At 39.4% G+C, this 57671-nt stretch carries 60 protein-coding genes and 1 pseudogene (2 of these 61 running past the window's edge); 52 read left to right on the forward strand and 9 right to left on the reverse strand.

All coding sequences use genetic code 11. The annotated features are described in order from the left end of the window. From AC3CH7_RS14635 to AC3CH7_RS14680, 10 genes are all read left to right on the forward strand, one after another. A protein-coding gene (locus AC3CH7_RS14635; protein WP_031419657.1) for a FecCD family ABC transporter permease crosses the window boundary here: on the forward strand, positions 1–349 show its final stretch. Its footprint begins 659 nt before the window's first position; 349 of the gene's 1008 nt are visible here — the last part of the coding sequence; the start codon falls outside the window, past its left edge; its stop codon occupies positions 347–349. 157 nt (positions 350–506) lie between these two features. Further along, positions 507–1448 carry a nuclease-related domain-containing protein gene (locus AC3CH7_RS14640; protein WP_012293976.1) on the forward strand — a complete coding sequence of 314 codons (942 nt, stop codon included), beginning with the start codon at positions 507–509 and terminating at the stop codon, positions 1446–1448. A gap of 62 nt (positions 1449–1510) precedes the next feature. Continuing rightward, on the forward strand, positions 1511–1639 hold the full coding sequence (locus tag AC3CH7_RS14645) for a hypothetical protein (protein WP_258858685.1): 129 nt from the start codon (positions 1511–1513) through the stop codon (positions 1637–1639). A gap of 129 nt (positions 1640–1768) precedes the next feature. Continuing rightward, entirely contained in the window at positions 1769–2008 is a 240-nt protein-coding gene (locus tag AC3CH7_RS14650; protein WP_488381528.1) for a hypothetical protein, read from the forward strand. Positions 2009–2341: 333 nt separating this feature from the next. After that, entirely contained in the window at positions 2342–2479 is a 138-nt protein-coding gene (locus AC3CH7_RS14655) for a hypothetical protein (protein ID WP_206701629.1), read from the forward strand. 203 nt (positions 2480–2682) lie between these two features. Further along, on the forward strand, positions 2683–3102 hold the full coding sequence (locus tag AC3CH7_RS14660; protein ID WP_036166436.1) for a MarR family winged helix-turn-helix transcriptional regulator: 420 nt from the start codon (positions 2683–2685) through the stop codon (positions 3100–3102). A gap of 13 nt (positions 3103–3115) precedes the next feature. Further along, positions 3116–4318: an MFS transporter gene (locus AC3CH7_RS14665; protein ID WP_012293978.1), complete on the forward strand. Its 1203-nt coding sequence runs from the start codon at positions 3116–3118 to the stop codon at positions 4316–4318. 162 nt (positions 4319–4480) lie between these two features. After that, positions 4481–5350 carry an iron uptake system protein EfeO gene (gene efeO / locus AC3CH7_RS14670; RefSeq protein WP_012293979.1) on the forward strand — a complete coding sequence of 290 codons (870 nt, stop codon included), beginning with the start codon at positions 4481–4483 and terminating at the stop codon, positions 5348–5350. A gap of 6 nt (positions 5351–5356) precedes the next feature. Beyond that, positions 5357–6616 carry an iron uptake transporter deferrochelatase/peroxidase subunit gene (gene efeB / locus AC3CH7_RS14675; RefSeq protein ID WP_031419662.1) on the forward strand — a complete coding sequence of 420 codons (1260 nt, stop codon included), beginning with the start codon at positions 5357–5359 and terminating at the stop codon, positions 6614–6616. Then, entirely contained in the window at positions 6591–8306 is a 1716-nt protein-coding gene (locus tag AC3CH7_RS14680) for an FTR1 family iron permease (RefSeq protein ID WP_012293981.1), read from the forward strand. The genes efeB and AC3CH7_RS14680 overlap by 26 nt, the downstream gene beginning before the upstream one ends. 56 nt (positions 8307–8362) lie before the next feature. Here AC3CH7_RS14680 and AC3CH7_RS14685 read toward each other — a convergent pair whose 3' ends face one another. Then, entirely contained in the window at positions 8363–9217 is an 855-nt protein-coding gene (locus AC3CH7_RS14685) for a pentapeptide repeat-containing protein (protein ID WP_031419663.1), read from the reverse strand. 176 nt (positions 9218–9393) lie between these two features. Between AC3CH7_RS14685 and AC3CH7_RS14690 the strand changes: the two genes are divergently transcribed. The 4 genes from AC3CH7_RS14690 (at position 9394) to AC3CH7_RS14705 (ending at position 15017) form a co-directional block, all read left to right on the forward strand. Next, a complete protein-coding gene (locus tag AC3CH7_RS14690) occupies positions 9394–10974 on the forward strand; it encodes a PucR family transcriptional regulator (protein ID WP_230584374.1) in 1581 nt (526 codons plus the stop codon). Positions 10975–11105: 131 nt separating this feature from the next. Continuing rightward, positions 11106–12374: a cytosine permease gene (locus AC3CH7_RS14695; protein ID WP_036215616.1), complete on the forward strand. Its 1269-nt coding sequence runs from the start codon at positions 11106–11108 to the stop codon at positions 12372–12374. After that, the gene (locus AC3CH7_RS14700; protein WP_012293985.1) at positions 12371–13474 is read left to right on the forward strand and encodes an S-methyl thiohydantoin desulfurase family protein; all 1104 of its coding nucleotides are present in this window, start codon (positions 12371–12373) and stop codon (positions 13472–13474) included. Before AC3CH7_RS14695 ends, AC3CH7_RS14700 begins: the two co-directional genes overlap by 4 nt. After that, complete coding sequence (locus AC3CH7_RS14705) at positions 13467–15017, forward strand: hydantoinase/oxoprolinase N-terminal domain-containing protein (protein WP_488381527.1); 1551 nt, start codon at positions 13467–13469, stop codon at positions 15015–15017. Before AC3CH7_RS14700 ends, AC3CH7_RS14705 begins: the two co-directional genes overlap by 8 nt. 198 nt (positions 15018–15215) lie before the next feature. Here the strand turns inward: AC3CH7_RS14705 and AC3CH7_RS14710 are convergent. Further along, positions 15216–15474 (reverse strand): annotated as a pseudogene (locus AC3CH7_RS14710) (transposase); the annotation flags it as partial. Between the two features lie 767 nt (positions 15475–16241). On the opposite strand from AC3CH7_RS14710, the gene AC3CH7_RS14715 reads away from it, so the two are divergent. The 11 genes from AC3CH7_RS14715 to ptsP all read left to right on the forward strand — a co-directional run bounded on the left by AC3CH7_RS14715 (position 16242) and on the right by ptsP (position 26803). Next, complete coding sequence (locus AC3CH7_RS14715; RefSeq protein WP_012293989.1) at positions 16242–17021, forward strand: hypothetical protein; 780 nt, start codon at positions 16242–16244, stop codon at positions 17019–17021. Beyond that, the gene (locus AC3CH7_RS14720; RefSeq protein ID WP_012293990.1) at positions 17018–17374 is read left to right on the forward strand and encodes a GntR family transcriptional regulator; all 357 of its coding nucleotides are present in this window, start codon (positions 17018–17020) and stop codon (positions 17372–17374) included. The genes AC3CH7_RS14715 and AC3CH7_RS14720 overlap by 4 nt, the downstream gene beginning before the upstream one ends. Before the next feature lie 9 nt (positions 17375–17383). Further along, positions 17384–18106: an ABC transporter ATP-binding protein gene (locus tag AC3CH7_RS14725; protein WP_012293991.1), complete on the forward strand. Its 723-nt coding sequence runs from the start codon at positions 17384–17386 to the stop codon at positions 18104–18106. Positions 18107–18149: 43 nt separating this feature from the next. Further along, the gene (locus AC3CH7_RS14730) at positions 18150–19070 is read left to right on the forward strand and encodes an ABC transporter ATP-binding protein (protein ID WP_099805257.1); all 921 of its coding nucleotides are present in this window, start codon (positions 18150–18152) and stop codon (positions 19068–19070) included. Beyond that, a complete protein-coding gene (locus AC3CH7_RS14735; RefSeq protein WP_207889837.1) occupies positions 19048–19986 on the forward strand; it encodes an ABC transporter permease in 939 nt (312 codons plus the stop codon). Before AC3CH7_RS14730 ends, AC3CH7_RS14735 begins: the two co-directional genes overlap by 23 nt. 173 nt (positions 19987–20159) lie before the next feature. Further along, positions 20160–22109, forward strand: coding sequence for an N-acetylglucosamine-specific PTS transporter subunit IIBC (nagE, locus tag AC3CH7_RS14740; RefSeq protein WP_012293994.1), 1950 nt, complete (start codon positions 20160–20162; stop codon positions 22107–22109). Positions 22110–22205: 96 nt separating this feature from the next. After that, positions 22206–23357, forward strand: coding sequence for an N-acetylglucosamine-6-phosphate deacetylase (nagA, locus tag AC3CH7_RS14745; RefSeq protein ID WP_036161330.1), 1152 nt, complete (start codon positions 22206–22208; stop codon positions 23355–23357). Positions 23358–23390: 33 nt separating this feature from the next. Beyond that, positions 23391–24101: a sugar isomerase domain-containing protein gene (locus AC3CH7_RS14750; protein WP_031419726.1), complete on the forward strand. Its 711-nt coding sequence runs from the start codon at positions 23391–23393 to the stop codon at positions 24099–24101. Further along, entirely contained in the window at positions 24079–24831 is a 753-nt protein-coding gene (locus AC3CH7_RS14755) for a glucosamine-6-phosphate deaminase (RefSeq protein ID WP_180276562.1), read from the forward strand. The genes AC3CH7_RS14750 and AC3CH7_RS14755 overlap by 23 nt, the downstream gene beginning before the upstream one ends. Further along, entirely contained in the window at positions 24828–25094 is a 267-nt protein-coding gene (locus tag AC3CH7_RS14760; RefSeq protein WP_012293998.1) for an HPr family phosphocarrier protein, read from the forward strand. The genes AC3CH7_RS14755 and AC3CH7_RS14760 overlap by 4 nt, the downstream gene beginning before the upstream one ends. Continuing rightward, positions 25091–26803, forward strand: coding sequence for a phosphoenolpyruvate--protein phosphotransferase (gene ptsP, locus AC3CH7_RS14765; RefSeq protein ID WP_281486579.1), 1713 nt, complete (start codon positions 25091–25093; stop codon positions 26801–26803). The genes AC3CH7_RS14760 and ptsP overlap by 4 nt, the downstream gene beginning before the upstream one ends. Before the next feature lie 194 nt (positions 26804–26997). On the opposite strand, the gene AC3CH7_RS14770 is transcribed toward ptsP, so the two are convergent. Beyond that, complete coding sequence (locus tag AC3CH7_RS14770; protein WP_012294001.1) at positions 26998–27765, reverse strand: sporulation protein; 768 nt, start codon at positions 27763–27765, stop codon at positions 26998–27000. A gap of 324 nt (positions 27766–28089) precedes the next feature. On the opposite strand from AC3CH7_RS14770, the gene AC3CH7_RS14775 reads away from it, so the two are divergent. From AC3CH7_RS14775 to AC3CH7_RS14785, 3 genes are all read left to right on the forward strand, one after another. Beyond that, a complete protein-coding gene (locus AC3CH7_RS14775) occupies positions 28090–28821 on the forward strand; it encodes a cytochrome c biogenesis CcdA family protein (RefSeq protein WP_488381526.1) in 732 nt (243 codons plus the stop codon). Positions 28822–28852: 31 nt separating this feature from the next. Continuing rightward, complete coding sequence (locus tag AC3CH7_RS14780) at positions 28853–29563, forward strand: cytochrome c biogenesis CcdA family protein (protein WP_488381525.1); 711 nt, start codon at positions 28853–28855, stop codon at positions 29561–29563. Between the two features lie 67 nt (positions 29564–29630). Next, positions 29631–31112 carry a multicopper oxidase family protein gene (locus AC3CH7_RS14785; RefSeq protein ID WP_488381524.1) on the forward strand — a complete coding sequence of 494 codons (1482 nt, stop codon included), beginning with the start codon at positions 29631–29633 and terminating at the stop codon, positions 31110–31112. A 50-nt stretch (positions 31113–31162) separates the two neighbouring features. On the opposite strand, the gene nhaC is transcribed toward AC3CH7_RS14785, so the two are convergent. After that, positions 31163–32545, reverse strand: a complete 1383-nt coding sequence (gene nhaC, locus AC3CH7_RS14790; protein WP_031419733.1) for a Na+/H+ antiporter NhaC — start codon at positions 32543–32545, stop codon at positions 31163–31165. 539 nt (positions 32546–33084) lie between these two features. Here nhaC and AC3CH7_RS14795 point away from each other — a divergent pair. From AC3CH7_RS14795 to AC3CH7_RS14820, 6 genes are all read left to right on the forward strand, one after another. Further along, entirely contained in the window at positions 33085–33705 is a 621-nt protein-coding gene (locus tag AC3CH7_RS14795; protein ID WP_031419734.1) for a DUF47 domain-containing protein, read from the forward strand. A gap of 15 nt (positions 33706–33720) precedes the next feature. Then, positions 33721–34737: an inorganic phosphate transporter gene (locus AC3CH7_RS14800; RefSeq protein ID WP_012294007.1), complete on the forward strand. Its 1017-nt coding sequence runs from the start codon at positions 33721–33723 to the stop codon at positions 34735–34737. Positions 34738–34931: 194 nt separating this feature from the next. After that, on the forward strand, positions 34932–35630 hold the full coding sequence (locus AC3CH7_RS14805; protein ID WP_031419736.1) for a response regulator transcription factor: 699 nt from the start codon (positions 34932–34934) through the stop codon (positions 35628–35630). After that, positions 35627–37078 carry a HAMP domain-containing sensor histidine kinase gene (locus AC3CH7_RS14810; protein WP_207889842.1) on the forward strand — a complete coding sequence of 484 codons (1452 nt, stop codon included), beginning with the start codon at positions 35627–35629 and terminating at the stop codon, positions 37076–37078. Before AC3CH7_RS14805 ends, AC3CH7_RS14810 begins: the two co-directional genes overlap by 4 nt. Continuing rightward, the gene (locus AC3CH7_RS14815) at positions 37075–38145 is read left to right on the forward strand and encodes a LolA family protein (RefSeq protein ID WP_036166357.1); all 1071 of its coding nucleotides are present in this window, start codon (positions 37075–37077) and stop codon (positions 38143–38145) included. The genes AC3CH7_RS14810 and AC3CH7_RS14815 overlap by 4 nt, the downstream gene beginning before the upstream one ends. A 9-nt stretch (positions 38146–38154) precedes the next feature. Further along, positions 38155–38376, forward strand: coding sequence for a hypothetical protein (locus tag AC3CH7_RS14820; protein WP_012294012.1), 222 nt, complete (start codon positions 38155–38157; stop codon positions 38374–38376). A 134-nt stretch (positions 38377–38510) separates the two neighbouring features. Here the strand turns inward: AC3CH7_RS14820 and AC3CH7_RS14825 are convergent, their stop codons facing one another. Both AC3CH7_RS14825 and AC3CH7_RS14830 read right to left on the reverse strand, forming a co-directional pair. Then, a complete protein-coding gene (locus AC3CH7_RS14825; protein ID WP_488381523.1) occupies positions 38511–38864 on the reverse strand; it encodes a DUF4260 domain-containing protein in 354 nt (117 codons plus the stop codon). Continuing rightward, positions 38851–39291 carry a MerR family transcriptional regulator gene (locus tag AC3CH7_RS14830; RefSeq protein WP_488381522.1) on the reverse strand — a complete coding sequence of 147 codons (441 nt, stop codon included), beginning with the start codon at positions 39289–39291 and terminating at the stop codon, positions 38851–38853. The genes AC3CH7_RS14825 and AC3CH7_RS14830 overlap by 14 nt, the downstream gene beginning before the upstream one ends. 452 nt (positions 39292–39743) lie before the next feature. Here AC3CH7_RS14830 and AC3CH7_RS14835 point away from each other — a divergent pair, with 452 nt between their 5' ends. Further along, entirely contained in the window at positions 39744–41192 is a 1449-nt protein-coding gene (locus tag AC3CH7_RS14835) for a tetratricopeptide repeat-containing diguanylate cyclase (RefSeq protein ID WP_488381521.1), read from the forward strand. A 46-nt stretch (positions 41193–41238) separates the two neighbouring features. Here the strand turns inward: AC3CH7_RS14835 and AC3CH7_RS14840 are convergent, their stop codons facing one another. Then, on the reverse strand, positions 41239–41793 hold the full coding sequence (locus AC3CH7_RS14840) for a GNAT family N-acetyltransferase (RefSeq protein WP_012294016.1): 555 nt from the start codon (positions 41791–41793) through the stop codon (positions 41239–41241). A 168-nt stretch (positions 41794–41961) separates the two neighbouring features. On the opposite strand from AC3CH7_RS14840, the gene AC3CH7_RS14845 reads away from it, so the two are divergent. The 9 genes from AC3CH7_RS14845 to AC3CH7_RS14885 all read left to right on the forward strand — a co-directional run bounded on the left by AC3CH7_RS14845 (position 41962) and on the right by AC3CH7_RS14885 (position 50194). Then, positions 41962–42432 (forward strand): DUF2975 domain-containing protein, encoded by a 471-nt coding sequence (locus AC3CH7_RS14845; RefSeq protein WP_031419745.1) that lies wholly within the window; start codon positions 41962–41964, stop codon positions 42430–42432. A 10-nt stretch (positions 42433–42442) separates the two neighbouring features. Further along, positions 42443–42655: a helix-turn-helix domain-containing protein gene (locus AC3CH7_RS14850; RefSeq protein WP_031419746.1), complete on the forward strand. Its 213-nt coding sequence runs from the start codon at positions 42443–42445 to the stop codon at positions 42653–42655. 182 nt (positions 42656–42837) lie between these two features. Next, positions 42838–43491: a TetR/AcrR family transcriptional regulator gene (locus AC3CH7_RS14855; protein ID WP_036166348.1), complete on the forward strand. Its 654-nt coding sequence runs from the start codon at positions 42838–42840 to the stop codon at positions 43489–43491. Positions 43492–43528: 37 nt separating this feature from the next. Next, a complete protein-coding gene (locus AC3CH7_RS14860; RefSeq protein WP_036166345.1) occupies positions 43529–45847 on the forward strand; it encodes an ABC transporter permease in 2319 nt (772 codons plus the stop codon). A gap of 3 nt (positions 45848–45850) precedes the next feature. Then, a complete protein-coding gene (locus AC3CH7_RS14865; RefSeq protein ID WP_031419750.1) occupies positions 45851–46609 on the forward strand; it encodes an ABC transporter ATP-binding protein in 759 nt (252 codons plus the stop codon). Positions 46610–46733: 124 nt separating this feature from the next. Beyond that, positions 46734–47252, forward strand: a complete 519-nt coding sequence (locus tag AC3CH7_RS14870) for a sigma-70 family RNA polymerase sigma factor (RefSeq protein ID WP_012294021.1) — start codon at positions 46734–46736, stop codon at positions 47250–47252. Beyond that, entirely contained in the window at positions 47239–47901 is a 663-nt protein-coding gene (locus tag AC3CH7_RS14875; RefSeq protein ID WP_036166342.1) for a TIGR04104 family putative zinc finger protein, read from the forward strand. Before AC3CH7_RS14870 ends, AC3CH7_RS14875 begins: the two co-directional genes overlap by 14 nt. A 148-nt stretch (positions 47902–48049) precedes the next feature. Beyond that, positions 48050–48601, forward strand: coding sequence for a biotin transporter BioY (locus tag AC3CH7_RS14880; protein WP_031419755.1), 552 nt, complete (start codon positions 48050–48052; stop codon positions 48599–48601). Between the two features lie 18 nt (positions 48602–48619). After that, the gene (locus AC3CH7_RS14885; RefSeq protein WP_036166336.1) at positions 48620–50194 is read left to right on the forward strand and encodes an amidohydrolase; all 1575 of its coding nucleotides are present in this window, start codon (positions 48620–48622) and stop codon (positions 50192–50194) included. Positions 50195–50216: 22 nt separating this feature from the next. On the opposite strand, the gene AC3CH7_RS14890 is transcribed toward AC3CH7_RS14885, so the two are convergent. After that, the gene (locus AC3CH7_RS14890; protein WP_012294026.1) at positions 50217–50426 is read right to left on the reverse strand and encodes a hypothetical protein; all 210 of its coding nucleotides are present in this window, start codon (positions 50424–50426) and stop codon (positions 50217–50219) included. Positions 50427–50647: 221 nt separating this feature from the next. Between AC3CH7_RS14890 and AC3CH7_RS14895 the strand changes: the two genes are divergently transcribed. The 8 genes from AC3CH7_RS14895 to AC3CH7_RS14930 all read left to right on the forward strand — a co-directional run bounded on the left by AC3CH7_RS14895 (position 50648) and on the right by AC3CH7_RS14930 (position 57055). Beyond that, positions 50648–52420 (forward strand): glycerophosphoryl diester phosphodiesterase membrane domain-containing protein, encoded by a 1773-nt coding sequence (locus AC3CH7_RS14895; protein ID WP_031419757.1) that lies wholly within the window; start codon positions 50648–50650, stop codon positions 52418–52420. 116 nt (positions 52421–52536) lie between these two features. Continuing rightward, complete coding sequence (locus AC3CH7_RS14900; protein ID WP_031419759.1) at positions 52537–53487, forward strand: stalk domain-containing protein; 951 nt, start codon at positions 52537–52539, stop codon at positions 53485–53487. A 109-nt stretch (positions 53488–53596) separates the two neighbouring features. Continuing rightward, positions 53597–54130, forward strand: coding sequence for a cysteine hydrolase family protein (locus AC3CH7_RS14905; protein WP_012294029.1), 534 nt, complete (start codon positions 53597–53599; stop codon positions 54128–54130). After that, entirely contained in the window at positions 54120–54665 is a 546-nt protein-coding gene (locus AC3CH7_RS14910; protein WP_207889848.1) for a GNAT family N-acetyltransferase, read from the forward strand. Before AC3CH7_RS14905 ends, AC3CH7_RS14910 begins: the two co-directional genes overlap by 11 nt. Positions 54666–54687: 22 nt before the next feature. Continuing rightward, the gene (locus AC3CH7_RS14915; RefSeq protein ID WP_332290567.1) at positions 54688–55569 is read left to right on the forward strand and encodes a DMT family transporter; all 882 of its coding nucleotides are present in this window, start codon (positions 54688–54690) and stop codon (positions 55567–55569) included. Between the two features lie 308 nt (positions 55570–55877). Next, positions 55878–56132, forward strand: a complete 255-nt coding sequence (locus AC3CH7_RS14920; RefSeq protein WP_488381520.1) for a hypothetical protein — start codon at positions 55878–55880, stop codon at positions 56130–56132. A 74-nt stretch (positions 56133–56206) separates the two neighbouring features. Next, positions 56207–56416 (forward strand): hypothetical protein, encoded by a 210-nt coding sequence (locus AC3CH7_RS14925; protein ID WP_031419762.1) that lies wholly within the window; start codon positions 56207–56209, stop codon positions 56414–56416. A gap of 90 nt (positions 56417–56506) precedes the next feature. Then, a complete protein-coding gene (locus AC3CH7_RS14930) occupies positions 56507–57055 on the forward strand; it encodes a GNAT family N-acetyltransferase (RefSeq protein ID WP_332290564.1) in 549 nt (182 codons plus the stop codon). 57 nt (positions 57056–57112) lie between these two features. Here AC3CH7_RS14930 and fumC read toward each other — a convergent pair whose 3' ends face one another. Further along, a protein-coding gene (fumC, locus tag AC3CH7_RS14935) for a class II fumarate hydratase (protein WP_488381519.1) crosses the window boundary here: on the reverse strand, positions 57113–57671 show its final stretch. Its footprint extends 833 nt past the window's final position; only the last 559 of its 1392 coding nucleotides appear in the window; the start codon falls outside the window, past its right edge — the gene reads right to left on this strand; it ends in the stop codon at positions 57113–57115.

Genomic DNA, 57671 nt, shown 5'->3' on the forward strand with positions numbered 1-57671 from the left:
CTTAAATGTCTTGGCGATGACGGAGCAAACAGCCGTAGGTCTTGGGATGAATATCGGGCGCGAGCGGTTACGCTTATTAATCGTCGCTGTGGCACTAGCAGCAGCAGCAGTTTCTGTAACAGGTGGTATTGCCTTTATAGGGTTGATGGCACCTCATATTGCCAAACAGCTTGTCGGACCACGCTACCAATTCTTTTTACCATTGACTTTATGCATTGGCGCAAGTTTATTAATGCTGTCCGATACGATTGGCCGCGTTGCCATTGCTACTGCAACAGTGCCAGCGGGAATTATTGTGGCCTTTATTGGCGCACCTTACTTTTTATATTTATTACGGAAAAGTGTATAGAAAAGTGATAGCACGAGTAAATGGATGCTCGAAAGCAAAGGCTTTTGAACTACTGAAATGAAAGAAAGATTTATTTTACTAAATGTATATGGCAAGTTTTTAGGAACCTCATTTGTTGAGGTTCTTTTTTTATATAATCAAGACAGGAGGTGAATAAATGATTCTATTAGCACGTCGAATATCGGAAACACAGAAGACACTAGAAGCCATTGTTCGAAGACTCTCAAACTCTCACCAGGAGTACTCGAATTATGATGAAAACTTAAGACGTTTAAAGGCTGGACACGCAGGCGAACAGCGTGTAGATGCAGAGTGGCTTGAGATAGACCTTCCTACCCCCTATTATTTTCTCCATGATTTTCAAACGATGAATAACTTCGGTTCTACTCACCAAATGGACACCATTTTTCTATGTCCACACTTTTTACTGATTGTAGAAATCAAAAATATAACAGGCGTTCTCTCATATGATACCTCCTTTGCACAATTGACACGGATGACCTCAGAAGGCAAGGTAGAGGGAATGACTGATCCATTTCTTCAACTTGAACGACATGTAGGATGGATGAAAAAACTGTTACATCAAGAAAAATTTCAATTGCCTGTTTTGCATGCAGTCGTGCTTGCAACAAAAAATGGAATTTTATCAGAAGGTTTTCATGGACAGCCAATATTTCATGTAACCGGATTACGTACACATTTACAAAAATGGTTCGACCTGCATCAACCAGTAGAGAATGAAAACCTCTTTCGATTTGCTATGCACCTCATGTCCCTGCATAGCACAATAAAAAGAGAGGTGAAGGTACCTCTTGAGGAGATGGTAAAGGGGGTTCTATGTCCCCATTGTGCGAATGGTCAGCCAATGAACTACCATTATAAAAAATGGCATTGCCCTCGCTGTAAATGGGTCGACCAGGATGCATTGAAAAAAGCCCTCGAAGATTATCGATTATTAGTAGGTCCAAAGCTCACCAATAAAAGCTTCCGCGAATTCTTTGCCATCGATTCCCCAAACGTCGCCTACAAGCTACTACAGCAGCTCCCATTAAAAGCAGACGGAATAAAGAAACATAGACAGTATTGGATCATGGAATAGAAACGAACTACAATTCAGCCAGACTGAGTTGTAGTTTTTTTGTGGGGAGATAGTGAGGCAAAGTGAGCGGAACATCAAGAGTGACGGATAGAGTGAGGGAATCGCAAAGAGTGACGGATAGAGGGAAAGAAGTGACGGATAGAGGGAGGAAAGTGACGGATAGAAAAGGAAAAGTGACGGATAGAGAGTGAAAAGTGATGGATACGCATGAAGAAGGCGCGGGTAGAGAGGCGAAAATGAGGGAATCGCAAAGAGTGACGGATAGAGGGAGGAAAGTGACGGATAAAACGGAAAAAGTGACGGATAGAGAGTGAAAAGTGATGGATACGCATGAAGAAGGCGCGGGTGGGGAGGCGAAAATGAGGGAGTCGCAAAGAGTGACGGATAGAGTGAGGAAAGTGACGGATAGAAAAGGAAAAGTGACGGATAGAGAGCGAAAAGTGATGGATGCGCATGAAGAAGGCGCGGGTGGAGAGGCGAAAATGAGGGAATCGCAAAGAGTGACGGATAGAGAGAGGAAAGTGACGGATAGAACGGAAAAAGTGACGGATAGAGAGTGAAAAGTGATGGATACGCATGAAGAAGGCGCGGGTGGGGAGGCGAAAATGAGGGAGTCGCAAAGAGTGACGGATAGAGAGTGAAAAGTGATGGATACGCATGAAGAAGGCGCGGGTGGGGAGGCGAAAATGAGGGAGTCGCAAAGAGTGACGGATAGAGAGAGGAAAGTGACGGATAGAAAAGGAAAAGTGACGGATAGAGAGTGAAAAGTGATGGATACGCATGAAGAAGGCGCGGGTGGAGAGGCGAAAATAAGGGAATCGCAAAGAGTGACGGATAGAGGGAGGAAAGTGACGGATAGAACGGAAAAAGTGACGGATAGAGAGTGAAAAGTGATGGATACGCATGAGGAAGGCGCGGGTGGAGAGGCGAAAATAAGGGAATCGCAAGAAGTGACGGATACTCCTGCTCGCTTTCTACTCCTTGTCCACCTTTCTCTTCTCCATTACAGCCGACTAATAAAATTGACATAAATACCATGCCTGAAATTATACCCTTTTTCATTATTTCTCCTTCTCCTTCCAAAGAAATTCACCACTTAATCAAGTGCTATATAAAAATAACAAATGCACCCAAATTACCCTTATTTTATAGATGTGATATCCCGACTAGACAAATAGAGATTTTAGGTTTATAGTTAGCTAGGCTAACTAATATAAAAGGAAGAAGTGATCTCGTGACAATTGAGCAGGAGTTTTTTAATCAGTATCGTTTAATGTATAGGCCTTTTATTAATAAGCTAAATGTGCAACTTGAACCGTATCAGTTATATAGCTCACAGTGGGCAGTTCTTCGTTTATTAAAGGATAAGGGTCCGCATTCCTTTGTTGATATCGCGAATTTTATGTCTATTGAGAAGCCGAGTGTGACGAAGCTTGTACATAAGCTTGTGGAGCTAGGCTATGTGGAAACGATGGTGGGTAAGGATAAGCGAGAAAAGCTTGTGTATTTATCGTCGTATGGGGAGGAGCTTGTGCAGGAGATTAAAGCTCACTTGAAGCCATTTTTTGAGCATGCACTGGCAGGTGTACCTCAGCGAGATATTGAAATTGCGACACAGGTTTTTGAAAGAATTTGTATGAATATTAATCAATAGGAGAGCGAGTAACGTGGAAGTAACAGCAAGAAAGAAACTATGGACAAAGGACTTTTTAATTGTCTCTCTCATAAATTTTACCATTACGTTAATCTTTTATTTATTAATGGTTACGATTGCTGCTTATGCAGTGGAACATTTTAATGCGTCTACAAGTACAGCCGGTCTTGTATCGAGTATTTTTATTATTGGAACATTATTAGGGCGTCTTGGAACGGGCCGTATTATTGGGGATTGGGGAAGCAAGAAAACATTATTCTGCGGATTACTTTTATTTATGTTGTCAACGATGTCCTATTTTATAGCAGGAAATTTACCGTTACTTATGCTGAATCGTTTAATACAAGGGATTGCCCTTGGAGTAGCGAGTACAGCGACGGGGACGATTATTGCACAGATTTTACCACCTGAGCGACGCGGGGAAGGGATTGGTTATTATAGCTTAAGTGCGATTTTGGCTACAGCTATTGGACCTTTTGTCGGTATTTTATTAACACAGCTATTTGAGGATTATCGCATGATTTTTGCTGTTGATTCCGTTTTAGCTATTATCTGCTTTTTCATGTATTTTATCGTAACAGTCCCAGATGCGCCGAAGAAGACAGTGGATGCAGCTGTGAAGGCTGGCTTTAAGATGACGAATTTCATTGAATTGCGTGCTGTACCGATTGCCTTTGTTGCACTGGTAATTGGTTTTGCGTATTCGGGTGTTATGTCCTTTATGACGTTTTATGCGAAGGAGCTTGATTTAGTATCAGCAGGCAGTTACTTTTTCATCATCTATGCTATTGTCATTTTAGCTACACGCCCATTTACTGGGAAATTACTAGATACACGAGGTGCTAATATTATTATTTATCCATGTTTGGTGATTTTTGCTATTGGTATGTATGCATTTAGTTCAGCGTCAACAACCATTGCTTTTTTAATTGCTGCAGCATGTATAGGTATTGGCTATGGTAACTTCAACTCTGTTGCACAGGCTGTTGCTATTAAGGTAACGCCGAATGAACGTTTAGGACTTGCGACATCTACTTACTTTATTTTTTATGATTTAGGATTGGGTGTCGGGCCTTATTTCTTAGGATTATTTGTGCCTTCAGCGGGCTACAGTGCCATATTCTTTGCGATGGTCTTTGTCATTTTATTATCCATTGTGCTTTATTATTTCTTACATGGTAAATATGAAAAAATGAAACAAGTAAAAATTTTGTAGATTAGAATCATTATATTGTGGAAAAAACGTCTTTTTTCTAGTTGTTTATAAAAAACAACTTAAAAATGACGTTTTTTTCTTTTTAAAAAAAATTATCTTGCATTAGAGGATGATAATCATTATCATCACAATATAAAACAAAATCGGGAGTAGGTACGAAGTATGAAAAACAAATCATTATTGTCTGTATTAGTAGCAGGAGGCATTCTAATGGCAGGCTGTGGTAATACAGAAGATACAAAAAAAGAAGATAAGCCAGAAACAGAGCAATCAGATAAAGCTGCACAAGAGGTTGATTTATCTTCTGAACTAGCAGCCTATCAACAATTTGCATTAGAGCAAATGGATCAATTTTTACTAGAAACAGAGAAATTTGTCAATCTTGTTAAGGCTGGAGATATTGAAGGAGCAAAAGCTGCGTATGCACCAGCACGTATGTATTTTGAGCGTTCTGAACCCATTGCAGAAAGCTTTGGCGACCTAGATCCACGTATTGATGGTCGTTTAGCTGATATACAGGAAGAAGGAAAAGGTGAAGAAGAATGGTCAGGCTATCATAAGCTTGAGTATGCGCTTTGGGAAGAAAATACAACAAAGGGCTATGAGGTAGTGGCTGATCAGCTTCTGGCAGATGCGAAGGAATTACATGCCCTCGTACAAACAGTTGAAGTGACTCCTGATTTAATGATAACGGGTGCAGTTGATTTATTAAATGAAGTGTCAACATCTAAAATTACAGGTGAGGAAGAAATTTACTCCCATACAGACCTGTATGATTTTAAAGCGAACATTGAAGGTGCTGAAAAAATCTTTGAAATTTTACGTTCAAAATTAGAAGCGAAAGATTCAAAATTAGTCACAGCGCTTGATGAAAAATTCAAAGCGGTGGACGATTTATTAGCACAGCATGCCACTGCCGATGGTGGTTATATTTCCTACGAGGAATTAACAGAGGACAACACAAAAGCGCTTGCGGCAGCGGTGAATCAGCTTGGAGAACCATTAAGTCAAATGGGAATCATTTTGGAGTGAACATAAATGACAGCATCAAATGAAGAAAAATGGATGAATAAAAAAATCTCTAGACGTGATATGTTGAAACTGACAGGCATTGGGGTGGCAGGTGTTGCCATTGGTGCCTCTGGTTTAGGTGGTGTAATGAAAGCAATGGGCTATGATGTTTTTGAGCCTGTGGCTGACAGTACTACGGCAAGCAATAAGGTCAATTTCTACGGCACCCATCAGTCAGGTATTGTAACACCTGTACAAACGAATATTTATTTTGCTTCTTTAAATGTGTTAGTGACATCGAAGAAGGAACTGCAAGAGTTATTCCAGCAATGGACACCTCTTGTTGTGCGTTTAATGAATGGTGAATTAATGGCTGATATTTCATCGAATACGAGAGTACCGACTGGTGATACCGGTGAGGCAGAGGGCTTAGATGCTGCCAATTTATCAATTACTATTGGTGTGGGTGCTTCCTTATTCGATAAGCTTGGTATGCAGCATTTAAAGCCAGCGGAGTTAAAGGATTTACCACATTTCCCAAAAGATCAGCTACAGAAAGAATATACAGGTGGTGATTTGTGTATTCAGGCCTGTGCAGATGATCCACAGGTGGCATTCCATGCGGTCCGTAATTTAGTGCGTGCAGCATCTGGGAAAGTGGAGATTAAATGGTCACAGTCAGGCTTTAACTCGTTCCCAGCAGGTGGTGGGACCCCCCGAAATCTTTTTGCATTCAAGGACGGCACAGTGAATCCATCCATTACAGATGAAAAGGATTTAAAAAAAGTTGTTTGGGTGGATAAAGGTTGGCTAAAAGGCGGCTCTTATTTAGTTGCACGTAAAGTTCAAATGCATCTTGAAACATGGGATCGTACATCTTTAAAAGATCAAGAAGCTACATTTGGTCGTTACCGTGATAGTGGGGCACCGATGGGTAAAACTAAGGAATTTGATGATTTTGATGTAGAGGCGAAGGATGATAAAGGGAATTATATTATGCCTGATACATCACATGTTCATTTGGCCCGTAAAGCAGGAGCTCGTATTTTGCGGAGATCGTATTCCTATGCATCTGGTGTGATGTCGAATACAGGCACTCATGATGCAGGGCTTATCTTTATTTCATTTCAAAAGGACCCTGCCCAATTTACAACGATTCAAAATAGCTTGGGACGTATGGATAAAATGAATGAGTATATTACCCATCGAGGCAGTGCAGTGTTTGCTTGCTTCCCTGGTGTACAAAAGGGGAGTTATTTAGGTGAAGCACTTTTTAACGCGCTGTAGTATCGTTATTGCTTTATTTCTGACTTTAGCTTTACCTGTGCAAGCTGCGCAATCCTATAGTCATTTATATATTGCAATTAGTGATGCATTAATGAATACAAAGCAGGATAAAGAGACAGAGGCTAAACAGGCTCTTGAACAGTTTGCCACAGATTGGGCTAAGGTTTCTTCAGAACAAAAAGAGGCGAAAGCTAAGGTTGATGACATCCTTGCCCAAGCAACAGAGGCCACATCAAAGGATGACCGATTAGAGGCGCTGTCTGCCCTGTCGAATGCTTTACGAGCCCTAGAAAAACTGGAAAATCCAGTAGATGAGGCTGCACAGCGAGCGGAGTTTGGGCAAAAGATGAAGCCGATTTTGGCAGACTTTGAAAAAGCTTTAGCTAGTGAGGATGCTCAGGCAATTGACGAAGCTTATAAGGATTTTAATCTCAAGTGGAACAAAAGTGAGCGCCCCGTACGTGAGCAAAGTATTGCCATGTATGGACAAATCGAAACACAGATGGCATTTCTACGAATCTCTATTTCTGCTGAAGAGCCTGATATCGCGTTAATGAAAACTCAATTTGCAGATTTACAACAAACGATTACAGATTTTGTAGCGGGTAAAGAAACAGCAGAAGCGGTAGAAGGTGACTATTCATTAGCTACATTAATTGCTTATATTGATGAGGCGATGGACTTTGTAGATGACGGTGATTATAAGGCAGCCTCTAATAAGGTTCGAGAATTTATCATGATTTGGCCACGTGTTGAAATAGAAATCTCAACTCGTAATGGTAGTCTTTATACTAAAATTGAAAGTGATATGCCTATTATCGCAAGTGATTTATTAAAATCCTCTGTCGATCAAGAAGCAATTACAAAAAAATTAAATACATTCCGTACAGAAATCGAATTGATTCAAGGAGATTCGGATTATACGCTTTGGGATGCAGCGTTAATTTTATTACGAGAAGGGCTAGAGGCTTTACTCATTATATTAGCTCTTGTATCGTTTCTTAATAAGTCAGGGCAAAAGAAAATGCGGAAATGGATTTATATTGGAGCATTTGTGGGTGTTTTGTTATCAGCCGTTGCCGCAGTTCTTATGTCAACAATTTTAAACTCGGCTACAATTGATACGAATCGTGAATTAATGGAAGGCTATGTAGGCTTACTGGCCGCTGCGATGATGATTGGTGTAGGTATATGGCTGCATAGTAAATCAAGTGTGGTCAGTTGGAATCGCTATATTTCGAAGCAAATGGGCAATGCTATTTCCAGTGGCTCTATTTTTGCCATGGCAGCGATTAGCTTCTTATCTGTTTTCCGAGAAGGGGCAGAAACGCTTGTTTTTTACGCGGGTATTGCACCGAAAATGGCGACTTCTCAGTTTATCCTTGGGATTGTAGTTGCACTCATTATCCTTGCCTTGCTTGCCATTGTGTTGTTTAAGGCAAGTGGGAAAATTCCTATTCATAAATTCTTTGCCGTAGCAACATGGCTCATTTATGTATTAGCCTTTAAGATTATCGGTGTCAGTCTGCATACATTACAGCTGACTAATAAGATTTCTACAACAATTGTCGATGGCTTACCTGTCATAAGCATGATAGGTTTCTATCCAACCGTGGAAACAATGATTGGCCAAGCCATATTATTAATTTTAATCGTGGCAACCATCATTTATAAAAAGAAGCAAGCCTGAACGTCTTTCACAAACGCTTATGGCCTTAAGGGATGTCTCGATGGAGGCATCCTTTTTTACTGCCAGTGTGCTGGACGTTTAATATAAGAAGGTAGTTTGGTAGTGTTATCACCCTGTGCGGCGTTGATTTGCATTTGTGTTAAAAATAAACTTGTCGATAGATCAGCACCACGTAAATTGGTATCACGCAGATCGGCCCCAATGAAATCTACCCCTTGTAAATTGGCTCCTTGTAAATTGGCAGCAATTAAATAGCCACCTCTTAAATCAGTAGCTCGCAAATCTTTACCCTGAAAATTTTTACCTATCCAATCAACGCCGCGCTGATTCAATTTGAGAGAAGCTTTCCCCTTTACAAGATGTTGTCGCATTTGTTCGCTAGTTTTTAAAAGAAGAGCATTTACTGGCATACGAATAGCCATCATGTCCAGTGCCAATAAACCATTAGCGTCAAGTTCCGCTGCCTGCTGTAGCTGTTCTAATTGAACGAGGAGCTGTTCATGGAGCATACTGTCAATTTGATAGGATAGAGCTTCCGCTACATAAGCAATCATTTCATATAGCTGCTCCATAATTGGAAACACTTGAAACATTTTGTCAGCAAGTTCTCGTGATTGGCGCCAATCTTGCCCTTTAAATGTCACTTGGGAAACGTGCTGACCGGCACCTAAGCAATCAAATACAGTACAGCCTTTATAGCCGCTCATCCTTAGCTTGCTATGAATTTGACAGCTATAGTCCTCTGTTAAATTGGAGCATGGCTTGCCTGCTGGTTTATGCATGGCAAAATCACTGGAAGCGACTATATTTAATGCTGTACAACATAATCCAAAGCAGCTTGGGCAATCTGCCTGTAAGCTTTCTCGAATTGTCATGCCAAACGATGTGTCTCTAATTGTTCGATTAGACATCCTTTTTTTCCCTCTCTTCCCTCATGAACTTTGCTATTATTTTAGCACGGGCATATTAGGTTATGAAATATGCAGATAACCATATTTTGAAAGACAGGTGTGATTATGTTATTCTTCTTCACAAGACGTTGTATAGAAAATTTAGAAAAGTAGTGGTGGTTGAACATGGGGTAACGGTGAAAGATTTATTGCAATTGCCTTCCTTTCGCGGGGCAGAGGTTTTAACAGGTCGAGATAATCTGCATCGCACGGTCTCTTCTTTATCTGTTTTAGAAGTATCGAATGTTGATTTTTATTCGAAAATTATTAATCGTGTGCAAGAGGAATGGTATGCAGAAGAGCTGGTGATTAGCTCCTTTTATTCCATTCGAGATAGTGTGGAACAGCAATGTGAGACAATTCAGCATTTACACGATTTAGGAGAGCTGGGCCTTATCTTATATTATGTGGGTATTGTGTTGCCACATATACCAGAGGAAGTGCTTGCCTTAGCCGAATCTCAAGGGTTTATAATTATCTGTATGCCCAAAAATGATTATTCTCTCCGTTATAATGAAGTTATTTATGAAGTTATGGAAGCGATTGTTAGTAATCAGGGTGTTAATGACCATTTCGTTAAAGAAACCTTAGAGAAGGTATCCTTATTGCCTGAGCATTTAAGAAGTGTGGAAATTACATTGAAAATGCTATCAGATCGCTTGAAAGCCAATATTCTGCTAACCAATAGTCATTTGGATATTATCAATCAAGTCATGTGGCCAAGAAATTCATCATTAGATGTGGTCTACGCTATCCATGAATGCTCACAATCACAAGTTTTTCGTGAAACAGGTAAATTTGAGTTAAAACAAAGTGACATCTCATGTGTGATTGACTATAAAAGAGTGCATCAAAAAAATGGGGAGCCTCTCTTTTTATTCCTTATAAAGGAAAATACCGATTTACCTGCCAAGACAATTGAAAAGGTGAGTGAGGTTGTCCAAGTCGCCATTAATTTATGGGGAGACAAGCATGATGAGGTCAGCGAATATGCCCTGGTCAAAGCAATCATCAATGATGAAAGTGAAAAAATGAGAAGATTAGCCAATCTCCTGCATATTGATGTTTCTGCTATTCAAATGATGTGGTTAGTATATATGCATGATTTAGCGGATGAAAAAAAGGTTCGAGATGAGCTAGAAGAGCAGTTGTCTAAATATTATCAAACAAGAGTCATTCAATGTATTGACCACTGTATGATTGTGCTACTCGGAAATTGCTTGTACAAGCACCATGAGTTTGAAATTACTGTCGAATTTAATGAAACTACCAATTATGCTGGACAAATCGTAGAAATCGTCTATGCACCCAAAATGAAAAACACGAAGGCCGTTCGTCAGATGTATCAGTTAGTCAATCAGGTAGGGGATAAAGCCCACACGATATACCCCATGCGAAAATTATTTACGGCAGCTGAGGTTCGTTCCATGAAACGAGCTATTGCTGTAAGTAAGCAAGGGGAAGAAATGATTGAGGAATATTTATCGGTCATTGAACCCATCTTACATGATCATGATACATTACAGACATTGATTACCTTTTTATTAGATGCAAATGCAAGTATGGAGCGCTGTGCGGAACTACTTTATATTCATAAAAATACGGTGAAATATCGTATCAAAAAAATTAGCGAGCTGATTGGCACAGATGTAACTATTTACGCCGAATTTTATGATGTGTATATGGCTTGCATGCTCTATCGATTAATTAATGATTAAAATAATCTGAAATTTTGTTATTTTGAACAAAATTTCAGATTATTTTTTTTATTTAGGCAAAAGACTCCCTTCTATGCTTTCTTTATAATTAAAAACATTCATCCATCAACTAAGTATAAGGAGGGAGTCGCTTGAGAAATGACAACAATGTTCAATCATGGTATAGCTTAGGGATTATTTGGGGTGGTGCCATGATATGTATTCCTAGTTTATTGGTAGGAAATACACTCATTACAAGTATGAGCTTATCGAAGGCACTGGCTGTAGCATTTGTAGGCTACGCAATCGTCGTCTTCATTATGGTATTACAAGGAATGCAAAGTAGTGATTTAGGTAGGCCGACTGTCCATGTCGCTGGGCAAGTGTTTGGGAAAAAAGGCTCTCGTACGATTTTATCTATTATCCTAGCAATTGCTTGCTTAGGGTGGTTTGGTATTCAGGCTAATGTTTGTGGGGTTGCCTTAGCGAATTTGCTAGCCATCTATCACTTGAATATATCGGTTCCTCTAGCATCGTTCATAAGTGGTATGGTCATGGTGGTCTCTGCTATATATGGCATGAAGGTATTACGTATATTAAGCTATATTGCTGTCCCATTATTAGTCATTATTTGTGTATATGGTTTAGTCCAAACATTAACAGGGGAGCAGCTTGAGTTCATTCGTGCTTATGAGCCACAAGGAAATATGAGTTTTATGGATGGTTTAGCAGTGACCATTGGTTCATTCGCATTAGGGGCAGTCATAGCGGGTGATTATTCGCAATATTCCAAAAAACGTTCGGATGTTTTCAAGGCCGCTACGTTAGGAATTATTCCTGCTGGAGTGTTAATGATTGGCGTAGGAGCTATTTTAACAATTGCTTATCAAACAAGTGACATTACCGCAGTCTTTTTGCATATTGCTACACCATTTATCGGCGGGGTTGGCTTAATTTTAGCCACTTGGAAAACCAATTTGGTCAATGCAATTTCAGGCGGTATTGCCTTAATTAATGTATTTGACGTAGCAAAAAACAAAGAGAGAATGGCGATTTTTGTTGCTGGGACAATCGGTACGATTTTAGCAGTCGTAGGGATTTTAAATTACTTCACACCGATTATGTCCATTCTATCCGCGATGATTCCACCTGTTGCAGGTGTCATGATTGCTTCTTATTGGGTTATCCATAAAGGACATAAAGATAGCTGGGCTGAGGTAGAAGGCGTTAATCGCTTAGGGGTGTTTTCTTGGCTAGTAGGGGCAGTGATTGCCTGTATGCCCGTTGTATTCTCTTTCGTTCCTGGATTGCCGACATTACCTAATCAACCGATGATCGGCATTATTATTTCATTTCTTATTTATTATATTGGGTATCGTGTATCCGTACAAAAAACTGCCATATTGGAGGAACATAGATGAGATATTTAGATCAAGCGGCTATTGAACATATAGCTATAGGTGCAGCATTTTTAGGAACAGGTGGTGGCGGAGATCCGTATATTGGGAAATTAATGGCGCTTTCTGCCATTGAAAAAAATGGTCCTGTTAGGCTGTATTCCGTGGAGGAAATTGAAGATGAGGATTTTTTCATTCCCGCAGCTATGATGGGAGCACCATCAGTTTTAGTCGAGAAATTTCCTCGTGGTGATGAGTTTGTAAAAGTTTTCCAAAAGCTTGCGCAGTATTTAGGGAAAGATAAAATTGCCGGTACATACCCGATGGAAGCGGGTGGGGTCAATTCAATGATTCCAATTGTGGTGGCTGCACAGCTAGGTTTACCTTTGATTGATTGCGATGGTATGGGGCGGGCATTCCCAGAGCTGCAAATGGTGACGTTTAACTTAGATGGTATTTCCGCAACGCCTATGGCCATCACAGATGAAAAAGGCAATATCGGCATTTTTGAAACGATTGATAATAAATGGACAGAGCGTATCGCCCGCGCCGCTACTGTTGAAATGGGCGCTAGCTCTTTGGTGAGCCTGTATCCAACAACTGGTGCTCAACTAAAGAAAAGTGGTGTGCATCATATTGTGACACTTTCTGAAAAAATCGGTGAAATTATTGCCTCTAAAGATCAAGAGGTGAACGATAAGCTTGCAAGCCTTTTAAAGCTCATTGCAGGGTACGAGCTATTTCAAGGGAAAATTGTCGATGTAATTCGCGAAACGAAGGGTGGCTTTAACTTAGGGAAAATGCTTCTAGAAGGAATTGATGGCTATAAAGAGGGTCAGATGAAGGTTCATTTCCAAAATGAAAATTTACTGGCAGAAAAGAACGATCAAGTTGTTGCGATGACACCAGATCTGATTTGTTTAGTCGATTTTGAAACCTTGTTGCCTGTGACGACAGAAAGTTTAAAATATGGCAAACGTGTGCGCGTAATTGGTTTACCATCACATGAAAAATGGCGCACAGCAAAAGGGATAGAAACTGCAGGACCAAAATACTTTGGCTATAATTATGATTTCGTGCCAATTGAAGAATTGGTGAAAAAGGGGGTAGCTGAACATGTATAAAATTGGAATTGACGTAGGTGGAACCAATACAGATGCTATTCTTTTAGATTATAATAGTCAGCTAATTTATAGTGTGAAGTCACCGACAAGTTTAGATATTAAATCAGGTATTGAACAATCATTGCAGCAATTATTACAAGGTGCAAACATTGATAAAACGAAAATTACACATGCCATGCTAGGGACAACACAATGTACCAATGCCATTGTTGAGCGTAAAAAGCTAGCAAGGGTTGGTGTTATTCGACTAGGTTATCCAGCTACAGCCTCGGTGCTACCTTATACAGCTTGGCCTTCCGATATGATTGATAAATTATCAGGGAATTATGCAATCGCACATGGAGGCTATGAATACGATGGCCAGCTATTGAGTGCGCTTAATCACGCAGAGATTACAAAGCTCTTAGAAGAGTGGCGTGACCAGGTAGAATCAATTGCCATTGTAGGTGTCTTTTCATCTATTAAAAATGATCAAGAATTGCAGGTTCGTGACTGGATTCGAGCGATCTATGGGGAAGATTTCCCGGTTTCTTGCTCATCACTAATTGGCTCTGTAGGCTTAATTGAACGTGAAAATGCAACGATTTTAAATGCCGCTTTATGCAAGGTCATTGAGACGACAACACAGGGCTTTATTCAGGCACTTCAAGCGGAGGGTATTTTCAATGTAGACGTGTACCTATGTCAGAATGACGGAACATTAATGTCCATCGACTATGCAAAGCAATTCCCAATCTTGACGATTGCTTGTGGGCCTACTAATAGTATAAGAGGGGCTTCGTATTTATCACAAATTCAAAATACAATGGTATTAGATGTAGGTGGTACGACTTCGGATATTGGCGTGTTACAAGATGGATTCCCCCGAGAATCTTCAGTCGCAGTGGAGGTAGGGGACATCCGCACCAACTTTAGAATGCCTGACATTATTTCAGTCGGGCTAGGTGGTGGTAGTATCGTTCGAGTGAAGGAAAATAAAATTACCGTTGGCCCCGATAGTGTCGGTTATAAAATTAGTGAAGAGGCATTAGTATTTGGTGGGTCAACTATGACAACCACAGATATTGCCGTCCGTTTAGGTCTTGCAGAAGTAGGAGATCGAAATTTAGTGGCACATATTGATGAAGCATTCGCTAAAGCCGTTCAAGAAGAAATTTCTTCATTACTAGAACAAGCCATTGATAAAATGAAAACATCATCAGAGGATGTATCGCTTGTTTTAGTGGGCGGTGGTAGTATTATTGTGCCAAAAAAAATTCAAGGTGTTTCTACTATTGTTAAATCAGAGTTTGGCGGTGTGGCAAATGCGATTGGAGCATCCATTGCACAAATTAGTGGGCAATACGAGCAAATTTATATTTATTCTAAAGAACCTCGGGAGGAATCTTTAGAGGATGCACAAAATAAAGCAGTAAAACAAGCTGTATTAGCAGGTGCCCTTGCGGAAACAATCGAATTGGTTGAAGTGGAAGAAACACCATTAGCGTATCATCCAGAAAACGCAACAAGATTAAAAGTAAAAGTAGTAGGCAAAATGGTGTAGCGATGAAAAGAAGAGTCGTAAAAAGGGCTCTTCTCAGACTGTAGACAAAAGTCATCGAGAAATGTATTCTCGATGGCTTTTGTCATTTTTCTTTCTCTTTCATTTTCAATATTTGGTAAATCATTGCTGTATCCAACATACTCTTCGAGCATAGATGCTCTCTTAAGCTGTCTGCCACGTCCAAGTAGCTAGTTTCTTTAAATTCATGGCAGCAAAAGTAAGCATCGCCTGCATAGACCGAATACCAAAAACGTACTGAATAAACGTCATTTTAAAGAGAACAACAGGATCAATCTAGGACGCCCATTAGGTGAATAGAGCTGTTCGACTAAAGGATAGATAAATGAAAAATCAATAGCAGCCCCTAGTTTTCGCACTAAATAATCGTTGGGAACTAATGGATCAATCGTTAACATTTCTAATTGTTCTCGTTCATTGGATTGTTCTTCGTCATCATCGTTTACTTTTTAACACCCTATGTAGATAAAGTAAGTACTTTATGTAGAAGTTGATGGGAACGAAGGGCGGCGACTCCTGCGGGAAAAGCGGGAAAGTCGAGATCCTGGACTGAGCGAGGCGAGGGAAGCAGCTCGACCCCGCCCGCGGAAAGCGTCCGCCGGTAGTGGAAATCAACGACTTTACTTTATTTCATTGTAAAAGAAAAAAGACTGTAGGCAAACTCTCAAATTTTTTGAGTTTGTCTACAGTCTGAGAAGAGTCCTAAAAAGGGCTCTTCTTTTTTTTACTTCATGATAGTGGAATCAATAGCACTCTTCGGACTAATCTGTACGTCCTAATTTCTCCTTTTTGGTTTGTCTTTTAAGTTTTTCATTCATCATTTTCTTGTTAAGAATGCTTACTCTACCAACCATTAGCAATCTCATATCCTCTACAATATATTGGGCTAACTTCGGATATGTCATCTCCTTCAATACCGAGTCGGAATTTTTGCCCTTGAATGCCCCCTCTATTTGTAAACTCAATATAGTAGTAAAATAGCACCATTTTTTCCATTTTGGTTCCGCCTTTTGTTGTCTTTGTGTCCTCGCAATGTATTCTGTTTTAGACTTTATTGATAGCTGAAGAGAGCTCATGCTATACAAGTTAAATGTTTCATTTTAATCAAACGAGGCTCTCATTTCCTTTTTCTTGTATTTGGTACTTGAAAATAAAGAAGTCATAGTGTAATATCTGACTAGTACACTATGACACGAGGTGTTGAGCATGAAAAGTTTTGTAGGACTTTTAAAAAAAGAATGGGTACTTTACCGCTCATGGTTTTTAATGGGGATATTTGCGGGAATTATGTTTTCTTGGATCGTTCCCTATGGATTACATCAATTTGTTGATCTCTTCCCTAAAGAAAATCAGCTAGCATTTGCCTTTACGCTTCTTGTCCTTTTTGTAGGTGGATTTTATTCTGTTTTACAATTTTTAGCGAGTATGCGTTTGGATATTAAAGCTAAGGAAAGCTGGCTCCATTCCACTAGTTCCATCACAAAGCTAGTAGGAGCCAAGATGGTCTGTTCGCTCATAGGCTATGCGCTTTTTAATACGCTCTTTGTGGGTATTGCCATCTTTAATATAAAAGAAGAGTTTATCGCAAATATTGGACAAATCGTATTCGTTTTAATAGGAATTGTGATTGCGTTAACTATTTTCCAATTTATGTTATTTGTTTTACTGTTGTTCTTTTTAGCTTTTTACTTGCAATTGAAGCATGTGATTGGGCGTTTTTCCATTGTATTGACGATGGTTGCTTTTGGACTTACCACATCGGCTTGGGTACGAATAACGGAGAGTCAGTTTTATGACACGGTTTTCCACCGTGGCGCCATTTCGTTAAGCAAATTAGAACCGTTTTTACCCAAAGTAAAAGCAACGACAACGATGGAATGGAGGCTGGGCTCTATTTATGTTGTTGAAGAAGTAGCTTCTATTTTACTCATCGTACTGCTTTTTTTAACGGCATCCAAGTGGCTTGAAAAGGTGGTATTACGATGACGATGGATTTTTCACGTGATAAACCAATTTATAGTCAGCTTGTCGATCGGATATGCGGGGACATTTTAAAGGGGCAGATATTGCTTGGAGATCGACTGCCCTCTGTAAGGGAATATGCAGTCGAAACGGGTGTCAATGTTAATACGGTGCAACGAGTCTATAAGGAGTTAGAGGCAATGAATATAACGGAAACCAAACGAGGACAGGGTACTTTTATTACGACTAATGAGGAACGCATCGAAGGATTACGAGATGATATGAAAAATAAGTTAGCCGAAAGTTTTTTAACATCTATCGAGGCGTTGGGATTTTCCAAAGAAGAAATGCTCGTTGTATTAAAAAATAAAGCATGAGGTGAAGGAATGTTACAGCTATTAAATGTGTCTTTTCAGTATAAGAATAAGCCCATTTTACAGGATTTATCCTTTTCCTTTCCTATTGGACAGATCATTGGGCTCGTTGGGGAAAATGGTAGTGGTAAATCTACACTTCTCAAAGTTTTAGCTGGCTTATTACGCTCCTCAACTGGTGAAGTGGTATTGAATGGTCAACCAATTACTCGACGAAGTGCGGATCAAATTGCTTATTTACCAGATACTGATTTGTTTTTTGATTATTATACGGGGGAACAGCTCTTTCAGCACTACGCTTCTCAATTTGAAGACTTTTCCTATGATAAGGCATGTATAGTAGCTGAATTTTTACAGGTGGATAAAAATAAGAAGCTACGTCAATTATCAAAAGGGAATCGTGGACGTATGAAAATGGCTGCTACACTGGGCCGAGAAGTTCCTTATTATTTAATGGATGAACCATTTGCTGGGCTAGACCCCATTGTGCGAGAGCAGCTCATTAAAGGTTTAATTCAATTTACGGACATTGAAAATCAAACGATTTTGCTGTCTACGCATGAATTATATGAGGTTGAACCTATTTTAGATCAAATTATTTTATTAAAAGCTGGCTCTATCACAGCTTATGAAGACGTAGAGACATTGCGTGATGTGACCAATAAAGATGCGGTTCAATGGATGAAAGGTTTTTATGGTCATTCTTCCAATGATAACGATCGCCAACACTTTTAACGATAAAGGCTCAGGCGTAACTAAAAAGAAAGGGTGAATAAATATGACAGAACCAATTGTTCAATTGCAAAATCTATCGAAAACCATTCGTGGAAAGCAATTAATACAACAATTAAACATTGATTTATATCCAGGACAAATTACAGGTTTTTTAGGACCCAATGGGGCAGGGAAAACAACAACGATTCGTATGATGACGGGCCTTATGCATCCAACAGAGGGCAAGGTCATCATTGATGGACTATCGCTACAGGAGCATTATGAGGAAGCGATTAGCAAGGTTGGTGTGATTGTCGAAAATCCAGAAATGTATAAATTTATGTCGGGCTATAAAAATTTATTGCATTTTGCACGTATGCATAAAAATGTTTCAAAGGAACGAATCATGGAGGTCGTTAAACAGGTTGGTCTAGAAAATCGTATCCATGAAAAGGTTGCAACGTATTCTCTTGGTATGCGTCAACGACTAGGGCTTGCTCAGGCGCTATTACATCGACCAAAATTTCTAATATTAGATGAACCAACGAATGGTTTAGACCCAGCTGGTATTCGCGAATTCCGTATGTACCTTCGCAAAATTGCGGCAGAAGATAACGTGTCGGTTTTTGTATCCAGTCACTTATTATCTGAAATTGAGCTAATGTGTGATCGAGTGGCCGTCATTCAAAATGGGAAGCTAATCGACATTCGTGAAATTCATAATGAAAGCACGTCGTTTTACTATGTGGAAGCACAGCCACAAGAGCAGGTTTCTGCCCATCTGGCACAACATGATTACAAGTTTGAGGCAATGAAACAAGGCTATGTAATTGAATTGAAGAAAGAGGATGTTCCTGCATTGACATTAGGGCTTGTGCAAGCAGGTATGCAACTATTTGCCGTACAGCCACATCAGAAAACATTAGAGGATCAATTCTTAGAAATGACTGGAGGCGGACAAATTGCTGAAGCTAATTCAAAATGAATGGATGAAATTATGGCATAAAAAAGGGACGTGGGCAATGGTCGCTATGCTTGTCCTTGTCATTCTAGTTCCTGGCGGCATCATGAAATATTATGAGGGTAAATCATCAGATGAGGGAACATGGCAGGAGATAGAGCAGCAGTCTATCCAAAATAATAAGGCAATGCTGGCAGAGGAGGACATATCCGAGGAAGACAAAGCATTTTTTGAAGAGCGAATTGCTATTTCGGAGTACCGATTAGCCCATGATGCGCCGAGTCAAGAAGATAGCAGCCTTGCAAGCTTTATGTCCTTTACAAGCAATATGCTAACACTTGTCACTTTATTTACGGTGATTACTGCCGCAAGTATTGTCTCCAGCGAATTTTCAACAGGTACTATTAAAATGCTGTTGACTCGTCCTATGTCCCGTGCGAGGGTGTTAACGTCTAAATTATTGACAACCTTCTTATTCGGTTTGTTTTTAGTTGCTGTAAATGTAGTTGTGAGTGCAATTGTAGGTTTAGTATTATTTGGTGTAGGCTCAGGTGTGGAATTAGAGATTGTTAATGGTCAGGTGGCTGAAAAGGCAGTATGGAATGATTTAGCCTACCATTATCTATTATCTGGCGGTGATTTTGTTATGTCTACATTATTTGCCTTTTTAGTTGGTTCAGTATTCCGTTCGAGCTCATTAGCAATCGGCTTAACGATGTTCCTGTCATTTACAGGTGGCATGATCATTATGTTCTTAAGTAGATACGACATTGTCAAATACATTTGGCTAACACATGCAGATTTAACTCAGTATGAAAAAGATATGTTAATGGTTCCAGATATGACAATGCCTTTCTCGCTAACTGTATTAGCTATTTATGCTGTAATTTTCCTAGTGATTAGTTATACATCCTTTATGAAACGAGACGTTACTGCATAATTTAAAGAAGAACTGTGCCCTAATGCTTTATTAGGGTACGGTTTTTTTACATCAAGAATTATTAAAAAAGTATTTATTTTTTTTCAAATTGCGCCTATAATAATAGCAACTTAATGAAAACGCTTTTTTTTCATAAAAGTGGTCTAGACAACTATACCAAAGGGGGATAAAGAATGTTTGCTTTCTTACAAAAAATCGGTAAGTCACTTATGTTTCCAATCGCGACATTACCGGCAGCAGCCTTGCTTTTGCGTTTAGGTTCTGGGGATATGCTTGGAGCAGTGCCGAATGAAGCCATTCAGTACATTGCTAGTATTATGGCCGCTTCTGGGAATGCTATACTAGGCAATTTACCTATTATTTTTGCGATTGGTATTGCGATGGGGTTAGCACATGATAGCAGTGGGGGAGCAGCTCTTGCAGGTGCGATTGCTCACCTCGTATTAGTAGCCGTTTTAGGGACGGTTAATGAAGAATTAAATATGGGTGTGTTTGGTGGTATTATTGCCGGTATTACGGCAGGCTTACTGTATAACAAATATTATAATGTGAAATTTCCAGAATGGTTATCATTCTTTGGTGGACGGCGGTTTGTACCAATTATCACGTCCATCACTATGGCGATTTTAGGGAGCATTTTAGCCATTGCTTGGGGACCAATTCAGGGCGGTATTGATGCTGTCGGCAATTGGATGATCGGTGCAGGATCACTTGGCGTTGGGATGTATGGTTTCTTCAACCGTCTATTAATACCAGTTGGTCTTCACCATGTAATCAATACGGTTATTTGGTTTGATTTCGGTGAATTTACGAATGCCGCGGGTGAAATTGTGAAAGGGGATATCCATCGTTTCTTAGCAGGCGATCCAACAGCTGGACATTTCCAAGCTGGTTTCTTCCCAATAATGATGTTCGGTTTACCAGCAGCTTGTCTTGCGATGTATTTCACAGCGAAAAAAGAAAAACGACCGATTGTGGGTGGAATGTTCGTATCTATCGCTTTAACAGCCTTTTTAACAGGTGTGACGGAGCCGATTGAATTTTCATTCATGTTCTTATCACCTGTTCTTTATGGTATCCATGCAGTATTAACAGGTATTTCCCTTGCAGTTGCCTATATGGTTGGGTTCCGTGATGGCTTTGGATTCTCAGCAGGGTTAATTGACTACTTGCTAAACTTAGGTTTGGCCGATAAACCATTAATGCTTCTACCATTAGGTTTAGGCTTTGGGGCCATATATTTTGTCGTCTTTTATTTCTTGATTAAAAAACTGGACTTAAAGACACCAGGACGTGAAGATGATGAGGAAGAGGATGGGGAATCAAATTCAGCTATTTCCGATGATATTGATGTACGTGCCTACTACACAATTGAAGCATTAGGTGGTAAAGAGAATATTCAGCAAGTGGATTACTGCACGACTCGTTTACGTATGTCCGTACAGGATGCCAGTGTCGTGGATGAGAAAACATTGAAGCAAACAGGTGCGCGAGGTGTTATGCGTATTAGTAAAACCAATGTACAAGTAATTATTGGAACATCTGTTGAGTTTTTAGCGGAGGCTATGAAAGAACGTCTGCAAAAAGGCAACCCAGCACCTGCTAATGTCCAGTTGCTGACGGAACAGCCTGTAGCGACAGCAGAAGTAAAAAGTGACGCAACAACAACTTTCCATGATTTTGAAATGCCAATGACAGGGGATTTATTACCGTTATCAGAAGTACCGGATGAAGCATTCTCTGCTGGCCTGATGGGTCCTGGTTTTGGGATTCGTCCAACAGATGGAACTGTTTATGCACCGTTTGACGGTCAAGTGGTGATGATTTTCCCAACGAAGCATGCGATCGGTTTAAAATCTGAAACTGGTGTAGAATTATTAATTCATGTCGGTTTAGATACTGTAACACTGAATGGTGAGGGCTTTGACATGCTTGTATCAGATGGTCAAACAATTAAACGTGGAGAGGCATTATTAAAAGCAGACATCACAAAAATAAAGGAACAAGTGCCTTCCATTATTACCCCTGTCGTTTTCACTAGCCTAATGGGGCAAGAGATTACGTTAGAAAAATCAAGTTTCCAAAGAGCAGGCGCTACCAATATTATTTCATTGAAAAAGTAACAAGTCATGGGGCTGTGTGCAGAGGGAACATAGGCAATCATATTGCAAATGGATACCTTTTCAACAGCCCTTGTTCAAGAAGAGGAGATGTTTTTCTTGAGTTTAATAATTCGGAACATCACAGTGGTCAATGCGAGTGGTCGAGATGAACAGATGGATGTGTGGATGAAGGACGGCAAAATTGCTCAGATTGCCCAGCATATTCACGCGCAGGGCGTTGATCAATTAGAGGGTTCAGGAAAGTTTTTATTGCCAGGATTTATTGACATGCATATTCACGGGTCTGCCCAAATGGATACGATGGATGCATCTGATGAAGGGTTACATATCATGGCCCAATCACTATTAAAAGAGGGTACAACCAGCTTTTTAGCCACTACGATGACGCAAAGCTTTGACAAAATCGAACGGGCCATCGTCAATGTGGCACAATTTCAGCCAAAGTCAGATGAAGCGGAAGTACTTGGTCTGCATATTGAGGGACCTTTCGTATCGAAGCAGCGTGCAGGAGCTCAGCCACTTGATTATATTGTCCAGCCAGATATGGAAGTCATTAAAAAATGGCAAGCATTAAGTGGTCAAAAAATTAAACAAATTACGCTGGCACCGGAGGAACCTAATGGAATGGCAGCTGTCCAAAGCCTTTCTGAAAGTGGCGTTATTGTATCAATTGGTCATTCCGACGCTACATTTGAGCAAATGCAGGAAGCTGTTCAATTAGGTGCATCACAGGGGACTCATTTATACAATCAAATGCGTCCATTCCATCATCGTGATCCAGGTGTGGTTGGTGGTGTTTTGCTAGTAGATGCCATAAAGGCTGAACTAATTGTTGATTTTATTCATATGCATGAAGGAGCTGTGGAAATGGCTTATCGCTTGAAGGGGGCAGACGGCATTATTTTAATAACGGATGCGATGCGAGCGAAGGGTATGCCCTACGGTGAATATGATTTAGGTGGTCAATTGGTGCATGTGACAGAATCAGGCGCACATTTATCGAACGGTTCACTGGCAGGCAGTATTTTAACAATGGATCAAGCAGTACGAAATATGCGTCAGATTACCAACTGTACATTGGAGGAGCTTGTGAAAATGTCCAGCTATAATGCTGCCCAGCAATTAAAATTAACGAACAAAGGGCAGCTTACAGAAGGGTATGATGCGGATGCAGTGATTGTAGATGAACACTTGCTGCTCCATCAAACGATTAAAGCTGGCCGGATCAGGGTGCAGACAAACAATTAGGAAGAAATGTTTGAAATGAAAAGGTGATAGATGATGAATACCTATTTTCAACAAGTCAATCGCTATTTAACAATGGTGGCACAACAAGAAAGTGAACAAATTAACCGTGTAGCTCAGTTAATCGTTAAACGTCTAGTACAGGGAGGCATTATCCAGTTATTTGGTTCAGGTCATTCCATGTTATTAGCACAAGAATGTTATTTCAGGGCTGGTGGCTTAGTTCCAGTCAAACCGATACACATTGAATCCTTAATGCTACATCAGGGAGCCCGGCAATCTTCACAAAATGAAAAGAAGCAAGCATTTTTAGCTCCCTATAAGGATGAGCTACAGTTTGATGACAAAGATGTTTGTATCATCATTTCAACCTCTGCCAACAATCCAGTACCAATTGATATGGCGATTTACGCAAAAGAAGCAGGTGCGCATACGATATCACTACAATCATTGGCCTATCAACAGCAGCCATCACGCCATCCCTCAGGTCAACGTTTAGAGGATATCGTGGATGATGTTTTAAATACGCATGTACCACTAGGGGATGGGGTTTTAACAGTTGATGAGTTCCAATATGGACCTGTATCTACCGTATTAGGGGCAGCGCTACTAAATGCTCTATGCGCTCAAATCATTGAAATTCTGCATGAACAAGGCGCCAGCTTACCCGTGTTTGCTAGCAGTAACTTAGGGAACACCAATAATGATGAGCTCATTGATCAATATGGTCAGCGTATTCATTTTTAAGACCTTAGGAAAAGGAGGATATGTGGTGAACATAGAAAGATTTAATTCAAAAGAAGATTTATATGCACGAGCCGTTGCCATCATTGCGGCTGCTAAAAATAATGGGTCCACAACGTTCGGGCTAGCTACTGGTGGAACGATGGAACCGTTGTATGCTAAAATCTGTAAAACAGATATTGATTTTTCGAATTGCATCAGCTTTAATTTGGATGAATATGTAGGGCTTGAAGCTAACCATGAGCAAAGCTATGCCTATTACATGCATCAGCATTTATTTCACGAAAAACCATTCCAAGCTTCTTATTTACCAAATGGCTTAGCGACGAATCCTTTAGAGGAAGCAGCTCGCTATGAAGCGCTATTACAACAACATTCCTTAGACTTTCAATTGCTTGGTATCGGACAAAATGGCCATATTGGCTTCAATGAACCAGGTACACCATTTGAGTCCTTGACACATCTTGTAACATTGGAAGAATCGACTCGTCAAGCCAATGCTCGCTTCTTTTCATCGATTAATGAAGTGCCCACGCAAGCGTTCACTATGGGGATTCAATCTATTATGCGTGCAAAATGCATTTTGTTAATTGCAGTGGGAGAAACTAAGCGTGAAGTATTAGAGCGTGTGCTGGCCTCTGATTATACAGAGGAAATTCCAGCAAGTGCTTTAACCAAACATCCAAATGTCATCATTTTAACAGATTTACAAGTAGAGGAGAATAAATCATGAAAACACAACAATTTACAGTAATCGATCCGTTAGGAATTCATGCACGTCCAGCAAGCCAGCTTGTGGCAAAAGCTACACCATTCGCTTCCGCAATTGAAGTGCGTACTGAAGAAAAAGCAGCGAATTTAAAATCAATTCTTGGCGTAATGGGATTAGCTTTAAAGCAAGGTTCTCAATTTACACTATATGTAGAGGGGGAAGACGAAGATCAAGCATTTGAGGCATTAGCAACATTACTGACAGAAATGGGGCTTGCACAATGACACATCTCGCTGGTATTGCCGCTTCAGACGGCATTGCCATTGCTAAAGCGTATCGGTTTGTACAGCCGAATTTAACATTTAGCCAAACAACGGTTCAAGATGTTCAGGCGGAGCAGCAACGTTTAGCCGCTGCCCTTGCCAAAACGGAGCAAGAGCTAGAGGCCATCAAACAGCAAACATTAAAAAAATTCAGTGCCGAGGAAGCAGCCATCTTTGAAGCGCATTTATTAGTGGTGAAGGACCCAGAATTAATTGGGCCTATCAATCAAAAAATAGCTGATGAAGGAGTCAATGCAGAATTTGCCTTACATGAAGTTTCATCAATGTTTGTGGCGTTATTTGAAAGTATGGATGATGAATACATGAGTGCACGTGCTTCAGATATTAAAGATGTGACCAACCGCATTTTAGCACATTTACTCGGTGTACATATTCCTAACCCAAGTAGTATTAGTGAACAGGTGATTATTGTAGCTAATGATTTGACTCCTTCAGAGACAGCTCAATTGGATCGTAACTTTGTCCTAGGCTTTATTACGGATATTGGGGGGCGCACCTCTCATTCAGCCATTATGGCACGTTCATTAGAGATTCCAGCAGTAGTTGGAACTGGTGTAGCAACGACTACGATTCAAGATGGAGATATATTAATCGTGGATGGTTTATCCGGTCAAGTGTTTGTCAATCCAACGGCTGATGTGATTGTTAGCTATCAAGAAAAAGCCCAAAGCTATCATACTCAACAAGCGGAATGGGCAACCTTAGTAAACGAACAAACGGTGTCCAAAGACGGTGTACATGTAGAGCTAGCCGCTAATATTGGCTCTCCAGGCGATTTGGAGGGCGTATTGCGCCATGGGGCTGAAGGAATTGGCCTATATCGTACAGAGTTTTTATATATGGGCAGAGAAAACCTGCCATCTGAGGATGAGCAATTTACGGCTTATCAAACGGTTCTTGAGGGAATGCAGGGGAAGCCAGTAGTCATTCGCACACTAGATATTGGTGGAGACAAACATTTGCCCTATCTACCGCTACAGGAGGAAATGAATCCATTCCTTGGTCATCGTGCCATTCGTCTATGCTTAGAGCAACAGGAATTATTCCGTACGCAATTGCGCGCTCTACTGCGAGCATCTGTATATGGAAACCTCAAAATTATGTTCCCGATGATAGCGACTATTCAAGAGTTCCGTGATGCCAAAGCGATTTTGTTAGAAGAGCAAGAAAAGCTAAAAGCAGCGGGGGAGGAAGTAAGTGCTGACATTGAAATTGGTATGATGGTTGAAATTCCTGCTACAGCAGTGATGGCTGATGTTTTTGCGAAGGAAGTGGACTTTTTCTCCATTGGAACGAATGATTTAATTCAATATACAATGGCTGCAGATCGTATGAATGAAAAAGTATCTTATTTATATCAGCCTTATAATCCAGCTATTTTACGCTTGATTCAAATGGTCATTCATGCCGCCCATCAAGAACAGAAATGGGTAGGGATGTGCGGAGAGATGGCAGGCGACGAGCTAGCAGTTCCTTTATTGCTTGGCTTAGGCTTAGATGAATTTTCAATGAGCGCAACATCCATTTTGAAAACACGCTCTTTATTGAAGCGTCTGTCTGTTAAGGACATGCAAGCTTTAGCGACTGAGGCGTTACAAGTAGCAACAGCTGAAGAGGTTATGGAAAAAGTAAAGCAAGCGGTGAAATAACTTTTCTATTAGCTACACGTAGTAAATGGTTCAGGCTGTAGATGAGCTCAAAAAAATGTTGAGTTGTCTACAGTCTTTTTTCTTTTTCACAGCAAAACCCGATTTTTTTGCCATGACATAAAATCATCTCCTCCATACGTGTGCTTGGAGATAAAAAAGTAGTTGAAGTGCTCTTCAACTACTTTTTATTGAATTTATATATGCTTTGAAATAAGTTGTTGAAGCTTTTCTGGAAGCGTCGGTAGATCATGCATCGTAATCGTTGTTCGAACGTAGCTTTCATCCATCTCTAGAGCCTCTGCGAAGAAGCTTCCAATCCCTCTTACTTTGCGGTCAATTTGTAATAGAATTTCTGCAGAGTGATTGGACTGCGAGAGGAAAACTATTTCAAGTTCATCTAGATGTCCTCTAAAGGAACCTGTTGGTACAAATTCAAACTCCTGTACAAATGGATAATATCCACGGAAGCGTGCTGGGGCTTGTTCACATTCTGCTTCTCGTAAACGAAAACCTAATTGCCCTATAGCGTCAAGTATATGTGATGCGAGGCTTGTTGGCTCTACACGAATATAATCTTTATCACTTGGGTCTACGGCATTTTTAATATCAAGTCCAGTTTGAATCCAAACTTGCGTTTTGCCCGCACTAATGGGTGTTTCAAAGGGCAGTGTCAATGAAATGGGAATGACCTTCTCTTCACTAGCTGCTAGTGTAAAAGGCTCTGTCACTTTGACTTTTTGTAGAGTGGCCACCTCTGTATGTTTATGATCATTGGACTCTCGTATATATGTCGTATTTATAGATAAATAGATAGAATCCACTTGTTGTTCAACTTGACCACCACGCACGATGATTTCACCTCGCATGACTTCTCCAGCTCGATAAGTATCCTTTTCCAACCTTGTATCAACTGTTGCTGAACCTATTCCAAAACTTGCTAGTGCTTTATGAAAAAAAGACATTCTTACATTCCTCCTACTGACATTGTTAGATATACATACGCACAGTTTGAAAAAAGGTTTCAAGACTCATAAATTTTTCGCCATACTCATTGGAAATCGAAAGAGGGATGGCGATAGCACGAGCAATGAAACCATATCTAGTATCGCTCTCCCGGTGTGGATTCGTATGATAGCGTCTACCAACAAAAAGACATACTTTGATCACATCATAGTTTTCTCAAAACGGTGTGTTCGATTTCTGCACCGTTTATTCATATTTAACCTTTATACTAGTTTTGGCTAGTTTTTAAAGCTGAAATGATGAACAGATAGAGGGTGTTTCAATTGTATAGTTTTTTGTCAGCGATTAGTCAATTTATGAGTGAGCCAATCAACCAATTTTTAAATGCCTATGAGCATTCAGCTTGGGCTATGGCGCTTCTTTTAGGTCTCATAGGGGCACTAGCTCCCTGCCAAATAACCGGTAATATGAGTGCGGTTACATTTTATGGAAATAGGACGCTTCAAATGAAAAATAATTGGCAGGATATTCTGTTTTTTATTTTTGGAAAAGTAGTTGTTTTTAGCGGACTTGGTTTTTTAGCATGGTTATTTGGACAATCGTTTGAAACTAAAATGACATTGTATTTCCCCATTTTTCGTCAGGCCATTGGACCAATTATGATACTGACAGGGCTCGTTTTATTAGGTTTATTAAAGCTAAAATTTTTAAATCGCCTGTCGAATCTTATTCCTCCTGTTATGAAAGGGGGCAAATTAGGCTCCTTTTTAATGGGGGCTAGTTTCTCTATTGCCTTTTGTCCAACCATGTTTGTGCTGTTTTTTGTATGGCTAATGCCCATTGTGACAGGCACTTCCTATGGGTTTATCTTACCGAGTATTTTTGGGGTTGCCACTTCTGTACCACTACTCATCATGCTTCTCTTCATTTATCTTTTCGATGCTAAGCGTCTCATTTTACGAACAAGCATGAAGATGGGGAGAGTTATTCAATTAATGGCAGGCATATTGTTACTATTACTAGGTATAATGGACACCATTACATATTGGGGATAACTTAACTTGTAAGATGTAAGGAGCGAACAAAATGAATCCAGATATGAATCTTTTTTTAGCCTTTGGCGCAGGGTTTTTAAACTTTATTTCGCCTTGCACCTTACCGCTCTATCCAGCTTTTATTTCTTATATTACAGGAATGTCATTGGATGAGCTTCAGGGAGACAATAAAAAATTAAGAACGATTGGTATGTTGCATACACTATTCTTTTTAATTGGATTTTCTGTGATTTTTATTTTCTTAGGCTATGGCTCATCTGTTGTGGGGTGGTTTTTCTTCCAGTACCAAGATGTTTTGCGACAGGTTGGGGCTATATTAATTGTGCTGTTTGGTTTAATTATTATAGGTGCTTTATCCCCGAAATTTTTAATGCAAGAAAAACGTCTTTCCTTTAAAAATCGTCCCACAGGCTATTTGGGCTCTTTTTTTATTGGTCTTGCCTTTGCAGCGGGCTGGACGCCCTGTACAGGCCCAATTACGGGGGCAGTTTTTATGATGGCTTCCCAGCATCCAGGGATGGGTATGTTTTACATGATCGCCTATGTGTTAGGGTTCGCCATCCCATTTTTCCTTCTATCACAATTTGTCACGAAATTCGCATGGATACGAAAGTATAGTCACATGATCACAAAAGTGGGTGGCTATTTTATGATTGTGCTGGGCATTATTCTATTTTTCGATGGTTTAACAAGAATCATCATTTGGCTAAGCTCCTTGTTCGATGGTTTTTCAGGATTTTAACGACCTTCATCATTTCTCCATACTTCTTTGTTACATTCGTTTTGTTGTAACAAAAGGAGGAAAATAGATGAAATCTAAAGTATGGTTTTCATTACTGACGCTATTGATTTTACTAATAGGCGGGTGTAGTACTAGTAAAACAGCTGACGAATTATCTACTAAACCAATGAACAAGGCTCATGAGGGAATGGATAGGACAAATGGTCATATGAGTCATACAAATCCCTTACAGCTTGCACCTTCTACAGGAGAAAATGAGTTGGTCATCCCACCTTTACTAGAACCAGATGGAGATAATCCAGCTCACTATTCAATTGTCGCACAAGAAGGGACAACAGAGTTTTATCAAGGGGTTCAAACAGAAACCTATGGCTATAACGGGTCCTTTTTAGGGCCGGTGATACGGATTCAATCGGGACAAACTGTGCAATTTTCAACAACAAATGAAATGAGCAAAGAGACAACATTTCATTGGCATGGTTTAGAAATACCAGGTGAGGGGGATGGTGGCCCTCATGAACGAATAGAACCTGGTCAATCGAAGCAGCTGACTTTTAATATCCGCCAGCAAGCAGCTACTTTATGGTTTCATCCTCACCCAGAAGGACAGACGGCTGAGCAGGTATATAAAGGTTTGGCAGGACTGATTTACGTGGAGGATGAACATTCACAGCGTTTAGGATTACCTCATGAATATGGCGTGAATGATATTCCGTTAATCTTTCAGGACCGCCAGTTTGATGATCAACAGCAATTGAACTACCAGCAATTCAAAAATAATGATGGGACAATTGGTGATACATTACTCATCAATGGTACGCTCAATCCGAAGCTTCATGTCCGCCAAGAGCCTGTTCGACTTCGATTAGTGAACGGCTCCAATGCTCGGAATTTCACTTTTAAGCTTAGTACAAATGAGAATTTTCAACAAATCGCCACAGATGGAGGATTTTTAAATAGCCCTGTTCCACTAAATAAACTGACCTTAACACCAGGTGAACGTGCTGAAATTATCATCGATTTTTCCAAGCTACGTACTTCCAATGATTTATCATTGATAAATGAAGAAGGTGTAGTCCTGTTACCGTTTACGATCACAAATGAACGCACTACTCCACAGAAGATGCAGGATGTATTTAATCAATTCTCTACAACTAGTGAAGAACAACAATTACCTGTATCTAAACGTATAGAGCTATTTGGTATGGGGACGATGGTAACGATTAATGGCAAGCAATTTGATAAGAATAGAATTGATTTTGTTCAACAGCAGGGAGTGACAGAAATTTGGGAAATTTACAATAAACCTGATATGATGGGAGGCATGACCCATCCGTTTCATATACACGGCACGCAATTTAAAATTGTATCCATTAATGGTCAGGCGCCACCGCCCAATGAACAGGGCTGGAAGGATACGGTGTCCATTGAACCAGGTGAGTCAGTTAAATTAGCAGTGAAGTTTCAAGATAAGGGCATCTATATGTTCCATTGTCATTTATTGGAGCATGAAGATAATGGTATGATGGGACAAGTAAAGGTAGAATAGAAATTTTTGGTGGATAAAAAGGTAGCTGATTTTTAATCAGCTACCTTTTGTTATTGCTCAAGCTTTGTTAATGTTTTGCCACTCCAGCCAAAAATAACGGTTAGAATCGGGCCGAGTAAACAGAAGAAGGTGAAAGGTAGATAATCCAGTGTGGAAATTCCAAGGACACTTGTGATGAAAATACCACAGACACTCCAAGGGACAAGTGGATTGACAACCGTTCCAGCATCCTCCATGACACGAGATAGGTTCTTAGGAGCTAGGCCAACCTTCGCAAATTGAGCTTTAAATGCTTCACCAGTTAACAGGATAGATAAATACTGCTCACCGATTAATGTATTGATGCCAATGCCAGTAATCGCCGCGCCTGTAATAACTGAGCCAGCACTTTTTAATAAGCTTTCAACCTTGGCTAAAATACTTTGTATGATACCAAGTGTGAACAAGAGGCCACCCATTGTTAAGGCCAGTAGTACAAGTGCAATTGTAAATAGCATGCTATTCATGCCACCGCGTGTCAGTAAGGCATCTACATCCTTATTACCAGAGTGAGAGACATAGCCATCAAATAAAATTTTGAAGACGTCTGAAGCAGGTAGGGGGTCCAGTGTATAAGATAGACCCACTCCAAGAATTGAGACAACCGCTAATGTAATAACGGCAGGAGCTTTATAGAATGTCATAATAACAAGGACAACTATTGGCAATAATGTATACCAATGAATAAGTCCTGTAGACAGCAATCCTTCTTTAAATTGCTCAACCGTATCAAAAGATGTTGCTTCACCTGTTGGCGATAAAATGGCGTATAGTACGAATGAAATCAGGAAAGCAGGGATTGTTGTCCAGCCCATATTTTTAATATGTTCAAATAGATCTACACCGACTGTTCCTGAAGCAAGATTGGTTGTATCGGATAAGGGTGACATTTTATCACCAAAAAAGGCGCCAGAAACAATTGCACCAGCAGTTATTGTTAACGAAATGTCCATGGCACCTGCGATACCCATAAATGCCACACCGACAGTTGCCACGGTTGTTAACGAACTACCAACAGAAATACCTACAATGCTACAAATTAAAAAAACGATGGCAAAGAAAAAGTTGGGTGAAACGGTTAAAAAACCATAGTAGATGAGCGTTGGGATTGTTCCACCCATAATCCAGCTCGAAATTAAAATACCAATAAAGAAGAAAATGAAAACAGCGCCCAATCCAGCACTAGCACCAGCAATCATCCCACCTTCTAAATCGCGAAAGGAAACTCTTTTTAACAATCCATAGGCTAGTAAAAGTGAAATAACCAGAAATATTGGGATATGGGGTGTTGCTTTTAAATACCCAATACTAAAAGCCATTGTGGCAATAATTAAAAGTATAACGAAGCTTGCCTCAATAAATCGAGGGTTGCTTTTAGCTTCAATTCGAAACATATGTAACCTCCTACTAAATACTTCTTCGCTTCAATGCGGTGAAGCCCAAAAGTATTATAGCACGCTAATATTTTTTGTCAATTGACAGAAAATTGAAGAATTCCTTTAAGTTATACAAAATTGTTGTTTTTTATTTTATGTATAAGCAACAACGAGGACGAGCATAACAAATAGGAAAGGTTACATGTTTCGACATTCTTTAGGTAAAAAATAACAGAGGAATATTTATTTAGAATGTAAATCTTGTTTACAATTCCTTAACATTTCAAGTGGTAAACAAATAGAAGGGAAAAAGTAAATTTCAAGTATTTTTATAAAAATAACAGAAAAAATGCTCATATTTAAAGAAAAATAGTGATTTTTATTATTTGATTTCCAACGTTTTCAACTTGGAAACTGCCCTGAAAATAAATGTGGCAAATTTTATATTACAGTTTTGTAAAATCAACACGTAAGTGTTTAAAATTTTGTAGAATTGTGTAAATGTTTTGTTATGATGGTTCAGATATTGATAATTTTTATTTTACAGGAGGAACAAGATGTTCAACTCAAACAAGCAAGATCCTTTTTTTCAGTCCTTATTAAAAATCGCTAAAAATGTGAATGAGGGAATTTATTATGCTCATAATGCCCATATTCAAGATATAGATGCGTTAAAAGAAATTGCCGATACAATGAAAGAATATGAAACAAGCGGCGATAAATTAATTCATGAGCTCATCGTTATGCTTAATAAATCATTTATGACACCAATTGAGCGAGAAGATATTTTAGCTTTAGCGAATAAATTGGATGATGTGATTGATGGAATGGAAGGCTGTATTGCCCACTTCAATATGTACAATTTAACGGAAGTAACGGAGCCAATGCGTCAATTCCTAACATATATTTCGAAGAGTACAGATGAAATGGTACAAGCCATGGAGCTATTAAATAATAAAAAGCTTGTTGAGATGCGTAAACATGCTATTCAAATTAAAGATAACGAACGTGAATGTGATGAAATCTTCCGTTCCTCAATGAAGCAGTTATTTATTCAAGAAAAAGATCCAATGCGCCTCATTGTTTTCAAGGATATTTATGAGCAATTCGAGGATATTGCTGATAGCTGCCAAACAGTGGCAAACACAATTGAAACAATAATTATGCGTAACGCATAAGATGGAGTGTAACAAATGGATACAATATTACTCATTACCATATTAGTCGTTATATTTGCATTAGTATTCGACTTTATAAATGGCTTCCATGATACAGCGAATGCTATTGCAACATCTGTATCAACCCGTGCGTTAAAACCACGTACAGCGGTTTACATGGCTGCAGTTATGAACTTCGTCGGAGCCATTACATTTGTTGGAGTAGCAAAAGCCTTAACAAAAGACATTGTGGACCCGTTTAGCTTAAATGCTTTTGATGGCGATATCACGGGTTCTGTCGTTATTTTAGCAGCTCTATTATCTGCTATCACATGGAATTTACTTACATGGTATTTTGGAATTCCGTCAAGTTCTTCCCATACATTAATTGGGTCAGTAGCAGGTGCCGCTATTGCAGCAGCAGGATTCAATATTTTGAACTATGCAGGGTTTATTAAAATTTTACAAGCACTGATTTTCTCACCATTATTAGCATTTGCCGCTGGTTTCCTAATGATGACCCTATTGAAGGTCATCTTTAAAGATATGAATTTATACCGTACAAATAAAGGCTTCCGTACCATGCAAATCGGGACAGCTGCCCTACAATCATTTACACATGGAACGAACGATGCGCAAAAAGCAATGGGGATTATAACACTTGCTTTAATCGCAGGAGGATTACACACAGGTGACGATATCCCTTTCTGGGTGCGCTTTGCAGCAGCTACAGCAATGGGTCTTGGTACCTCAGTAGGTGGATATAAAATCATCAAAACGGTGGGCGGTAAAATTATGAAGATTCGCCCAGTGAATGGCGTCGCAGCCGACTTAGCATCGGCTTCCATTATCTTTGGTGCGACATTAATTCACTTACCGGTATCCACAACACATGTTATTTCTTCATCTATCATGGGTGTAGGAACAGCACATCGTGTCAAAGGCGTTAAATGGGGAATGGCCCGTAAAATCGTAACAACTTGGGTCATCACTATGCCAATCTCTGCAGTAATGGCAGCATTAATTTACTATATTTTAAGTTTATTTTTCTAGTTTGACGAGGAGAATGCACAACGACTGTGCATTCTTTTTTTGTTTTGGGAAGAAGGATAGCTCCGCATAGTAGAAATGGACAATCCTAATCATTTGTGCAAAATAAGAATTCGTTCTAAGTTAATTATAAAGAAAGTGTAAAGTTCAGGGAAAATCACTTTTTCCGTAGTAAGGTTTAAGCAGGAGGAGAACTGATGAAGGTAAAGTTATTACTGATTGAGGATGATGCTGCAATTGGTCGCATTGTCAAAGATACGCTGGAGCAAGAGGGCTATCAAGTGACGTGGGCAACTACGGGTCTTGAAGGGCTGGAAGATTTTCAGAAGCAACCATTTGATTTAGTGTTAGTTGACTGGATGCTACCAGAAATGGATGGTCTTACGGTTTGTCAAAATATACGCTGGGAAAGTGATGTCCCCATCCTCATGATGAGTGCTCGTAAGGAAGAAGCGGATAAAGTGGAGGGCTTGCAAGGAGCGGATGATTATATCGCGAAACCGTTTAGTTTGGAGGAATTAAAGGCTCGTGTGGCATCGCATCTTAGACGCTGGAGACGCTATAACAAGCAAGACGAAGTAGAAGAGCAAACTGCCTATGCAAATGGATTAATCATTGATTGGAAACGGGAAATAGTGAGCATTAATGAGCAAGAAATCGCATTAACCCAAAAAGAATTTGCTCTTGTCAAGCTACTAGCAAAAAATCCGAGTCAAACCTTTACGAAGAAGGAACTGTATCAGTATATTTGGCAGCAGGCAACGTTAGAGGACACTCATACTGTTACAGTACATATTAAGGCACTAAGAGAAAAGCTAAAAGATTCAGTGAAACATCCATATTTTATTCAAACTGTATGGGGCAAGGGTTATCGTTTTATTGGTGAACCGCTATGAAAATAAAATCTTGGTTACTTATCACTTTTTTTATTGTTATGGTGTTGCCCATATCTGGTGCTTATAGTCTGTATGTGTGGATAAATGCTTATTATCAAGATAAAAATGTTGCGGAATACTTTGACAAGTGGACAGAGCTAAATCAGGTAAAAGCAATCGTTGACAATCCAGCACTATATCAAAAACAGGCAAATTTAGAAGAAATAGAAGAGCTGACCAATGAGCAGTTGGCGATTACACTTTACACGAAATCTGGTTTTGTCTTATATTCCTCTAACCCGTTAAAATCGGGCTATGTATGGAAGGAGCGCATGTTTAAAGGTTTATATGAGTTACAACAATCATACAACGCCTTTACCTACAAGGAACCAGTATATCGCAATGGGGACTTGTTAGGCATCTATGAAATTCAATTAATAAGAACTGATTGGGTGAAAGGCGTGGAGAAGCGTTCATGGCTTGTCATTACAGGCTCTATCTTGCTGTTTCTAGTGATTTATATAGGGGTCATTTTGTTGCTTAATCGAAAACTTAATCGACCATTACGAGAATTGATGCATCAAATGCGGAATTTTGCCAAAGGTGAGCATATAGAATCTAATTTAAGTACAAGGAAAGATGAGATTGGTTCACTCGCTCAAACATTTGTGGCGATGCAACATGAAATTGAAAAGACCCGAGCTTCCTTAAAAGTAGAACAACAGCAAAAGGAAATGATGATTGCAAGTATCTCCCACGATTTAAAAACGCCTCTTACGGCTATTCAAGCCTATGCGGAATCCTTACTAAACAATGGCTTATCACAACAGCAGCAAGCAGACTATCAGCGGGTTATCATCACGAAGGCTGATCGAATGAAGCATATGCTAGAAGATTTATTAATGTTTACATTACTCCAATCTACGAGCTATGAATTAGAGCTGGTAGACGTAGATGGGGAAGAATTTTTTGAGATGGCTTTGTCAGACTATGAACCGTTATGTGAGGAACAGGGGTTTACATTAGAAGTGTTCTGTGATGTAGATGGGCTATATGCTGTGCATCCTAAACAACTTCAACGTGTAATTGATAATTTATTGAGCAATGCTTGGCGCTATGGTGAGATCGGCACATCTATTGGTTTAGCAGCGGTTAAAGCTGGAAGTGTTCCGGAATGGGGGTTTGATTTCCTTAAGCCAGCTTTGACGAAGCAAGAGGGTATGTATATGATTGTGCAAAATAGCGGGCAGGGCTTGCCACAAAAGGACATTGTAAAATTATTCGAGCCCATGTATCAAGCGGACCATGCCAGATCAAAGGCTGGAGAACGAGGCACGGGACTTGGCTTAAATATTACGAAACAAATTATTGAAAAACATGGTGGTACGGTAGAGCTGCTTTCTCGTGAGAACATTGGAACAGCTGTTGTCTGCTGGCTTCCACCTAATAAAGGAGTAGACGAACTATGAGTTGGAAAAATTCATGCCGAGCAGCAGGCTTAATCGCTGTCATGACATTTAGTTTAGTAGGCTGTAATACCGAGGCATCGTATTCACCCCAGGAAATTATTGAGCAGACGCTCCAAGAATCGAAGCAACCGCTTACCTATTATGGCGAATATACGTTAGATATGGGAGAGCTAGGGGGCAAAGCTCAGGTAAAAGAATGGGTCAAGGATAAGTATAGACGTATAGAAATGAAAGGTGACAATGGTGAACATGTCATCACGGTCAAAACTGACTCTGAGCTGATAAGCTATGATGTCACGGAACATACAGCCTTTAAAATGGCGTATCCACAAGGCGAACTTGACGGGCTACGATCGCCTAGGGAAGAGGTACAGCTTGTTTTTAATTTGGTTAAAGATACACATGAGATTAAGATAGCAGGCGAAGAGAAGGTCGCTGGAAGAGACACATATAAAATTGTAGCAAAAACTACAAAAACCGAATCACTATTTGGGGATATAGAAGCATGGATTGACAAAAAAACATGGCTGATGTTAAAAATGAAGTCAGATAATGCAGGTAATCAAATAATCACAGAATACTCAAAAATAAATGTTGATGAAAAAATAGATGATCAACAATTTATACTTGATCTACCAGAGGATGTAACGATCCAAGAAATTAGCGGTGAAGATACTTCAGCATTAATTTCATGGGACGAAGCAAAGCAACAACTAGGAAAGTTTTTAATGGTTCCGCAAGAAAATGCCCTTTCTATAGATAAAATTTCAATGGTTAAAGGATTAGAGGATCGACCAGAATATTCCTTTGACTTTGGATTAGATGGGCAGCCAGCGTTTTTCATCACTATTTTTAAAGCGGATGAGAGTATGAGTGAAATTGGTCCCATCTTAAATGAAAAAGAGATGGATATTCGAGGACAAAAAGGAACGGTTATGGATGATAAAAATTTCCGTTCGATTGCTTGGCAAGAAAACGGCTATCAATATAGTATCGTTGGCGAAAATCCAGAGTTAACGATTGAGGATCTTATAAGCTATGCACAACAAATGGAAATTGTACAATGAGGTGATGCTATGAAAAGAGCACATGGGATGAAATGTCTTGCATTGTTTTTATTTACAACTATTTTTTTATACGGGGTAGGGGATACCTATCAGGTGTCTTGGCTACAATTTCATTTTACGGGTCGATACGATGAAGTAGGCTTTTATTTCAGCTTTACTTCACTTATTCCGATATTGATTGGATTATTGATGGTAGGGCTATATGAATCACTTTTAAAACGATTAATATAAAAAGTGAAAGGCAGGATCTCAGATGAGGATCCTGCTTTTTATAGTAGGAGTACGCTATTGTTTTATCGTTGACCACCTTTTTTATGGTTTTGCTCAACCATTGATATTCCTTTATTCAGGCTTCTTCTTATTCATTAAGCAATCTGCTGTAAATGTGTTTTCGTAAAGGCTTCCTCATATTTTAAACCGTAACCGAGTGCTCGATCTAAGAAAATATGTGCTAGCCAAATCAAGGCAGCCATCAGAAGTATTGGCGTAGATAGCGTAAAGCCGATTACGAGAAGTACGGCCGGTATGACAAAGCTATGTCCAATATTATAGAAAAGGGCCCCGATTTTTGAATTGATCATATATCCGAGCATCGTGATATCAGGTAAAAGTAAAAATATCATAAATGATAGCCATGAAAAATCTAAGTGCCCATAAAAAAAGATAGTCATGATCAAGGCGATGACATATTCTAGAGAGAGAATTTTACGTAGTTTCATTGTGACCACGACCTTCCTGTAAGTTTTGGTACATATCTTCCATTAGTAAGTTAATTTTTTCTTGGTTGTTCTGAAATTGTCCGTCAGCCATTAATGCTTTGGTTAGCTGTAAGGAATGTAGTGCGTGCTGATAAAAGTACATGAGCTGTTCAATATGGGCAATCTTTGCAGAAAATAGCTGTACGGTTGTTTCATTACATTCCGTGGATATAGGTTTCTGTTCGAGTGTCAGTAAAAAATTAATTTCTTGTAAGCTAAAGCCAAGCTGGCGTAGGACGAGAATAAATTTCATGGTCTGTTCACATGTGCCATCATACACACGGTAGCCATTGTTTAACTTCTGCGGATGTAAAAGTCCCTCTTTTTCGTAATAGCGGACTGTATCGATGGATAATCCAAACTTCTCAGCAAATTGTTTAATTTTCATAAAAGCACCTCCTACAATCATCCTAACATTGGAGTAAGCTCCAAGGTCAATACACTTTAAGAAAAAATTTGATACGGTTAGGGGGAGGGGGGCGTATTAAAATATAGAAGGGCTATTGGAGGTTTACTTTATCTCCAAAAGAGAGGAAGTGGAGAAGTTAAATTTACCTCTGCAAAGGCCAAGAAATTAAAAGAATTATTGGGTATTGAAGAATCATAACAAGTCTCTGTGAAAGAGGCTTGTTTTTTGGTTGCGAGAAAATTATAGTGAAAGTACCATGTTAAATTTACCAGTAAAATATAAAAATAGTAACATAGGAAAATATACACAATCACTCATTTGTCTAGTATTAATTGCTTAATTTTGTAAAAACAAATGAGTCCAAAGAATTGTAATATTTTATTCGTGCAGGTAGTATTAAAGATGTAAGGGTGAAAATAAGGGGGAGCGGTATGAACGTACAAGAATTTGAAGAATTATGGATTACGCTCAATGAATTATATAACGCGGATCGTTTTTTAGAATATATAGAAATAAGTAGTGCCGCAGTCGAAAGTGCCATTAAGCTTGGAATGTATGATAAGGCCATCCTTCTATTACGTTATAGCTGTGCCAGTTATTTTCAAACTGGTGATTTACAGCTATCGATTAGTGTACTTGAACAATATCGAGAGCTGACTTTTCAACATGGTAATGATATTGATCTTATTCAATATTATAATATAGCTGCCATTTATTGGGGGACTTTTGGTCACTTAAAGAAATCTGAAGAGCTGATGTTAAAGGGATTAAAAATTGCTGAATCTATTCAACATGTGGAGAGCCTGGGGAAAATTTATAATAATCTAAGCGATTTGGAAATATCAATGGGCAATTATCGCACAGCCAAGGAATTCGCCTTAAAAAGTCTTTATTACTCAAATGCGTTTGAAGTGCAGCATAAAGAACCTTATACAGGAATTATGTATCCAAAAACAAACCTAGCAGTAGCACTTATATGGCTGGAAGAGTTTGATGAGGCTAATGTACTATTACAAGAATTATTAGCAACAATTCATAACCCACCCTATTCAAAAGTACAATTAGAGGTCTTCAATGCATATGCTGTTCTTTGTGAACGACAAGGACGCGTAAGTGAGGCTATTGATTTATATCAAAAGACTAAACATTATGCTTTGCAAAACAATGACCTGTCCTTGCTCCAAATCATCTATAATTCATTAGTGAAGCTAATTGAGGATCAAGGGAATAAAATTGTTTTATGTGCTGTTCAGAAGGAATATATTAATATTTTGTTAGAAATCCAACGTGAAAATTACTCTCATGTATTATTTGAAATGGAGTACAATGATCATAAAAAGCAATTTGAAAAAAATGCTTATTTTGATCCGCTAACGAATATTTACAATCGACGTTATTTTGATGAAAATGCCAAAAGGATGCTCGAAAAAGCAGCTGAAAGCAATCAGCAACTAGCGTTGATGATGGTGGATTTAGACCATTTTAAAGAAATCAATGATATGAATGGCCATTTATTTGGAGACGATGCGCTAACGAATACTGCTAAAACATTACAAGATTATTTTCAACCCTTTGAAGCTATCGTTGCTCGCTTTGGGGGAGACGAGTTTATCATTCTCAGTCAAGTAAAAGAGGGGGAAACGGTGCAAACATTGGCCGACAACCTCTATCAAACCTTAACGGCTTTGTCACTCACGGTAAATGGCGAAACGATTCAATTGGAATTTAGTATCGGAGTTAGTACGAATCATTTTGGCAAAATCAAGAAAGTGGAAGAGCTGATTCAGCATGCGGATGAAGCACTTTACAAGTCAAAGCGTAATGGACGTAACCAAATTACACACTATAACCATTATTGTGATGTGGGAAATGGTATTTAAAGAGAAAGAGGCATGACTTTATAGTAGGTGCCTCTTTTAAATACGTTTACAAGCTGCTGTCAGGATTAATAATGCCGTAAAATACGATATCTTCAAAAGTACCATTTTTAAAAACATGAGATTTTAACGTTCCCTCATAGCACATGCCACACTTCTCCATGATTTTGCCAGAGGCGGGATTAGATAGAAAATACTGCGCGAAGACACGATGATACTGTTTTTCTTTAAAGGCAAATTCAATGATGGCACGAGCAGCTTCTGTTCCATAGCCATTCCCCCAATACGGTTCCCCAATCCAATAAGCCATTTCTCCATTTCGATGCTGTTGTCGATTGGATAGCCCGATAGCCCCATATAAATGTCCGCTTTGTTTGTCCGTTATAGCAAATTCATATAGTTTCTCTTGTTCAAAATTTTGTAGATGGTTGGAAATCCATGACAAAGCACAATCTAACGTATAAGGATAGGGCAAATTTAACGTGCTCTTGTAAAGGGCAAAATTGTTACATAACAAACTTACTTCAGGTGCATCAGCCTCTGTAAAAAGTCGGAGCATGAGACGCTCTGTTTCGATTGTTTTGTCTGTTGCTTGGTAAAACATTGAATTACCCCCTTCAAAAATGGTAAAACAGATTATAACACAATTAAATAGAAGGAATAAACTACATAATGGAAATTAATGATTTCTTGAAATTAGATAAAAATTTATTGAAAAACGATAAATGTTATGGTAAATTGAACAAGATAATAAATAAAAGAGGTGCGTAATATGAAACGAGAAACGCTCTTTTTAAAGATCGCTGTTTTTCTAATGGGATTGCCGGTTTTTGCTTTATGTATATGGGTGGTGCCACGTGTTGCTTTAGATACAGCTCAGCATTCTCCAATCTTAACCATTGTTGCATTACTTGGCGTCTATGCAACGGCAATTGCTTATTTTGTTGCTCTATATACAACAATCAAGCTGCTAAGCTATATTGATCAAAACATTGCTTTTTCAGAGCTGTCAGTGAAAGCTTTAATTAATATTAAATATTGTGCAATTATCATTAGTAGTGTTTACGTGGTGGGCATGCCACTGATATACTATGCTGCAGAAGTAGACGATGCCCCTGGTCTTATACTTATTGGAATGGTTATTATTTGTGCTTCTTTTGTGGTTGCAGTTTTTGCTGCTGTTCTTCAAAAGCTACTAGAAAATGCCATCGATATCAAATCAGAAAATGATTTAACGGTTTGAGGTGAATACTATGGCGATGATTATCAATATTGATGTCATGTTGGCGAAACGGAAAATGAGTGTAACTGAACTTTCAGAGAAGGTTGGCATCACGATGGCGAATCTTTCTATTTTGAAAAATGGCAAAGCGAAAGCAATTCGCTTTTCAACATTAGAGGCGATTTGTGAGGCGTTAGAATGTCAGCCTGGGGATATTTTAGAATATAAACGGAACGAAGGATAAAGACTGTAGTTCAAAGCCGTCGAGAGAATAACTCTCGATGGCTTTTGTCATTTTTTCACACGAGTCATCCGTATTTACTTAGAATAAAAAAATGTAGTAAATATTGCCAATAGAATATAGTTATGCTACGATAAAGCTAAGATAAATCGACAGTCAGTCGGTCTATTGAGAGGAGTGTTTGGATGAGGGAAATGAAAAAAGCAGAGGAACGGAGAAATGAAATTTTAGATGCAGCAGATGAGCTGTTTACGCAGAAGGGGTTCGATGGCACTAGCACCAATAATATTCTTGAAAAAGTTGGGATTGCCCGCGGTACGCTATATTACCATTTTAAATCCAAGGAAGATATTATGGATGCCCTCATCGAACGATATACCGAAACCATGTTAACGAAAGCAAGGGCAGTTGCAGTGGACAACAGTATTGCGGTGAATGAGCGCATATTAAGGGTTGTGATGGCATTAAATATGCAGAATGAAAATGAAAATGGTCAGGAAATTATGGACCACATTCATAAGCCGCAAAATGCATTAATGCATCGAAAAATACAGCAGGTAGTCATGAATCAAGTGCCGCCATTATTGACGGATATCATCCGTGAGGGTATTGAGCAAGGGATTTATCATACACCGTACCCATACGAATGTATGGAGATGATTGTCGCTTATACAAATACCGTCTTCGATGATGACTTGGTATTGTTGTCAGATGAAGAGCGGGCCGCTCGTATCCCAGCATTTATCTTCAATGTGGAGCGAATGCTTGGCGTGGAAAGCGGTAGTTTGTTGTACATGATGAAAATGTTTAGTCATGCAGGGCAAGGCGAGACGAAATAAATGGATGAGGGTCTTAATACTGACAAAGGGGTGACCTATGTATTTCAAAATTGTACGGAATGATATAGCGAATAGTAAGGTGATTACATGTTTGACAACATTATTTGTGGCAGGTGCGGCTATGCTTGTTACGCTTTCGGCCGTTCTTATTGTTCATTTATCCACTTCCATTGATACATTATTAAAGCAAGCGGAAACATCTCATTTTCTTCAAATGCATTCGGGTACTATCGATCAAGAGCGTCTCATTCATTTTGCGGAGCGCAATGAGCAGGTGGATGAATTTCAGATAAATGAATTTCTCAATGTAGATGGTGCCAAGATAAACATTGCAGGCAACACACTTGCACAAAATGTACAGGACAATGGGTTTACCACCCAAAGTGAGAAGTTTGATTTTTTACTAGACCTTGATGGCCGTGTGATTGAAGTGGAAAAAGGAGATATTTACGTACCTGTAGGCTATATGAGGGACGGCACAGCCAAGCTTGGTGATACAGTAATGATACATAATAAGCCATTTACAGTTGCAGGTTTTTTAAGGGATTCACAAATGAATTCTATGCTAGCGTCGTCTAAACGATTTCTCGTTAGTGAAGAGGACTATGCAGCCATTAAGGCAGCTGGCACTATTGAATATTTAATAGAGTTTCGTTTGAAAGATTTGGCTGATTTGAGAAGCTTTGAAGAGGCCTATCAACGTGCAGATTTAGAAGCGAACGGACCTACGATTACGTGGCCGCTCTTTAAAATGCTAAATGCCCTATCAGATGGTTTGATGATCGCTGTTATTTTATTAATCAGCGTGCTAGTGGTGGTCATTGCATTGATGTGTATCCGTTTTACATTGCTAACTAAAATGGAAGAGGATTATCGTGAAATTGGTGTAATGAAGGCAATTGGTTTACGGGTTGCCGATATACAGAAAATGTATCTTGCAAAATACGGTGTGATAGCGGCCTTGGGCTGTGTACTTGGCTTTACCTTTTCATTTATGGTAAGGGATATTCTTTTAGCAAATATCCGTCTTTATATGGGGGATACAGCCAATACGGCACTTATCTGGCTGTTCACTATTATAGGTCTTGTGCTAGTATTTGCTTCCATTCTGATTTATGTACAATTTGTTTTGAAACAGTTTCGCAAGCTTTCGGCTGTTCAGGCTATCCGATTTGGAGCGGTGCAAAGTAAAGCAAGACATGCGAGGTGGCTAAAAATTAGCACCAATAAAAGGCTTCCTATCAATCTCTTTTTGGGCGTGAAGGATGTACTATCCCGTAAAAGATTATATGCCACGATGCTTACTGTCTTACTATTAGCAACATTTATCATTATTGTACCTCAAAATTTATACAATACCATTTCCTCCAAAAAATTTATCACGTATATGGGGATTGGCAATAGTGACATCCGCATAGATATCCCACAAGGGGACCAACATATTCAGCATGTAACAGCTGTGCTCGAAACGCTAGAGCGTGATAAAGATATTACGAATTATAAGGTTCTGACGACAAAAAAATTTACAACAATGACAGATGACGGAGTGGAAGAGAGTCTAAAAATAGAGTTGGGCGACCATACCGTTTTCCCAGTAGAATATGCGCAAGGTAGGGCGCCGGTAGCCCAGGATGAAATGGCCCTTTCTGTTCTTAATGCGGAGGAGCTTCACAAAAAAGTGGGTGATACTATTATCCTTATCGTCCAAGGTGAAATGAAAAGTTTAACAGTGAGTGGCATTTATTCAGATATTACCAATGGTGGGAAAACAGCGAAGGCAGCATTCTTAGATGATTCTACAGATAGTATGTGGAACGTATTTTATGGAACGTTGTCTAATCAATCGGAAGTCGAAAAAAAGGTTACGGAGTATGCAGATAGATTTCATTTTGCCAAGGTTTCAGGCATCGAGGAATATATTTATCAAACATTCGGAACGACCATCAGTGCTATTAAGAAAGTTTCAAGTGTAGCACTTGTAGGAGCTCTCCTTATGTGTGTGCTGATGACAGTGTTGTTTATGAAAATGCTTATCGCAAAGGATCGATCTCCCATTGCTATCTTGAAATCGATGGGCTTTACAAACGTAGATATTTCCATACAATATGCGGCACGTTCAGTTGTTGTCTTGATGCTGGCCATTACTGTGGGGACAGTTCTCGCTAACACATTAGGAGAATTCCTGACATCCACGATCATTGCATCATTCGGTGCAGCTTCATTTAATTTTATCATTAATCCACTATCTGCCTATGTTTTTTGCCCGTTAGCTCTCCTAAGTGTCGTACTCCTAGCAACACTTATTGGTACTTTTAAGGCGGGACAGTTAAAAATAATGGATCATATAAAGGAGTAGAATATGAAAAAGCTTTTGAGTGGTGAACAAATAGCCAAGTCATTTCAGGTCGGAACTGAACGACATGAGGTTTTAAAGTCTATATCTATTGATGTATATGAAGGCGAGTTCGTTTCAATTATGGGCCCTTCTGGTTGCGGTAAATCAACCTTACTATACGCTCTTAGTGGGATGGACAGCATTGATCAAGGACTGGTTTCTTTTGATGGAGTCGATGTAACAACACTCCATGACAAGGAGCTAGCTGAGCTTCGTCGAACGAGGATGGGTTTTGTGTTTCAGCAGCCAACCTTTCTTAAAAGTTTAAATATCCTTGATAATATATTGTTACCAGCAGTACGTGATCAGCGAAAGAATATCGTAGCTTTAACGGAAAAAGCACAGAGCATCATGAAAAAAGTAGGGATTGAGGACTTAGCAACGCGTGATATTACGCAAGTTTCAGGTGGCCAGCTTCAGCGGGCAGGCATTTGTCGAGCTTTAATTAGTAGTCCATCGATGATTTTTGGTGATGAACCAACAGGCGCATTAAATTCAACGACTGCCCAGGAAATTATGGATATTCTAGCCTCCATCAATCAAGAAGGTACAACGGTTATGCTTGTGACACATGATCCGAAAATTGCTGCACGAACCGAGCGTATTCTCTTTATGAGTGATGGTTCTATTATCAGTGAATTGCGTTTACCACGATTCAAGGGTATTGATTTGGATGATAGAATGGCAAAAGTTGCAACCACGATGCGAGAAATGGGTATTTAATAGATGAATTCAAAAAATCCGCAATGACTTGGAGTAGCTATTGCGGATTTTTTTATTTTTTTTAGAAAAAATGAATCGCTTTAGCAATGGCGTCCGTCAGTAGTATAGAAAGTAGGTGAGAGCAATGATGGATATTGAACAAGTAATCGAGGAGCATGGAGATTACTTACTAAAAGTAGCCTATTTATACGTGAAGAATAAGGCAACAGCGGAAGATATTGTGCAGGATGTGTTCATAGCCTTTTACCAGAAGCAGGGACAGTTCCGGCAGCAAGCATCATTGCGTACATATTTAGTAAAAATGACAGTAAACCGGAGCCATGATTATTTACGGAGCTGGAAAAGTAAACGACTGACATTATTTGAAAAGATTATGGGTCGTACAACGGCAATAACGCCGGAGGTAGAAATGCTCGAGAAGTCTGTTAAAAAAGAGCTGACAGAGGCGTTATTTACGTTATCAGTAGCCTATCGTGAGGTTTTAGTTTTGTATTATTTTGAGGAGATGACAACTGTGGAAATTGCACAGCTTGTACGATGTCCGGAAGCGACAATTCGTACAAGGTTACAACGAGCGCGTAAACAGCTGGCAACAGCAATGGGAGACTTTGATTGGGAGGTGCTACGTCATGAATCAATTTAAAGAAGGGTTATTAAAGGAACTACAAGATGTGAAATTCTCTCAGAAACGTAAACAACTAATCGCAGAAAAGGCTCGACGAAAGGAAAAACATCAAGTAGGTCATCAATGGACGTATCGTATCGTACTGGCAACCTTTACGGTATTGGTCATTGGTTTTAGTTATCTTTTAACAGAGCAAAAGGAACAGCATTCCACAGGTCACCAAGCAGCAACTATTCAGTCGGATGCCTGGAGCTGGTGGTCACTATTCAATTCGGATTATGTGCGAGGAATGTTGTTGTTGGGCTTTTTTGTCGGTGCCGCTTTTATTGTCAAGCGTGTATTAATAAAAAAAGGATACGGTCTTCCTATTTGTATTGAATGCGGGGAGAGCTGGTCTGCAAAAGGCGCGCGCAAATTGTATCGCAAAAATGGAGAAATTGTGTGTTCTCATTGTGGCCAAAAACAGTATCGCACGAAAAAATCTATGCAATTAGGGGGGATGCTTTCTATGCCAATACCACTAATCATTTTGTTGCAACATGTGTTCCATAATTACTACATCGGTTTTATTTTCTTCCTAGTAGGGGTGATTATTTTTCTTTATCAAATCGTACCATATGTATTTAAGCTACAAGATAAGGATTCTATGAATGAACCTTTATGGTAATCATCATATCGAAGGGGAAATTGCGAAGTTCATCTAGCAATTTCTTTTTTATACTAAAATACATTGACAACCGTTTTCATTTGCATTATCTTTGTGTTAACTTATTTTTTATTATTAGTTAACGTATAGCAAAGGGAGGCTTTTTACATTGAAAAAAGGAAGTACATATCAATATGTGTTGGCGGCATTTGGGGCAGCGATTATTGCTGTTTTGGCACAGGTGACTATTCCACTACCTCTAATTCCAATTACAGGACAAACTTTAGCAGTTGGCATCGTCGTCACTATTTTAGGGACAAGATTAGGGACATTATCTGTTCTTTTATATATGTTGTTAGGGGCAGCTGGTTTACCTGTGTTTAGTGGGATGTCTGGGGGTCTAGGAATTTTGGTTGGGCCGACAGGGGGATATATTGTAGGATTCCTTGCCACAGCGATTATTATGGGCTTATACTTAGATAAATTTGGTATTTCATTTACCCAAGCGATTATTGCAAATATCATAGGGATGATTATTACGTTATCATTTGGTACAGTTTGGTTAAAAATTGTAGCAGACTATACGTGGACAGCTGCCTTTATGGGCGGTGTGGCACCATTTATCGTAGTAGGAATCGTTAAAGCGGTGCTTGCAGCATGGATAGGTGTCATTGTCCGTCGCCGCTTAGAAAGAGCACATTTAATTGAAGCAATAGCGTAGGACATAGGGGGAATTGTTTTGGCAACATTATGGACAGGTGGAAAGATTTACACGATGGCTCAGGTTGATGAAACAGTAGAAGCAGTCCTTGAAGAAGATGGGAAAATTGTGGCGACAGGCTCTGTAGAGAGCTTGTCGCCACTAGCTACTTCTACTCGACATTTACAAGGCAATGTGATGTATCCAGGTTTTGTGGATAGTCATTTACATATTATTGGTTACGGGGAAAAACTGAAGCATATTGATGTATCGGCGATAACGAGTAAAGAGGCGTTACTAGCAAAGCTTCAAGAGCGTATGTCCAAGGCAGCGTCCAATGAATGGGTCATAGCGATTGGATTAAATGAAAACCAATTTGAAGAGCCCATTTTTCCTACTTTAGCGGAGCTGGATGCGCTTGGTGAAGCTTATTTAATCATAAAACGTAGCTGTCACCATTTAATTTTAGCTAATTCTAAGGCACTTGCATTTGCAGGGATTACCAATGCTACGCCTTCACCAGAGGGGGGAATCATTGAAAAAATAGATGGTCAGCTCACGGGCGTATTAAAGGATGCGGCGTTATATTTAGTGGTTAATCATATGCCCCATATTACACCTGCGTATATTGAGGATGCCTTGGTAAAAGCTGTGGCCTCATTACAAGCATATGGTTTAGTGGGTGGTCATTCGGAGGATTTAAGCTATTACGGGCCGCCAAACCAACCCATTCAAGCTTACCGTAAAATAGTGGAATCACAGCATTCATTCAAGGTTCATTTATTGCAGCATCATACGGTTTTTGAGGAGATGGAAAAATTAGATACTACATCCTCACCTTTTTTGGAGTTTGGTGCTATGAAAATCTTTATTGATGGAGCCTTTGGAGGAAGAACCGCAGCGCTACGTCAACCATACAGCGATGACCCACATAATACAGGAATGCTTATACATACGACAGAGCAATTAACGAAGTATGTTCAGTTGGCTCGTCAATCTGGACAAACTGTCGCTGTCCATGCAATCGGTGATTTAGCCATCGAACTGATTGTAGATATTTTTGCGGCATATCCACCACAGGCCGGTCAGCTTGATCGTGTGATCCATTGTAGCTTGGTCGATGATGACATTTTAACTAAATTAGCTAAATTGCCTGTTGCTATCGATATGCAGCCGCAATTTGTTCAGGGAGAATATGACGCTGAGCTATCGAAGCTTGGTGAGGAGCGCGTTCAAGGTTTACACCCTTTAAAGTCACTTCTTGACCATGGGCTTGTCGTTGCTGGTGGTAGTGACGCACCGATTGAAGTACCGAATCCATTAATGGGAATCTATGCGGCTGTCACAAGGTGCAATGTGGGAGAAAAACATGATGGCTACAATCCTAAGGAGAAAATTTCTCGTTTTGAAGCAGTCCATTTGTATACAGGAGGAGCGGCTGAAATAATTGGTCAGCAGCACACTCGTGGTAAAATCGCAGCAGGCTATTCAGCTGATTTTACGATTTTAAAAGAGGATATTTTCACTGTGGATATAGAGCAACTACCTCAAATTGACGTATTTTGTACCGTGGTAGATGGGAAGATTGTATATGAAAATCGCTGCGAAGGGTAACCTTGCAGCGATTTTTTTGAAGCTATTTTCTATTTACAATATGATGTATTTGTTGTTCTAAGGTTGTCACACGTTTTGTTAAGTCCTCTACTTGCTGTTGCATGGTTGGTGGAGGAGGCACAGGAATCGTTGCTTTCATTTTTTTGATCATACGAATCATCCCGAAAAAGATTGCTAAAAACAGGCCTAAAAGAACCGTTGTACTAATCATATCGCCAATGTCGAATTTCATGTTTGCGCTCCTTTCTCTACAGGGTATCTAGTTATATACAGGATGGCTTCGAGAAAAGTTTCAAGAAAATGGAGAACGTCACGATAAATACACAAATATTTTTTCTACAAGTTGCATAGGATACTTGAACAAATTGCTATTTTATTGCTTTGAGTACTGTGTCATGGCGGTCAAAACATACGTTAGAAGAGAGCGATTTTAACTGTAACAGGGGTGATTATGTGCACAAGGCAGGACAAGTAATGCGACAGGCTGTTAATAATATTTATATTTATCGATTAGACTATGTACAGGTTTTCGCATTAATTAGAGTCTTTCAGTTTTTATTAATGATCCCTGTAAGTACTATGCTGTTAAAGCTCATGCTACGAGTAACAGGATATACACATATAACCGAGCAAAATTGGCAAAGCTTTATGGCACATCCTTTTGTCATAATGATGATTTGTCTATTAATCTTGTTGTTCTTATTATTTGTTTATTATGAAATGGGCTTTCTATTTTTAATGGCCTTTCATCAACAAAGAGGAATGCGCTATCGATTTTTTTCTTTATGGCAGCAGCTAAATCGGAAGGTTGTTTATTTTTTTAGTGTCCAAGTCCTATTTTTAATCGTCTATCTTGCTCTATTAATGCCACTTGCTTCTTTTATGCTACCACTCACCTTAACCCAATCCATCTCACTTCCACATTTTTTAACAGAAGAAATCATGAGTAGTCGAACTGGTAGATTAGCATATGCAGCAGTGGCAAGTATTTTAGTAATGATCGGTATTCGGAGTATTTTAACGTTACCTATCTTTACAATCCAGCCAAAGATTTCTATTTTACGTTCTTTCAAGCAAAGCTGGCGATTTTCCAAAAAAGGTTTATTGGAGCTTTTAGCCCTATTGGTTATGCTTTTAACAGGTCATCTATTCGTCATGCTCAGTATAACAGTAATTAGCACACTTCCACTTTATTTTATGGAGCGCTTATTACCAAGTGCCGCATTGATAACAGCAGGGGTAACGCTCGCCTTTCTAGAAATGGTGTTTGTGGTGCTCTTTAGTTTATTACAGGCCATGTTTTCACAAGTTATGGTTGCCATCACCTACAATACACCTATCCTAGGGAAAATCAACAGGTCTGCTAAACAAAGAAAACGACGCTATAAACCTTTACTGCTCATTAGCCTTGTTGTTTTTGTTGTCTTAAGTATGATGAATATTAATTCGTTAGAGAAAAGCGTCTATGCACCCGATACTAAAATTATTGCCCATCGAGGCTATGTGGCGGGCAATGTGGAAAATACGATTAGCGGGCTAGTGAGCGCAGCAAATGCCGGAGCAGACCTCATTGAAATTGATATTCAGCAAACAGTGGATGGCGAATTTGTTGTATTCCATGATCGTACTTTGAGGCGATTGGCAGGGAAAAATGGAGTCATTGCTAATATGACCTTACGTGAATTAAAAACATTAACGATTCATCAAAATGGCTATAGCGATAAAATTGCTTCTTTAGAGGACTGTATCGAAATTGCTAAAGCTTTAGACGTCGCGTTACTAATTGAGTTAAAGGTACATGGCAAGGAAACGGAAGATGTGTTGCCCAAATTAGTAGAAAAGCTACGAAAATACAAAGTACTGGATTCGTATTATGTGCAATCTGTAGATGGGCAGAAAATGACTCAATTAAAAAAAATAGTGCCGAATTTAAGAGTGGGTATTGTCTATGCACTTAATATCGGCCCAATGGAAGAAAGTGTGGATTTCATTGCCTTAGAGGAGTCATGGGTAACTGAGCAGCTTATTGAAGAGCTGAAGCAAAACCCGATGGATTTATTTGTTTGGACGCTGAATGATGACCGTTCCTTACAAACCTTTATCGAGAAAAATGTGAGCGGCGTCATTACCGATCATCCTGATGTTGCCCGCGATTTAAGGACAAAGCAAAGCGAACATCAATATTTCTTACAACGGATCCTTAACCGATTGAAATTTATATTTTAAGTATGGAATGCGATACCTGCCCAACGGCTTTTAAAAAAATCTGGCCATATTGTAACCTTTTTCATATGAACACGACTACTTCTATGAATTCGTGAAATAAAGGAGATGCTTTTTATATGAAAATGACGAAAGTCGTACCATTTGCTATGACAGCACTATTAGTAGGGAGCGCGATGGGCGTTCCAACTGCATCAGCGAGCGAGGCTGAGACTGTAGTACCTGTTTCAGAAACTATTGAACAACAAGCTCAGCCAGTTTTTATTAAAGTAACTGGGAAAGTTGAAAATGTAGAGGTCCGTGAGAACGCAACCTACTATACAGTAGTAGAAGGTGAACAGACGAATATAGTGGTTGTCGATAAAGATTCATTCGTGTTCGACAACATGGGAAAAGAAGTGAAGCTTCAAAAAGGGGATAAGGTGTCAGCTTACTCTTATGCGAAAAAGCCTATGCTTGCTATTTATCCACCACAATATAACCCAGAGGTTATTATTGTAGAAAAAGATAATATGGGCAGTGTGGAAGTCGATTACTTCGATAAAAACTTAATCGATACGGACAATTACTTGAAATTAAACGTTGGAGAAGACACAAAAATTGAAAGTGCTTCTGGAAAAAAACTAAAAGCTAGTGATTTAGAAGAACAGCACTTAGTTGTGTTCTACACAATCGCAACAATGAGTATTCCTGCTCAAACACCACCTTCAAAGGTTATCGTGTTGGATACTATTGAGAAGGAAGAGCCAGTTGAGGTGGACCCAGTGCCAACGCCTGAACCAACACCAGATCACGCTGCCATTGAAGAGATTATGCAAAAAGATTTTTATGAGGTAGAAGGGACGAAAATGGTTCCTTTACGATTAATTGTAGAAAAGCTTGGCTTTGACGTAGAAGTAACGCCTAAAGGTGCCATCATTTCTAAAGGTGCTGTTTCCTACACAATTACTCGTGGCCAAAAAGAATATGGCTACAATAAAGCGCTTCGCCAATTTGACGTAGCACCTGCTTTATTAGAAAATGGTAAAACATATGTATCTGTAGAGTTCGTCAAAGAATTAATGAAATAAAGAGGATGAAGTATCTAGCAAATCGCTAGGTACTTCTTTTTTTGTATTTTCTTCCCATGAAAAATTCAGTACAATAATTAAGAAAAAGTCGCCAATAAAGGAGAAACCTATGAAACAAGCTCTTATCATTATCGATATACAAGAAGCCTTCTTTTTAGACAACGAACAAAATCTATGGAATGACGAAACGATCATCAAGCATATTAATTCGTTAATCGCATGGGCACGCCACAATGAGGCACCTGTTATTTTTATTCAGCATACAGACGCCGAGGATGTGGATTTCGCTTATGGTCAGCCTGGGTGGGAGCTATACCACGGTCTTCATCGACAAGCGGAGGATAAGGTAATTCAAAAACCAACATGGGATGCCTTTTATCGAACTGAGCTTGCCGAATACTTGCAGGAGCAGCATATTGAGCAATTAATTTTTGCTGGTGCACAAACTGAGTTTTGCCTTGATACAACGATTCGTAGTGCTTTCAGTCATGGCTATCATCACAATATTTTAGTGAAGGAAGCCCACAGTACATTAGCTAATGATATTCTTGAAGCACCTCAAATTATTCAGCATCATGAATGTATCTGGCACAATCGATTTGTGCGAATTCAACCAGTTGCGGGGTTCCAGCATGTGGATTAATAAGAGAGACTATCCCTGTAAAGAATGGTCCTACACGGTTCGCTGTGCCGAATGGGATGATGCACAAGCCTTGTCAGACCTACGTTTACAATTAGATGGTGAAACGGAATACTTTGACCGAACACAAGGGGAGGGATTCATTGACCGAGCAGGATTCGAGCAGCTCATCTCTAATGACCTAGCAAGCCCCAAAAATCTATGTTTAGTAGCGGTCGTTGATGATCAACTTGTAGGGTACTCAAGATGTGAGGGTTCTACATTCATAAGGCTTGCCCATAAGGTTATTTTTGGCGTAGGCGTTAGGAAGGATTTTTGGGGGTACGGCATTGGAAAAGCCCTGCTGCAAGTATCTATCGACTGGGCAGATGCAAATGGTATTCAGAAAATGGCACTAGAAGTGTTAGAATCTAATGACAAGGCCGTTCAGCTCTATCAAAAATGTGGCTTTGAAGTGGAAGGTATGCTAAAAAATGATAAGCGCCTTTCTGATGGACAATACTATCACACTATCCTGATGGGCAGATGGAAGGCATAGGGAAGTTGAAGGAATTTACAGTATGACAAATTTTATGTATCTATTTTGTTTAATCGTATGGGGTCTAAATTTTATTGCCGTAAAAATACAGGGGACCCCCGTTAGTTTAGAATTATCATTAACCTATCGTTTAGTCATAACAGCTCTATTATTTTTAATACTTGCTTGGTTGATGAAACCACAAGGCAAACCACAGAAGCAGGATGTCCCCTTTATCATTGTTTTTGGTGTTTGTAATTTTGCATTCAGTTATTTATGTTTGTATTACGCAACGATGCTCAGTTCAGCAGCCATTGTCACGTTAATTTTTTCATTTAAAGTGATATTAACGCCCATTGCTTTACGAATTTTTTTGAAAGAACCTTTGCACCGCCGTGTACTTCTTGGTGGTATTTTAGGCGTCATAGGAGTGGGTGTATTAATCTACCCAACTTTACATAGTTTTTCAGGGTTAGCTGATTTCAAAGGGATTTTTATTGCTTTTTTAGGGACACTACTGACAGCAATCGGTGATGCTAGCTCTGCCAGAAATGCGAAGCGCCACATTGACCCGGTTTATGCCAATGCGATTGGCTTTGCCGTTGGGAGTTTGGTCATGTGTGGAATTGTCTGGATGGCAGGACAAAAAATAATGATTCCAACATCCATAACCTATTTATCAGCATTGCTGTATTTAACGGTAATCGCCTCGTTTCTCGCCTGGCTATTTTATTTAAAGCTAGTCGAAAGGATTGGAGGAGCGAAGAGTGGCTATATGGTCGCCTTATTTCCTGTCATAGGCGGCATTGCCTCTGTCCTGATTGGTGAATCTACAGTAAGCATCTATTTGATCGTGGGCTGTCTATCCAGTTGTATCGGAGCGGCGATTGCCTTAGGTTTTAAAATTAAGCCTATTTTACGATGAACGAAAACCCTTATCCTTTCATAAACTAGATAAGAACGTTTGAAAAGGGTGAGGGAGTTGGCATTCGTTCCGAGAAGCACAGAAAAAGATCAGGATCATTGGGATATCGATCGTTGGGAAAATGATGGTGGCAGTAGTTTAGGGGGGAAAGGGAGGCAAATTTGTCTCCCTACAAATAGTTGAAACCTTTTTCATCTCTGTTCGTATGAATTAGTAGAGACAGATTTGATTTGAAAAGGGAGAATTGAAATTTTTGAGCTATTGAACAAAACGATTACTTTTGATTATTTATGTGATTGTCATTGCGGATGCGTATTACTCAACATTGTATATGGAACCCAAAACACCACCGCAACATCAAACAATCAAAGCGACAGCTATTACCATTAACATACTACGGTAGCAAGCCTAACAAAAAGAAACGGACAACCCGTCGTTTAAAGCCGATGATCATGCAGCCATTCCAAGGGAAAAGGAATGACAAAATGGTCATGTCGATAAATAGTTTAGACGTTCGTCCACCAGTACTTATTTTTTTACGATATCAACAGCTTCGTTGCTGACGCCCTGTCCACTGACAGGGTATTTTTTATGAGGTGCATCAGTGTGGCATGAACCAAGGGAGAGGGAGATGCGTATGACGAAAGTCTATGTGATGACCATGACGAAAGGGAATGATGAGCAGGATTACGAGCAATGGGTGAACGAAAAAATATTTGAGAAAAAATCAGACCTAAAAGAGTATTTAAACAAAGAAGGCTATTTGAAGAAATCTACATATCAATATATGAAAATAGAGGCAGAATCTATAGTTGTTGCTGACATTCAAAAAATTAAACTTAAATAACAATCGTGTTTACTAAAAAATAAATAAAGCAATCTTTGCTCTTTTCATATAAAATATGGAAGATATAACATACTTGAAAGAGGTGGCCACATGTTCCCTACTTTAAATACGGATCGATTAGTGTTACGAGAAATTACAGAAAAGGACGCGCAAGCTATTTTAAATTGCTTTTCTAACCCTGACGTATTACGTCATTACGGTCAAAATCCATTAACTAGTTTAGAGCAAGTTAAACAAATCATTAATCGTTTTTCAAAAAACTATGAGGAACAACAAGGCATTAAATGGGGGATAGAACTGAAGGGGCGAGAAGGCCTAATAGGTACTATTGGATTTCAAGAATGGGCAACAGAGCATAAGAGAGCTGAGATAAGCTATGCCCTTTTCCCTGACAGTTGGGGAAAAGGCTATGCACAAGAGGCGCTGAACAAAGTCATTTCATTTGGCTTTCAAGAGATGGAGTTATTACGTATAGGAGCCATTGTTTTCACAGAAAATGATGCTTCCAACAAGCTATTAACAAAAGTAGGCTTTGAAAAAGAAGGCTTATTAAAGAAATATATGCATCAAAATAATGTGCCATATGATACGTATGTTTATTCTCTAATCAATATGAAAAATCATAGTCTAGAATCGTGAAAAATAAAAGGATTGGGAAAATGACCCCAATCCTTTAACCATATACTTATTCTTACATTATTTTACGTTCGGGTAAATCATTGTAGCGGGGTCAACATATTCATCGAACTGCTCTTCTGTTAGCAGACCACTTGCAATAGCTGCTGCTTTTAACGTAGTGCCTTCTTTGTGAGCTTTTTTCGCAATTTTTGCTGCGCTTTCATAGCCGATATATGGATTTAATGCTGTTACAAGCATTAATGAGTTTTGTAAGTTATGATCGAGTACTTCTTTATTCGGCTCAATGCCAATTGCACAATGGTCATTAAATGATTTCATTGTATCTGCTAATAGGCGAGTTGATTGTAAGAAGTTATAAATGATGACTGGCTTAAAGACGTTTAGTTCAAAATTCCCTTGAGATGCTGCGAAAGCAATCGTCGCGTCATTTCCTACTACTTGTGTGACTACCATTGTCATCGCTTCACTTTGTGTAGGATTTACTTTACCAGGCATAATGGAAGAGCCTGGCTCATTTTCTGGGATCGTAATTTCACCAATCCCTGAGCGTGGCCCACTTGCAAGCCAACGAACGTCATTGGCAATTTTCATTAAATCAGTTGCTAAAGCTTTGAGA

Source organism: Lysinibacillus sp. F12 (assembly GCF_057773605.1).

Excerpts from the sequence above, each read along its gene's own strand:
- AC3CH7_RS14640 (WP_012293976.1), top strand. The coding sequence starts at position 507 with ATGATTCTATTAGCACGTCGAATATCGGAAACACAGAAGACACTAGAA.
- AC3CH7_RS14650 (WP_488381528.1), top strand. The coding sequence starts at position 1,769 with ATGGATACGCATGAAGAAGGCGCGGGTGGGGAGGCGAAAATGAGGGAG.
- AC3CH7_RS14655 (WP_206701629.1), top strand. The coding sequence starts at position 2,342 with ATGGATACGCATGAGGAAGGCGCGGGTGGAGAGGCGAAAATAAGGGAA.
- efeO (WP_012293979.1), top strand. The coding sequence starts at position 4,481 with ATGAAAAACAAATCATTATTGTCTGTATTAGTAGCAGGAGGCATTCTA.
- efeB (WP_031419662.1), top strand. The coding sequence starts at position 5,357 with ATGACAGCATCAAATGAAGAAAAATGGATGAATAAAAAAATCTCTAGA.
- AC3CH7_RS14685 (WP_031419663.1), bottom strand. The coding sequence starts at position 9,217 with ATGTCTAATCGAACAATTAGAGACACATCGTTTGGCATGACAATTCGA.
- AC3CH7_RS14700 (WP_012293985.1), top strand. The coding sequence starts at position 12,371 with ATGAGATATTTAGATCAAGCGGCTATTGAACATATAGCTATAGGTGCA.
- AC3CH7_RS14705 (WP_488381527.1), top strand. The coding sequence starts at position 13,467 with ATGTATAAAATTGGAATTGACGTAGGTGGAACCAATACAGATGCTATT.
- AC3CH7_RS14715 (WP_012293989.1), top strand. The coding sequence starts at position 16,242 with ATGAAAAGTTTTGTAGGACTTTTAAAAAAAGAATGGGTACTTTACCGC.
- AC3CH7_RS14720 (WP_012293990.1), top strand. The coding sequence starts at position 17,018 with ATGACGATGGATTTTTCACGTGATAAACCAATTTATAGTCAGCTTGTC.
- AC3CH7_RS14725 (WP_012293991.1), top strand. The coding sequence starts at position 17,384 with ATGTTACAGCTATTAAATGTGTCTTTTCAGTATAAGAATAAGCCCATT.
- AC3CH7_RS14730 (WP_099805257.1), top strand. The coding sequence starts at position 18,150 with ATGACAGAACCAATTGTTCAATTGCAAAATCTATCGAAAACCATTCGT.
- nagE (WP_012293994.1), top strand. The coding sequence starts at position 20,160 with ATGTTTGCTTTCTTACAAAAAATCGGTAAGTCACTTATGTTTCCAATC.
- AC3CH7_RS14750 (WP_031419726.1), top strand. The coding sequence starts at position 23,391 with ATGAATACCTATTTTCAACAAGTCAATCGCTATTTAACAATGGTGGCA.
- AC3CH7_RS14755 (WP_180276562.1), top strand. The coding sequence starts at position 24,079 with ATGGTCAGCGTATTCATTTTTAAGACCTTAGGAAAAGGAGGATATGTG.
- AC3CH7_RS14760 (WP_012293998.1), top strand. The coding sequence starts at position 24,828 with ATGAAAACACAACAATTTACAGTAATCGATCCGTTAGGAATTCATGCA.
- ptsP (WP_281486579.1), top strand. The coding sequence starts at position 25,091 with ATGACACATCTCGCTGGTATTGCCGCTTCAGACGGCATTGCCATTGCT.
- AC3CH7_RS14770 (WP_012294001.1), bottom strand. The coding sequence starts at position 27,765 with ATGTCTTTTTTTCATAAAGCACTAGCAAGTTTTGGAATAGGTTCAGCA.
- AC3CH7_RS14780 (WP_488381525.1), top strand. The coding sequence starts at position 28,853 with ATGAATCCAGATATGAATCTTTTTTTAGCCTTTGGCGCAGGGTTTTTA.
- AC3CH7_RS14785 (WP_488381524.1), top strand. The coding sequence starts at position 29,631 with ATGAAATCTAAAGTATGGTTTTCATTACTGACGCTATTGATTTTACTA.
- nhaC (WP_031419733.1), bottom strand. The coding sequence starts at position 32,545 with ATGTTTCGAATTGAAGCTAAAAGCAACCCTCGATTTATTGAGGCAAGC.
- AC3CH7_RS14795 (WP_031419734.1), top strand. The coding sequence starts at position 33,085 with ATGTTCAACTCAAACAAGCAAGATCCTTTTTTTCAGTCCTTATTAAAA.
- AC3CH7_RS14800 (WP_012294007.1), top strand. The coding sequence starts at position 33,721 with ATGGATACAATATTACTCATTACCATATTAGTCGTTATATTTGCATTA.
- AC3CH7_RS14805 (WP_031419736.1), top strand. The coding sequence starts at position 34,932 with ATGAAGGTAAAGTTATTACTGATTGAGGATGATGCTGCAATTGGTCGC.
- AC3CH7_RS14810 (WP_207889842.1), top strand. The coding sequence starts at position 35,627 with ATGAAAATAAAATCTTGGTTACTTATCACTTTTTTTATTGTTATGGTG.
- AC3CH7_RS14815 (WP_036166357.1), top strand. The coding sequence starts at position 37,075 with ATGAGTTGGAAAAATTCATGCCGAGCAGCAGGCTTAATCGCTGTCATG.
- AC3CH7_RS14820 (WP_012294012.1), top strand. The coding sequence starts at position 38,155 with ATGAAAAGAGCACATGGGATGAAATGTCTTGCATTGTTTTTATTTACA.
- AC3CH7_RS14825 (WP_488381523.1), bottom strand. The coding sequence starts at position 38,864 with ATGAAACTACGTAAAATTCTCTCTCTAGAATATGTCATCGCCTTGATC.
- AC3CH7_RS14830 (WP_488381522.1), bottom strand. The coding sequence starts at position 39,291 with ATGAAAATTAAACAATTTGCTGAGAAGTTTGGATTATCCATCGATACA.
- AC3CH7_RS14835 (WP_488381521.1), top strand. The coding sequence starts at position 39,744 with ATGAACGTACAAGAATTTGAAGAATTATGGATTACGCTCAATGAATTA.
- AC3CH7_RS14840 (WP_012294016.1), bottom strand. The coding sequence starts at position 41,793 with ATGTTTTACCAAGCAACAGACAAAACAATCGAAACAGAGCGTCTCATG.
- AC3CH7_RS14845 (WP_031419745.1), top strand. The coding sequence starts at position 41,962 with ATGAAACGAGAAACGCTCTTTTTAAAGATCGCTGTTTTTCTAATGGGA.
- AC3CH7_RS14850 (WP_031419746.1), top strand. The coding sequence starts at position 42,443 with ATGGCGATGATTATCAATATTGATGTCATGTTGGCGAAACGGAAAATG.
- AC3CH7_RS14855 (WP_036166348.1), top strand. The coding sequence starts at position 42,838 with ATGAGGGAAATGAAAAAAGCAGAGGAACGGAGAAATGAAATTTTAGAT.
- AC3CH7_RS14860 (WP_036166345.1), top strand. The coding sequence starts at position 43,529 with ATGTATTTCAAAATTGTACGGAATGATATAGCGAATAGTAAGGTGATT.
- AC3CH7_RS14865 (WP_031419750.1), top strand. The coding sequence starts at position 45,851 with ATGAAAAAGCTTTTGAGTGGTGAACAAATAGCCAAGTCATTTCAGGTC.
- AC3CH7_RS14870 (WP_012294021.1), top strand. The coding sequence starts at position 46,734 with ATGATGGATATTGAACAAGTAATCGAGGAGCATGGAGATTACTTACTA.
- AC3CH7_RS14875 (WP_036166342.1), top strand. The coding sequence starts at position 47,239 with ATGAATCAATTTAAAGAAGGGTTATTAAAGGAACTACAAGATGTGAAA.
- AC3CH7_RS14890 (WP_012294026.1), bottom strand. The coding sequence starts at position 50,426 with ATGAAATTCGACATTGGCGATATGATTAGTACAACGGTTCTTTTAGGC.
- AC3CH7_RS14900 (WP_031419759.1), top strand. The coding sequence starts at position 52,537 with ATGAAAATGACGAAAGTCGTACCATTTGCTATGACAGCACTATTAGTA.
- AC3CH7_RS14905 (WP_012294029.1), top strand. The coding sequence starts at position 53,597 with ATGAAACAAGCTCTTATCATTATCGATATACAAGAAGCCTTCTTTTTA.
- AC3CH7_RS14910 (WP_207889848.1), top strand. The coding sequence starts at position 54,120 with ATGTGGATTAATAAGAGAGACTATCCCTGTAAAGAATGGTCCTACACG.
- AC3CH7_RS14915 (WP_332290567.1), top strand. The coding sequence starts at position 54,688 with ATGACAAATTTTATGTATCTATTTTGTTTAATCGTATGGGGTCTAAAT.
- AC3CH7_RS14920 (WP_488381520.1), top strand. The coding sequence starts at position 55,878 with ATGCGTATTACTCAACATTGTATATGGAACCCAAAACACCACCGCAAC.
- AC3CH7_RS14925 (WP_031419762.1), top strand. The coding sequence starts at position 56,207 with ATGACGAAAGTCTATGTGATGACCATGACGAAAGGGAATGATGAGCAG.
- AC3CH7_RS14930 (WP_332290564.1), top strand. The coding sequence starts at position 56,507 with ATGTTCCCTACTTTAAATACGGATCGATTAGTGTTACGAGAAATTACA.